Source organism: Streptococcus sp. LQJ-218 (genome assembly GCF_003428885.1).
Lineage (GTDB): Bacteria > Bacillota > Bacilli > Lactobacillales > Streptococcaceae > Streptococcus.
This window is the reverse complement of sequence record NZ_QQRU01000006.1, coordinates 1-57,671: the sequence shown is the minus strand read 5'-3', so window position 1 is coordinate 57,671 and position 57,671 is coordinate 1. Positions and strand designations below refer to the sequence as shown.

Here is a 57,671-nt window from a genome sequence, read left to right as displayed (position 1 = left end):
AATGAAAATCAAAGAGCAAACTAGGAAACTAGTCACAGGCTGCTCAAAGCACTGCTTTGAGGTTGTGGATAAGACTGACGAAGTCAGTTACCTATATCTACGGCAAGGCGACGTTGACGTGGTTTGAATTTGATTTTCGAAGAGTATTGGTTCTTAGATTTGTTCAGCGATGACCTTTTCAGCTAGATTCATAGCGTGATCAGACACACGAGTATAGTGGGAAATGATGTCGATAAAGTTGACCCCAGCTCGTGTTGAACATTCACCCTTGTTGAGGCGTTTGATGTGGGTCTTTCTGAGAACACGTTCCATATTGTTGATTTCTTTATGGCGTTCAATCAGACTTTGAGCTTTTTCAATATCATTGTTTTCTACACTATCAAGGGCATCCTTGATAAAGTCAGTGGTTTTTTGATAGATATCAGCCAATTCCTGCAAAGCGGCTTCAGAGAACTCAACATTTTTACGTTGAAGATAGTCAGTCAGGTTGATTAGCGCTTCTGCGTGGTCCCCAATCCGTTCCAAATCGCGGGATGAATCAAGGATGTTGGTCAACACTTCACTTTCTTTCTGACTAAGGGCTTCACTTGAAAGAGTAATGAGGTAACGAGTCAATTTTTCATCAATGGTGTTGATGGCTTCTTCCGTCTTGTGGCCTTTTTCAGCAACCTTTTCATTGAGGTCAATGATGTAATTGTATGAAAGGTCAAAGGCTTTAGAAGCATAATTTCCCAAGTGAAGGAGTTCTTTCTTGGCATTTCCGAGAGCGATTGATGGAGCTTGTTTAATCAAATGCTCATCAAGATAAAGTGGCTCGTACTTGACAACTTCGTCTTCACCAGGGATGAGCTTGGTTACAAAGTAGGCCAAGGCTCCGATGAAGGGAAATTGTACAATGGTGTTACTTACGTTAAAGGCACCGTGAGAGAAGGCGATGGTCATCTCAGGTGAGAGGTGAAGGAGCGCCTGGAAGTATTCAATCATTGACGTAAATGGGCCTAATAAGATTAAGCAAAGAATAGTCCCTAAAACGTTAAAGATGACGTGAGTTGCAGCAACTCGTTTCGCAGAGATATTGGCTCCAGCTGCCGCGAGGATAACTGTTAGGGTTGTCCCGATATTATCTCCGAAGAGAACTGGTAGAGAACCTTTAAGGTCAAGGAATCCACCTGCATAGAGACCTTGCAAAATCCCGATTGTCGCAGAGGAAGCTTGGATGAGAACGGTAATCACAGCACCGGCAAAAACTCCCAACACAGGATTTTGGCCCAAGGTTACCATGTATTCCTTGAATTGTGGTAAATCTTTAAGAGGGCTCATACCGGCACTGATGAGGTTAAGAGCATAGAAGATTCCTCCTACACCAAACAGGATGCGCCCGATATTGTTTGCTGTTCTATTTTTGGTAAAGAAGAGGAACATGGTTCCAAGGAAAATCAAAGGTAAAGCATACTCACCAAGTTTGAAACCGATGATAAAGGAAGTGACGGTGGTTCCGATGTTGGCTCCCATGATAATTCCGATAGCCTGCCTAAGAGTGAGAAGACTAGCGCTGACCAGTCCAACCGTGATCACTGTAACCCCTGTACTTGACTGAATCAGGGCAGTCACGATAATTCCAACTAGAACACCTAAAAAGGGATTGCTGGTGTACTTGTCAATGTAAAATCGAAGGCGATCTCCAGCAGCTTGTTGTAAACCGTCCCCCATGGTCTTGATACTATATAAAAATAGTCCCAGACCACCTAAAAAGTGAAATAAAATTTCCTGCCAATTAATGGACATTTCTTTTTCCTCCGGAAAATAATAACGGAATTTCTCCTATTCTATTTTAAAGTATAAAAGTAAATCTCACAAGTGTTAAGCTAAGATTTTAGAAAGAAAATTCGTGAGAATGGTCCTTAATTATATTAATTTTACCAATTTCTAACCTAGATATAGGTATTTCTTTTTATATATTGACATTTAAAAGAAATATTTTAAAATGAGGGAGGAATTATCTTGGTCCCTGTGATTGGGATAAAAAATTTTATAAAGAAAGTTAAGCGCTTTCCTTTGTGCAACAAAATCAATCTTTTAGGAGGAGAAAATGAAGAATCCATTTTTTGAAAGACGTTGTCGGTACAGTATTCGTAAGTTATCAGTAGGTGCCTGCTCACTGATGATTGGGGCTGTTTTATTTGCTGGTCCAGCCTTGGCAGAAGAAACTGCAGTTCCTGAAAATAACGGAGCCAATACAGCGCTTGTTTCAGGAGAGAGTGAGCATCCAACTAATGAAGCTGACAAGCAGCATGAAGGAGAACATGCTAGAGAAAATAAGCCAGAAAAGGCAGAAGGAGTAGCGACAGCATCTGAAACTGCTTCGCCAGCAAGCAATGAAGCTGCAACTACTGAAACCGCAGAAGCAGCTAGCGCAGCTAAACCAGAGGAAAAACCAAGTGAGGTGGCTACAGAAACACCATCTGCAGAAGCAAAACCTAAGTCTGACAAGGAAATAGAAGCAAAGCCTGAAGCAACTAGCCAAGGGGATGAGTCTAAGCCAGCAGTAGAAGCTAATAAGACTGAAAAAGAAGTCCAGCCAGATGTCCCTAAAAATACAGAAAAAACATTAAAACCAAAGGAAATCAAATTTAATTCTTGGGAAGATTTGTTGAAATGGGAACCCGGAGCTCGTGAAGATGATGCTATTAACCGAGGCTCTGTTGCCCTGGCTTCACGTCGGACAGGTCATTTGGTCAATGAAAAAGCTAGCAAGGAAGCAAAAGTTCAAGCTCTATCTAACACCAACTCTAAAGCAAAAGACCATGCTTCTGTTGGTGGAGAAGAGTTCAAGGCCTATGCTTTTGATTATTGGCAATATCTAGATTCAATGGTCTTCTGGGAAGGTCTCGTACCAACTCCTGACGTTATTGATGCAGGTCACCGTAACGGGGTGCCTGTATATGGTACACTCTTCTTCAACTGGTCTAATAGTATTGCAGATCAAGAAAAATTCGCTGAAGCTTTGAAGCAAGACGCAGATGGTAGCTTCCCAATTGCCCGTAAATTGGTAGATATGGCCAAGTATTATGGCTATGATGGCTATTTCATCAACCAAGAAACAACTGGGGATTTAGTTGAACCTCTTGGAGAAAAGATGCGCCAGTTTATGCTCTATACCAAGGAGTATGCTGCTAAGGTAAATCATCCAATCAAGTATTCTTGGTACGATGCCATGACTTATAACTATGGACGTTACCACCAAGATGGTTTGGGAGAATACAACTACCAATTCATGCAACCAGAAGGAGATAAGGTTCCAGCAGATAACTTCTTTGCTAACTTTAACTGGGATAAGGCTAAGAATGATTATACTATTGCAACTGCTAACTGGATTGGCCGTAATCCTTATGATGTATTTGCAGGTTTGGAATTGCAACAGGGTGGTTCCTACAAGACCAAGGTCAAATGGAATGACATTTTAGATGAAAATGGGAAATTGCGCCTTTCTCTTGGTTTGTTTGCGCCAGATACTATTACAAGTTTAGGAAAAACTGGTGAAGATTATCATAAAAATGAAGATATCTTCTTTACAGGTTACCAAGGTGATCCTACTGGCCAAAAACCAGGTGACAAAGATTGGTATGGGATTGCTAACCTAGTTGCAGACCGTACGCCAGCAGTAGGTCATACTTTTACTACTTCTTTTAATACAGGTCATGGTAGAAAATGGTTCGTAGATGGTAAGGTTTCTAAGGATTCTGAGTGGAATTACCGTTCAGTTTCAGGTGTTCTTCCGACATGGCGTTGGTGGCAAAAATCAACTGGCGATAAGTTGAAAGCAAGCTATGATTTTGAAGATGCCTATAATGGTGGAACTTCTCTTAAATTTGCAGGGGATCTTTCAGGTGCGACCAAGCAAGATGTGAATTTGTACTCTACTCGCTTGAAGGTGACAGATACCACCAAATTGCATGTTGCCCACAAAGGAGGCAAAGGGACCAAGGTTTATGTAGAATTTGCAACCAAGAAAGATTATACCTACGGTGATGAAGCTGCCCGTAAAGAATTGACAGTTTCAGATGACTGGACTACCAATGATTTTGATTTGAGTGCCTTGGCAGGTAAAACAATTTACGGTATTAAACTCTATTTTGAAAACGATAAAGACTTAAAAGGTTATCAATTCAACCTAGGTCAATTGACCATCAGCAATAATCAAGATGCTCCTCAGGCACCAACCACAGTAGCTGTAGCCAAACAAGTCCTTAAAAATGCCCAAGAAGCGGAAGCAGTTGTGCAATTTAAGGGCAACAAGGATGCAGATTTCTATGAAGTTTATGAAAAAGATGGAGATAGCTGGAAATTACTAACTGGTTCATCTTCTACAACGATTTATCTACCAAAAGTTAGCCGTTCAGCAAGTGCTCAAGGTACAACTCAAGAACTGAAGATTGTAGCAGTCGGTAAAAATGGAGTTCGTTCAGAAGCTGCAACCACAACCTTTGATTGGGGCATGACCGTAAAAGATACCAGCCTACCAAAACCACTAGCTGAAAATATCGTTCCAGGTGCAACAGTTATTGATAGTACTTTCCCTAAGACTGAAGGTGGAGAAGGTATTGAAGGTATGTTGAATGGTACCATTACCAGTCTGTCTGACAAGTGGTCTTCTGGACAGTTAAGTGGTAGTGTGGATATTCGTTTGACGCAGCCGCGTACAGTTGTTAGATGGGTGATGGACCATGCTGGAGCTGGTGGAGAATCTGTAAACGACGGTTTGATGAACACCAAAGACTTTGACCTCTATTATAAAGATGCAGATGGTCAATGGAAGTTGGCTAAGGAAGTCCGTGGCAATAAAGCCCATGTTACAGATATCACCCTTGATAAACCAATCACAGCTCAAGACTGGCGCTTAAATGTACTCACTTCTGATAATGGAACTCCATGGAAGGCTATTCGTATCTATAACTGGAGAATGTATGAAAAGCTTGATACTGAGAGTGTCAATATTCCGATGGCCAAGGCTGCAGCCCGTTCTCTAGGCAATAACAAGGTACAAGTTGGCTTTGCAGACGTGCCAGCTGGAGCAACCATTACCGTTTATGACAATCCAAATTCTCAAACTCCGCTTGCAACCTTGAAGAGCGAAGTTGGAGGAGACCTAGCAAGTGCACCATTAGATTTGACAAACCAATCTGGTCTTCTTTACTATCGTACCCAGTTGCCAGGCAAAGAAATTAGCAATGTCCTAGCAGTTTCCGTTCCAAAAGATGACAGAAGAATTAAGTCAGTCAGCCTAGAAACAGGACCTAAGAAAACAAGCTACGCCGAAGGGGAGGATTTGGACCTTAGAGGTGGTGTTCTTCGAGTTCAGTATGAAGGAGGAGCTGAGGACGAACTCATTCGCCTAACCCACGCAGGTGTATCAGTATTAGGCTTTGACACGCATCGCAAGGGAGAACAAAATCTTACTCTCCAATATTTGGGGCAACCTATACACGCGAATTTATCAGTGACTGTTACTAGTCAAGATGAAGCAAGTCCGAAAACTATTTTGGGAATTGAAGTAAGTCAGGAACCGAAAAAAGATTACCTAGTTGGTGATAGCTTAGACTTGTCTGAAGGACGCTTTGCAGTGGCTTACAGCAATGACACCATGGAAGAACATTCCTTTACTGATGAGGGAGTTGAAATTTCTGGTTACAATGCTCAAAAGACTGGTCGTCAAACCTTGACGCTCCGTTACCAAGGCCATGAAGTCAACTTTGATGTTTTGGTATCTCCAAAAGCAGCATTGAACGATGAGTACCTTAAACAAAAATTAGCAGAAGTTGAAGCGGCTAAGAACAAAGTGGCCTATAACTTTGCTTCACCAGAAGTAAAAGAAACTTTCTTGAAAGCAATTGAAGCAGCCGAACAAGTGTTGAAAGACCATGAAACGAGCACCCAAGATCAAGTCAATGACCGACTTAATAAATTGACAGAAGCTCATAAAGCTCTGAATGGTCAAGAGAAATTTACGGAAGAAAAGACAGAACTTGATCTCTTAACAGGTGAGGCTCAAGAACTCTTGGCTGCCAAACCAAACCATCCTTCAGGTTCTGCCCTAGCTCCGCTTCTGGAGAAAAACAAGGTCTTGGTTGAAAAAGTAGATTTGAGTCCAGAAGAGCTTGCAACAGCGAAACAGAGTCTAAAAGATCTGGTTACTTTATTGAAAGAAGACAAGCCAGCAGTCTTTTCTGATAGTAAAACAGGTGTTGAAGTATACTTCTCAAATAAAGAGAAGACTGTCATCAAGGGCTTGAAAGTAGAGCGTGTTCAAGCAAATGCTGAAGAGAAGAAATACTTTGCTGGAGAAGATGCTCATGTCTTTGAAATAGAAGGTCTAGATGAAAAAGGTCAAGACGTTGATCTCTCTTACGCTTCTATTGTGAAAATTCCAATTGAAAAAGATAAGAAAGTGAAGAAAGTCTTCTTCTTACCTGAAGGAAAAGAAGCAGTAGAATTGGCTTTTGAACAAACGGATAGTCATGTCATCTTTACAGCCCCACACTTTACTCATTATGTCTTGGTTTATGAATCTGCTGAAAAACCACAGCCTGCTCAACCAGTAGAAGAAGTTATTTCAAGCAAGGAACCTGCTGAAGGTGTCAAGAATTTGGTTGTGGATACTCCGAAATTAGAAGTCGAAGAAACAAGTATCGCCTTCGAACACCAAGAACGTCCAAATCAAAATCTCCCGGTTGGTCAACGTCAACTTGTCCAAGCGGGAGTTGAGGGACAAATTCGTCGCTTGATTGAAGTAGATAGTCAAGGTAATCGCACTCTTCGCGCTACAGAATTTTTGAAAGAAGCAAGTCCTGAAATCGTAGAAGTAGGTACTGGTCTTATTCCTGCCAATCCAGCACCACAAAACACAGACCTTCCAAAAGCTTCTAATCAACCAGCGTCTGATCAACAAAAGGCTCCTAAATTGGAAGTTCAAGAGGAAAAGGTTGCCTTTGATCGTCAAGAACATGAAAATGCTGAGATGCTAGTTGGGGAACAACGAGTCATCATACAGGGACGAGATGGTCTATTAAGACATGTCTTTGAAGTTGATGACAACGGTCAGCGTCGCCTTCGTTCAACAGAAGTCATCCAAGAAGCGATTCCAGAAATTGTTGAAATTGGAACAAAAGTAAAAACTGAACCAGCAGTAGCGCCTACACAAGAAAAACCAGCCCAAAATACAGCAGTTAAATCAGAAGAAGCAAGTAAACAATTGCCAAATACAGGAACTGCTGATGCCAATGAAGCCCTAATAGCAGGATTGGCAAGCCTTGGTCTTGCTAGTTTAACCTTGACATTGAAACAGAAAAAAGAAGATGAAGATTAAATATCGAAAAATCTTGTGAAATCTTTCCTTATATTTCCAAAGTGTGATATAATAGTTTCGAATAAAATAAATAAAGGGGTTTTTGTAACATGGCAAAACTTACTGTTAAAGACGTTGACTTGAAAGGTAAAAAAGTCCTCGTTCGTGTTGACTTCAACGTACCATTGAAAGATGGCGTAATCACTAACGACAACCGTATCACAGCAGCTCTTCCAACTATTAAGTACATCATCGAACAAGGTGGACGTGCAATTCTTTTCTCTCACCTTGGACGTGTGAAAGAAGAAGCTGATAAAGCTGGTAAATCACTTGCTCCTGTAGCAGCAGACTTGGCAGAAAAACTTGGTCAAGACGTTGTGTTCCCTGGTGTCACTCGTGGTGCTGAATTGGAAGCAGCTATCAACGCTCTTGAAGATGGACAAGTTCTCTTGGTTGAAAACACTCGTTTTGAAGATGTTGACGGCAAAAAAGAATCTAAAAACGATCCTGAACTTGGTAAATACTGGGCATCACTTGGAGATGGTATCTTTGTAAACGATGCATTCGGTACAGCTCACCGTGCACACGCATCTAACGTTGGTATCTCTGCAAACGTTGAAAAAGCAGTTGCTGGTTTCCTTCTTGAAAACGAAATTGCCTATATCCAAGAAGCAGTTGAAACTCCAGAACGTCCATTCGTGGCGATTCTTGGTGGTTCAAAAGTTTCAGACAAGATCGGTGTTATCGAAAACTTGCTAGAAAAAGCTGATAAAGTCCTTATCGGTGGTGGTATGACTTACACATTCTACAAAGCACAAGGTATCGAAATCGGTAACTCACTTGTAGAAGAAGACAAATTGGATGTTGCGAAAGCTCTTCTTGAAAAAGCAAACGGCAAATTGATCTTGCCAGTTGACTCAAAAGAAGCAAACGCATTTGCTGACTACACTGAAGTGAAAGATACTGAAGGTGAAGCAGTTGACCCAGGTTTCCTTGGTCTTGATATCGGTCCAAAATCTATCGCTAAATTTGACGAAGCTTTGACTGGTGCCAAAACAGTTGTATGGAACGGACCAATGGGTGTATTTGAAAACCCTGACTTCCAAGCTGGTACGATCGGTGTCATGGACGCTATCGTGAAACAACCAGGCGTTAAATCAATCATTGGTGGTGGTGACTCAGCTGCCGCAGCAATCAACCTTGGACGCGCAGACAAGTTTTCATGGATTAGTACGGGCGGTGGAGCATCAATGGAACTCCTTGAAGGTAAAGTTCTTCCAGGACTTGCAGCCTTGACAGAAAAATAAGATTTTATACATGAATCAAAGAAGAGAGGGATGAAGGTTCCTCTTTTCTTTTGCTTAAAATAAAAACGCTTCCTCTCAACTATTCCTCATAAAATCACCCAAATTGTGATAAAATGGAAATAGAAAGTTGAGATAATGAGTTATTTTAAAAAATATAAATTCGATAAATCCCAGTTCAAACTTGGTATGCGAACCTTTAAAACAGGTATTGCTGTTTTTCTAGTTCTCTTGATTTTTGGCTTTTTTGGCTGGAAAGGTCTTCAAATTGGTGCTTTGACAGCCGTTTTTAGCCTGAGGGAGAGTTTTGATAAGAGTGTCCATTTTGGGACTTCGCGTATCCTAGGAAATAGTATCGGTGGCCTTTATGCCCTGATCTTCTTCTTATTAAATACCTTTTTCCACGAAGCTTTTTGGGTGACCTTGGTAGTTGTCCCAATCTGTACCATGTTAACCATTATGACAAATGTAGCCATGAATAACAAAGCAGGAGTTATTGGTGGTGTAGCAGCTATGTTAATCATTACCCTATCGATTCCGAGTGGTGAAACGATTTTGTACGTGTTTGCTCGTGTATCAGAAACTTTCATGGGAGTTTTTGTCGCAATTCTCGTAAATTACGATATTGAGCGTATTCGGCTCTTTTTAGAGAAAAAAGAAAAATAATGTTACATTTTATAACATTATCAATTGACGTTTGTCTTTTTTTAGACTATAATAGACAGAAAGAAGGAAATTGTAAATGAAGGAAAAAGAATTTCGCCGAAATATGGCTGTTTTTCCTATCGGCAGTGTTATGAAGTTGACCGACCTATCGGCGCGTCAGATTCGTTATTATGAAGATCAAGAGTTGATCAAGCCTGATCGCAACGAAGGGAACCGTCGTATGTATTCCCTAAATGACATGGATCGTCTGCTTGAAATCAAAGATTATATCTCTGAAGGTTATAATATCGCTGCCATTAAGAAAAAATATGCTGAACGTGTAGCGAAATCGAAGAAAGCGGTGAGTCAGACTGAGGTGCGTCGTGCACTTCACAATGAACTCCTCCAACAGGGTCGCTTTGCTTCAGTACGGTCACCTTTTGGTCGCGGTTAGGCAACCGCAAGTAGTCATACATTAAGGAGAAAACTCATGCCAATCACAGCTGCAGATATTCGTCGTGAAGTCAAGGAAAAAAATGTTACCTTTATCCGTCTCATGTTCTCAGATATTTTGGGAACCATGAAAAACGTCGAAATTCCTGCCACAGATGAACAGTTAGATAAAGTCTTGTCAAACAAGGCTATGTTTGATGGATCTTCTATCGAAGGTTTTGTACGTATCAATGAGTCAGATATGTACTTGTACCCTGACTTGGATACATGGACAGTCTTCCCGTGGGGAGATGAAAATGGAAGTGTTGCAGGTTTGATCTGTGATGTCTATACAACAGAAGGTGAACCATTTGCAGGAGACCCTCGTGGCAATTTGAAACGTGCTCTTCGTCATATGGAAGAAGTAGGATTCAAATCCTTCAATCTTGGGCCAGAGCCAGAATTCTTCCTATTTAAGTTGGATGAAAATGGAGACCCAACACTTGAAGTGAATGACAAGGGTGGCTACTTTGATTTGGCGCCTACGGACCTTGCGGACAATACACGTCGTGAAATTGTCAATGTCTTGACCAAAATGGGATTTGAAGTAGAAGCGAGTCACCACGAAGTTGCGGTTGGACAGCATGAGATTGACTTCAAGTACGATGAAGTTCTCCGTGCTTGTGATAAGATTCAAATCTTTAAACTTGTTGTTAAGACCATTGCTCGCAAACACGGACTTTACGCAACCTTTATGGCCAAACCTAAATTTGGTATTGCTGGATCAGGTATGCACTGTAATATGTCCTTGTTTGATGCAGAAGGAAATAATGCCTTCTTTGATCCAAATGATCCAAAAGGAATGCAGTTGTCAGAAACGGCCTATCATTTCCTTGGCGGTTTGATCAAGCATGCCTACAACTATACTGCCATCATGAACCCAACGGTTAACTCATACAAACGTTTGGTTCCAGGTTATGAAGCGCCTGTTTACATTGCTTGGGCAGGTCGTAACCGTTCGCCACTTGTCCGCGTGCCTGCTTCACGTGGTATGGGAACTCGTCTTGAGTTGCGTTCAGTGGATCCAATGGCAAACCCATATATCGCGATGGCGGTTCTGTTGGAAGTTGGTTTGCATGGTATTGAAAATAAAATCGAAGCACCAGCTCCTATCGAAGAAAATATCTACATCATGACAGCAGAAGAGCGCAAGGAAGCTGGTATTACAGACCTTCCATCAACTCTTCACAATGCCTTGAAAGCTTTGACAGAAGATGAGGTTGTCAGAGCAGCTCTTGGAGAACATATCTATACTAGTTTCCTTGAAGCCAAACGAATCGAATGGGCAAGTTATGCAACCTTCGTTTCACAATGGGAAATTGATAACTATTTAGATCTTTACTAATATAGAAGAAAGATTGCCTGAGGGCGGTCTTTTTCTTGCTTTTTATATCGAGGTGTGATATATTTTATATAACGAAGTGCGATATATCGAACTGAATTGGAGGTGAATGCAAATGGAATTAACGGATAAAATTCGTCGAGTTTATCTTCCGATGACGGAAACGGGCTTTTATATCTTGTTCTGTTTGCAAAAGGAAAGTCATGGGTACAGTATTACGCAAAAGGTCAAGGAGATGACGGATTCGCAAGTTTCCATTAGTCCTGGAACTATGTATGGGACCTTGTCAAAGATGGAAAAGGATGGTTTGATTTCCTTTGTCCGTGAAGAGGAAAAACGGAAAATCTATCAGATTACAGACTTGGGACGCAAAGTCTTAGATATTGAATTGAAGCGTATTGAACGACTCTATAGAAACAGTCGGGAGGAAGTGTGATGGAAAAGAAAATTGTTTATCGAATTTTTACAATTGCGGATTATGAGAGGGAGGCTCTATACTTTAGAGAAATGCATGCTAAGGGCTGGAAACTTAGGAAAGTAAGCTATTCTATCTTATTGTTTGTAGTTAAGTATACCTTTGAAAAGTGTCAGCCTGAGCAAGTGTCTTATCAGTTGGATTTTTACCCGATGGAAAAATCAGAGAGAGCCTCCTATTTGCAATTATTTAAAGATTGTGGCTGGGAGCATATTACAGACTTTAATAGTTTTTCCTATTTTAGAAAAGCACATTCTGAAATTGAATCGGATGCAGAGTTTGAAATTTATAATGACGCTGCTGGGAAGTTAGCTATGGTGAACCGCATTTTAAGACTGCGATTAGTACCGAGTTTGCTTTTGCTAATCATACATATACCATTCCTATTTATATTGCTCGATAGAAGTAATACGTTTGATCTATGGAAATTTCTTGTGGTTGGGTTCGATATTTTCTTGTCTTTAATCCTTTTGTTAATAGTTGCCTATATTAGCTGGAAGTTATGGCATAAAAAGAAGGAATTATCAAATTTATGATAGGGTAGGTATGCTCAAAATTGGAGGCGAAGTCATGATAAATAAAAAGCAATTTCGGATTTTCACCATTGTTGATTTGGATAAGGAAGAAGAGTATTTACGTGAGATGCACTTGAAAGGTTGGAGGTATAGAATGAGTCGTTTTGGTTTGTTCTATTTTGACCAATGTCAACCAGACGATGTCATCTACTGTATCTATGATTCTAGATTTCTTAAAAAATATAAGTATGAACTGCAAGATTTTAGAGATAGAGGTTGGGAATTAGTAGGAGCAGGTTCTTGTTCGATTCTTCGTAAATCGTCTTCTGATTTACTTCCAGAGGATCAAGTCTATATGAGTAAGGGTCTCAGATGGGAAGTTATGCGATATCGACTTCGTTCATGTACAGCTGCTTTCTCAGGCGGTCTTGTTGTTTGTATGAGTTTGTTTCGAGAAGAACTGTCTCAATCTTTCTTTGTCATTTTTACTCTATATGCCTTTATGATTTCTTATCTAATTTATGGTTATTTCAGACTAAAAAGGAAATACCAAGTAGATGGAAGGTGAGGTTCTAGGTCTTCAGACTGATTTTTAGCACTCTTGATAAAAGAGTGCTAATTTTTTGAGTTTTTGTCTTGACATTCTCTTTTAAGGGTGTATAATAGAATCATGAGTTAGCACTTGAGTGTATCGAGTGCTAATCGATCAGACAGAGAGGAGTGATGAGATGGTTACAGAGCGTCAGCAGGATATTTTAAATCTGATCATTGACATCTTTACCAAAACGCACGAACCTGTCGGATCCAAAGCTTTGCAAGAGTCTATTAACTCTAGCAGTGCAACCATTCGTAATGATATGGCGGCTCTAGAAAAGCAAGGTTTGCTTGAAAAGGCCCATACTTCAAGTGGTCGGATGCCAAGTGTTGCTGGTTTTCAGTACTATGTGAAACACTCACTGGATTTTGACCGACTGGCTGAAAATGAGGTATATGAGATTGTCAAAGCCTTTGATCAGGAATTCTTCAAATTAGAGGATATTCTGCACAAAGCTGCTAATCTACTGACAGACTTGAGTGGCTGTACGGTAGTAGCACTGGATGTTGAGCCGAGCAGGCAACGGTTGACAGCCTTTGATATCGTTGTTTTGGGACAACATACAGCCTTGGCGGTATTCACCCTAGACGAGTCTCGAACGGTTACCAGTCAGTTTCTGATTCCAAGGAACTTCTTGCAGGAGGACTTGCTGAAGCTGAAGAGCATCATTCAGGAACGTTTCCTCGGCCACACCGTTCTAGATATTCACTACAAGATTCGGACGGAGATTCCGCAGATTATCCAGCGTTACTTTACAACAACGGACAATGTTATCGACCTCTTTGAACACATCTTTAAGGAAATGTTCAACGAAAACATTGTGCTAGCGGGCAAGGTTAATCTCTTGAATTTTGCCAATCTAGCAGCCTATCAGTTCTTTGACCAACCGCAAAAGGTGGCTCTGGAGATTCGTGAGGGATTGCGTGACGATCAGATGCAAAATGTCCGTGTTGCGGATAGTCAAGAATCCTGTCTAGCTGACCTAGCTGTGATTAGTAGCAAGTTCCTCATTCCTTATCGAGGTGTTGGAATTCTAGCCATTATCGGTCCGGTTAATCTGGATTACCAACAGTTAATCAACCAAGTCAATGTGGTCAATCGTGTTTTGACCATGAAGTTGACAGATTTTTACCGCTACCTCAGCAGTAATCATTACGAAGTACATTAATATTGAAATTATTAAAGGAGGCGAAAATGGCCCAAGATATAAAAAATGAAGAAGTAGAAGAAGTCCAAGAAGAGGAAGTTGTGGAAACAGTTGAAGAAACAACTCCTGAGAAGTCTGAGTTGGACTTGGCAAATGAACGTGCAGATGAGTTCGAAAATAAATACCTTCGCGCTCATGCAGAAATGCAAAACATTCAACGCCGTGCCAATGAAGAGCGTCAAAACTTGCAACGTTATCGTAGCCAGGACTTGGCAAAAGCGATTCTCCCTTCTTTGGATAACCTTGAGCGTGCACTCGCAGTTGAAGGTTTGACAGACGATGTCAAAAAAGGATTGGAGATGGTGCAAGAAAGCTTGGTTCACGCCTTGAAAGAAGAAGGAATCGAAGAAATCGCAGCTGACGGTGAATTTGACCATAACTACCATATGGCCATCCAAACTCTCCCAGCAGACGATGACCACCCAGCAGATACCATTGCTCAAGTCTTCCAAAAAGGCTACAAACTCCATGACCGCATCCTACGCCCAGCAATGGTAGTGGTGTATAACTAAGATACAAAGCCCGTAAAAAGCTTACAGTAAAAATAGGAGATTGACGAAGTGTTCGATTAGGCAATTCTGACGGTAGCTAAAGCAACTTGTCAGAAAACGGCAATCGCTATGGCGTTTGCCTAGCCTTCTTACTAACTCGTCGTTGAAATAAAATCAATTTCGACTCCTCGTGTCGCAATTTACATAATCGAAACCTTGTCCGAAACGACAATAAACTATGAAGAAAGATAAAAAAGTTGTTTAGCTTTGCAATAGTGAGCGAAGCGAACCAGAGACGATACTCTTCGCCGTTGCGCTATCTGCGTAAACTTTGAGACCTTAGACTCAAAGTTTAGTCAAAGAGATTGACGAAGTCAAGCTCTGACGGCGCCGCCACTTAAGAAGAGTATCAAAAAGAAAAAAGAAGATAAATTTAAGGAGAAAAACACATGTCTAAAATTATCGGTATTGACTTAGGTACAACAAACTCAGCAGTTGCAGTTCTTGAAGGAACTGAAAGCAAAATCATCGCAAACCCAGAAGGAAACCGTACAACTCCATCTGTAGTTTCATTCAAAAACGGTGAAATCATCGTTGGTGACGCTGCGAAACGTCAAGCAGTCACAAACCCAGATACAGTGATCTCTATCAAATCTAAGATGGGTACTTCTGAAAAAGTTTCTGCTAACGGCAAAGAATACACTCCACAAGAAATCTCAGCGATGATCCTTCAATACTTGAAAGGTTACGCTGAAGAATACCTTGGTGAAAAAGTAACTAAGGCTGTTATCACAGTTCCTGCTTACTTCAACGATGCTCAACGTCAAGCAACTAAAGACGCTGGTAAAATCGCTGGTCTTGAAGTAGAACGTATCGTCAACGAACCAACAGCAGCAGCTCTTGCTTACGGTTTGGACAAGACTGACAAAGAAGAAAAAATCTTGGTATTCGACCTTGGTGGTGGTACATTTGACGTCTCTATCCTTGAACTCGGTGACGGTGTCTTCGACGTATTGTCAACTGCAGGGGACAACAAACTTGGTGGTGATGACTTTGACCAAAAAATCATTGACCACTTGGTAGCAGAATTTAAGAAAGAAAACGGCATTGACTTGTCTACTGACAAGATGGCAATGCAACGTTTGAAAGATGCAGCTGAAAAAGCGAAGAAAGACCTTTCTGGTGTAACTTCAACACAAATCAGCTTGCCATTTATCACTGCTGGTGAGGCTGGACCTCTTCACTTGGAAATGACTTTGACTCGTGCGAAATTTGACGATTTGACTCGTGATCTTGTAGAACGTACAAAAGTTCCGGTTCGTCAAGCCCTTTCTGATGCAGGTTTGAGCTTGTCAGAAATCGACGAAGTGATCCTTGTCGGTGGTTCAACTCGTATCCCTGCCGTTGTAGAAGCTGTTAAAGCTGAAACTGGTAAAGAACCAAACAAATCAGTAAACCCTGATGAAGTTGTTGCCATGGGTGCTGCGATCCAAGGTGGTGTCATCACTGGTGATGTCAAAGACGTTGTCCTTCTTGACGTAACACCATTGTCACTTGGTATCGAAACAATGGGTGGTGTCTTCACAAAACTTATCGATCGTAACACAACAATTCCAACATCTAAATCACAAGTCTTCTCAACAGCAGCAGACAACCAACCAGCCGTTGATATCCATGTTCTTCAAGGTGAGCGCCCAATGGCAGCAGACAACAAGACTCTTGGACGTTTCCAATTGACAGATATCCCAGCTGCACCTCGTGGTATCCCACAAATCGAAGTAACATTTGACATCGATAAGAATGGTATCGTATCTGTTAAGGCTAAAGATCTTGGAACTCAAAAAGAACAAACAATTGTGATCCAATCTAACTCAGGTTTGACTGACGAAGAAATCGATCGCATGATGAAAGATGCAGAAGCTAACGCAGAAGCAGATAAGAAACGTAAAGAAGAAGTAGACCTTCGTAACGAAGTAGACCAAGCAATCTTTGCGACTGAAAAGACTATCAAGGAAACGGAAGGCAAAGGCTTCGACGCAGAACGTGACGCTGCCCAAACTGCCCTTGATGACCTTAAGAAAGCGCAAGAAGACAACAACTTGGACGACATGAAAGCAAAACTTGAAGCGTTGAACGAAAAAGCTCAGGGACTTGCTGTTAAACTCTACGAACAAGCCGCAGCAGCCCAACAAGCTCAAGCAGGAGCAGAAGGCGCACAAGCAACAGGAAACGCAGGCGATGACGTCGTAGACGGAGAGTTTACTGAAAAGTAAGATGCAAAGCCCGTTAAAACCTCACAGTGAAAATAGGAAATCTGACGCAGAAACTTTAGTTTCTAGAAAGATTTGTCTTTTTCACCAAGAGGTTAGGGCATGCTCGATTTAGCATTACTAGTTTGATTTTTAAAACTCGAACGTCGTAATGATAAGAAGAAAACCAGAGGTTGCAACCCAGCCTCTGTTTTTCGGTAAAAAGAGTCTAAACCTGATTTATTTGGGATTTGTCTCATCAATATGAAATACAGGAATTGAACCCGACCTAAATCGAGGTTTGATTCAAAATATCAATAGAAAGGAACAAAGGTGTTCAGGGAATTGAACACGGGCTACGGACTGTGCCAAAAAGATAGTTTTTTCTAGGACGCAAGCGTCCGTCGTCAAAACTCCTAGATGGCTGTGTCCGTTTGACGCCCTTTGTATCTTGAATTATGAACAATACTGAATTTTATGATCGTCTGGGGGTGTCAAAAAACGCTTCGGCAGACGAGATCAAAAAGGCTTATCGTAAGCTTTCCAAAAAATACCACCCAGATATCAACAAGGAGCCTGGTGCTGAGGAAAAGTACAAGGAAGTTCAGGAAGCCTATGAGACTTTGAGTGACGACCAAAAACGGGCTGCCTATGACCAATACGGTGCTGCTGGAGCCAACGGTGGCTTTGGTGGTGCTGGTGGTTTCGGCGGTTTCAATGGGGCAGGTGGCTTCGGTGGTTTTGAGGACATCTTCTCAAGTTTCTTCGGCGGAGGCGGTGCTTCACGCAATCCAAATGCTCCTCGTCAGGGGGATGACCTCCAGTATCGTGTGAATTTGACCTTTGAAGAAGCTATTTTTGGAGCTGAAAAAGAAGTTAAGTACAACCGTGAAGCTAGCTGTCGTACATGTAATGGTTCTGGTGCTAAGCCAGGAACAAGTCCAGTCACTTGTGGACGCTGTCATGGTGCTGGTGTCATTAACGTCGATACGCAGACTCCGCTTGGTATGATGCGTCGCCAAGTAACCTGTGATGTCTGTCACGGTCGCGGAAAAGAAATCAAAGATCCATGTACAACTTGTCACGGCACAGGGCATGAAAAACAAGCTCATAGCGTACATGTGAAAATCCCTGCTGGTGTGGAAACAGGTCAACAAATTCGCCTAGCTGGTCAAGGTGAGGCTGGCTTTAACGGTGGACCTTATGGTGACTTGTATGTAGTAGTTTCTGTGGAAGCTAGCGATAAGTTTGAACGTGAAGGAACCACTATCTTCTATAATCTGAACCTTAACTTTGTCCAAGCAGCTCTTGGTGATACAGTTGATATCCCAACGGTTCACGGTGATGTTGAATTGGTTATCCCAGAGGGAACTCAGACTGGTAAGAAATTCCGTCTACGCGGCAAAGGAGCTCCGAGCCTTCGTGGCGGTGCAGTTGGTGACCAATACGTTACTGTTAATGTCGTAACACCGACAGGCTTGAACGACCGCCAAAAAGCAGCCTTGAAAGAATTCGCAGCTGCAGGTGATTTAAAAGTCAATCCAAAGAAAAAGGGCTTCTTTGACCATATTAAAGATGCCTTTGAAGGAGAATAAAGCAAAAAGAGCCGTCGGGCTCTTTTTAAAGCGTAAACAAGCTATATCCCGTCAACTATACACCACAATTTAGACAACGCATTCACCATTTCATAGCTAATACTCTTCAAAAATCTCTCCAAACTACGTCAGCGTCGGCTTGTCGTAGATATATGTAACTGACTTCGTCAGTCTTATCTACAACCTCAAAACACTGTTTTGAGCAACCTGCGGCTAGTTTCTTAGTTTGCTCTTTGATTTTCATTGAGTATAAATCAAATACTTTCCCAGACTTTCCACCGTAATGAAAACACCTGAAAGCGTTTGATTTCAGGTGTTCGGAAACTTTGAGACCTAGGCTCAAAGTTTAGGTATGGAACTTCGAAGAAGGTCGCTACCGTCCGTCATTACTTAAGGAAAGTCTTAAAAAATCTATAAACTAAAAAGAGCCGAGTGGCTCTTTTTACTTATCTTCGATTTCCTGTGTTTCTTTGATCACAGCTAGATTAGTCTGGATATCTTTTTCCAAGACCTTAAACTTGTAAGTCAGGTCTTCTTGGTATTTCTTGATGAGTTCTTTTTGTTGGTCAATGATTTGCAGGCTGTTTTGGATAATATCCACATCATCCTTGATAGCTTGAACGCGGTCAGTGGTATTCAAGACTTCATCTGTGATGGTTTGGCGATTTTTTGTGACCAGATAACTTCCGGCTGCAGCTCCTGCAAATAGCAGTAGGTTGGATAATTTCATAGCAACTCCTTAGGCGTTTTTGATGGTTTCAGCGACTTGAGCAAGTTTGTCAAAGTCTGGTTCGTGGGCGATAAAATCAATCTTGAGGTCATCGTCCGCACTGTAGCGAGGCACGAGGTGAACGTGGGTATGAAAGACTGTTTGACCAGCGACTTCTTCACAGTTGGCCATGATATTCATACCAGCAGCCTGGGTAGCTTTCATGACTTTTTGAGCTACTTTTGGTACTTGGGCAAAGAGTTGGCTGGCGCTAGTAGCGTCCATTTCCAAAAGATTGCGATAGTGTTCTTTTGGCACGACCAAGGTGTGTCCTGGTGTTACTTGAGAGATATCAAGAAAGGCAAGAACCTGCTCATCTTCATATACTTTTGAAGCAGGAATTTCCCCTGCGATGATTTTACAAAAAATGCAATCTGACATAAAATCTACCTCTACTGTATTGAATTTTGATATAATATAGCTACATTATACCAGATTTGGAGAAAATATGTTAGAAATTAAAAACCTGACAGGTGGCTATGTTCATGTTCCTGTCTTGAAAGATGTGTCCTTTACTGTTGAAAGTGGGCAGTTGGTCGGTTTGATTGGTCTCAATGGTGCTGGAAAATCAACGACGATCAATGAGATTATCGGTCTGTTGACACCTTATAGTGGCTCCATTAATATCAATGGTCTGACCTTGCAAGCAGATGCGACTAACTATCGCAAGCAGATTGGCTATATTCCTGAGACACCTAGTTTGTATGAGGAATTGACCCTCAGAGAGCATATCGAAACGGTTGCCATGGCTTATGGTATTGAGCAGAAAGTGGCTTTTGAACGAGTGGAGCCCTTGTTAAAAATGTTCCGTCTGGATCAAAAATTGGATTGGTTTCCAGTTCATTTTTCTAAAGGGATGAAGCAGAAAGTCATGATTATCTGTGCTTTTGTGGTGGATCCGAGTCTCTTTATCGTGGATGAGCCTTTCCTTGGTCTTGATCCCTTGGCTATTGCAGACTTGATTCAGCTTTTGGAAGTGGAAAAGCAAAAGGGTAAGTCTATTCTCATGAGTACTCACGTGCTGGATTCGGCTGAGAAGATGTGCGATGCCTTTGTTATTCTTCACAAGGGTGAGGTGCGTGCCAAGGGAAATCTCCTGCAACTGCGCCAAGCCTTTGATATGCCTGAGGCTAGTTTGAATGATATTTACTTGGCTCTGACCAAAGAGGAGGAGCTATGAAAGACTTGTTTTTAAAGAGAAAGCAGGCTTTTCGTAAGGAGTGTCTTGGTTATCTGCGCTATGTTCTCAATGACCACTTTGTCTTGTTCCTGCTTGTTCTGCTGGGCTTTCTAGCCTACCAGTACAGTCAACTCTTGCAACATTTTCCCGAAAATCATTGGCCTATCCTTTTGTTTGTAGGAATTACCTCTGTTTTACTTTTGCTTTGGGGTGGAATTGCCACCTATATGGAGGCTCCAGACAAGCTCTTTCTCTTGGTCGGAGAGGAGGAAATCAAGCTTCATCTCAAGCGTCAAGCTAGCATTTCCCTAGCCTTTTGGCTCTTTGTCCAGACCCTTTTCTTGCTGTTATTTGCGCCCCTATTTTTGGCAATAGGTTATGGTTTGCCTGTTTTTCTGCTCTATGTGCTTTTATTTGGATTAGGAAAATATTTCCTCTTTCGTCAAAAGGCCAGCAAATTTTTTACGGAAACTGGACTGGACTGGGACTATGTTATTGCCCAAGAAAGCAAGCGTAAGCAAGTCTTGCTTCGTTTCTTTGCCCTCTTTACTCAGGTAAAGGGAATTTCAAACAGCGTCAAGCGACGAGCTTATCTGGACTTTATCCTAAAGGCTGTTCAGAAGGCGCCTGGAAAGATTTGGCAAAATCTTTATCTGCGTTCTTATCTGCGAAATGGAGACCTCTTTGCGCTTAGTCTGCGTCTGCTCTTGCTTTCCATACTGGCTCAGGTCTTTATCGAGCAAGCTTGGATTGCAACAGCAGTGGTGGTTCTCTTTAACTACCTTTTGCTCTTCCAGTTGCTGGCCCTCTATCATGCCTTTGACTACCAGTATTTGACCCAACTCTTTCCGCTGGACAAGGGGCAAAAGGAAAAAGGCTTGCAGGCGGTAGTTCGAGGATTGACCAGTTTTGTTTTACTTGTGGAATTAGTTGTTGGGGTGATTACCTTCAAAGAAAAACTAGCCCTTCTAGCCGTACTGGGAGCTGGTTTGGTTTTACTAGTCTTGTATTTGCCTTATCAGGTCAAACGTCAGATGCAGGACTAATCTTACCTATATGATACTAAAAAAGAAGTTGAGTTCAGTTTGTCTCAGCTTCTTTTTAGTTACTACAGGATAATGGTTGGTCCGTAGAGACACAACTTTGTCTTGACCTGGTCCAAGTGGAAGCGGTCATAGGTCCGCCAAGCAGCGCGAGTAGGAGCATCTGGATCAAGAGCGCTAAGTCCCATGAGAAGACTGGAAGTCTGGTAAAATTTTTCCAATTCAATCAAGACTCGATTATCCACTGTCTCAGCCTTGGCTAGAAAGCTAAGAATAGAGTTTAATTGCTCCTGAAAGCGGACGTCGTCAGCGCTTGCCTGTTTGCATGCTTGGTAGGCTTTGTTTAAGTCAGTTATCAAAGTCTGAGCTCTTTTGATAGGGTCTGTATCTGTCATGAGAATTCCTCCTTTAATCTGGGTGCCAGTCTTGATTCTAGTAACTGTGTTTTGATACTGTCAGTTTATCACTTTTATCTCCTTTTTCACCATCAAATCTTTAATTGTCATTGAAATTTCCTGAATGGTACTGTTAAGATTTTATGATAAAATAGTTGTAAGATTATCATGCTTATTTGAGGAGCAAACTACCCTTTAGGAGCGTTAAAGGCCTGTTTAGGATTTGGTGGGCTTGTATCAAAGTATTTTTGCTATTCTCTTTTTAGGAAGAAATCGAAACAAGGAGAGTAAAAAGATGAGAATATTTGTTTTGGAAGATGATTTTTCCCAACAGACTAGAATTGAAACGACGATTGAGAAGCTTTTGAAAGAACATCAGATCATTCCCAGCTCTTTTGAAGTTTTTGGCAAGCCAGACCAACTACTGGCAGAGGTGCATGAGAAGGGAGCTCATCAACTATTCTTTTTGGACATTGAGATTCGAAACGAAGAGATGAAGGGTCTAGAAGTGGCTAGAAAGATTCGGGATCGGGATCCTTATGCCCTCATCGTCTTTGTGACGACTCACTCAGAGTTTATGCCCCTGTCCTTTCGCTACCAAGCGTCTGCTCTGGACTATATTGATAAGGCCTTGTCAGCAGAGGAGTTTGAATCTCGTATCGAGACAGCCCTCCTTTATGCCAATGGTCAAGACACTAAGAGTCTAGCGGAAGATTGCTTTTACTTTAAATCAAAATTTGCTCAATTCCAGTATCCTTTTAAAGAGGTTTACTATCTCGAAACGTCCACAAGACCCCATCGTGTTATTCTCTATACCAAGACAGACAGGCTGGAATTTACAGCGAGTCTAGAGGAGGTTCTCAAACAGGAACCACGTCTCTTGCAGTGCCACCGCTCTTTTCTCATCAATCCTGCCAATGTGGTTCGTTTGGATAAGAAAGAAAAACTACTTTTCTTTCCCAATGGTGGGAGCTGTATGATCGCGCGTTATAAGGTCAGGGAAGTGTCTGAAGCTATCAATAACTTGCATTGAGCTAGGAGAGTTTATGAATATTGCTTGGATATTGTTGTATACACTTGTTACTCATGGACTAGAAATTGTCATTTTCTTTAAGGTGGATGGAATTGGTCTCACTTTTGAGAGGATTTTTAAGGCCTTTCTTTTTAAGATACTGTTGGCCTTTGTTTTTTTAATGATTGATTATATGGTAGGAGATAGTTACCTATTTTATTTTATGGAACCCTTGTACGGCATAGGCTTATCTTTCTTATTGTTAAGAGGACTTCCTAAAAAATTCCTTCTCTTTTATGGTCTCTTTCCAATGATGTTGGTGAATCTCTTTTATAGAGGGGTCTCCTATTTTGTGCTTCCATTTTTGGGGCAAGGAATTGTAGGTAAAGATAGCAATCCTATCTTTTTATTGATAACGATATTCGTTTGCTTCATAGTTTTAGTCTTTTTGAAATGGTTGGACTATGATTTCACTAACTTGAGAAAGGAAATTCTAGATAAAGCTTTTCAAAAGTCTCTGACTAAGATTAACTGGATAATGGGGGCTTACTATCTAGTGATGCAAAGTCTGTCTTACCTTGAATATGAACAAGGTATTCAATCAACGACTGTTCGCCATCTCATCCTAGTATTTTATCTACTCTTTTTTATGGGGGTTATTAAGAAATTAGATACTTATTTGAAGGAAAAACTTCAGGAAAAACTGTACCAAGAGCAGGCCTTGCGCTACAGAGATATGGAACGCTATAGTCAGCATACAGAAGAACTTTACAAGGAAGTCCGGAGCTTTCGTCATGACTACACCAATCTTTTGACCAGTTTACGTCTGGGCATTGAAGAGGAGGATATGGAGCAGATAAAAGAGGTCTACGACTCGGTCTTAAAGGATTCTAGTGAAAAATTGCAGGACAATAAATATGACCTTGGACGACTCGTGAATATTCGTGATAAAGCTCTCAAAAGTCTCCTAGCAGGAAAATTTCTAAAAGCCAGAGATGAGAACATAGTCTTTAATGTCGAAGTTCCTGAGGAGATTCAAGTCGAGGGGATGAGCCTGCTTGATTTTCTAACCATTGTGTCTATCCTTTGTGACAATGCTATTGAAGCTAGTGCAGAGGCCAGTCAACCTCATGTTTCAATTGCCTTTTTTAAAAATGGAGCACAGGAGACCTTTATCATCGAAAATTCTATCAAAGAAGAGGGGATCGATATTTCTGAAATCTTCTCCTTTGGAGCCAGTTCTAAAGGGGAGGAGAGAGGAGTTGGTCTCTATACCGTTATGAAGATTGTGGAAAGTCATCCCAATACTAGTCTAAATACCACTTGCCAAAATCAAGTCTTTCGTCAGGTTTTAACAGTTCACTCGATGTCGGTTGATGATTAGAAAATTTATTGAAAGAAGTACTGCCCAAAGTCATCAATTAAAATACTATAGTATGAGAGGTGTATTAAATGAATAAGAAATCCTTTTTTATCATCTGTTCTACGTTGATTATAGCATCGAATCTTCTCATGATTTCCGTGGTGAACAAGGGAGAAGAAACAGGGAGCAACCTGTTTGTGATTGCTATAGCTTGTGTTTTGCTACCAGCCTTTTTATATGCAGTTGAAAACAGACTTACTTCAATGGTAAGAGTAGAATCAATACTCCTGATTCAGTTGACAGTTATATCCCTACTCCGTCTTATCAACAGAATAGGGAGTACGTCTGAAATCCTCAACATTATCATTATCCTTCTATTTTTTGCAAGTGGGACAGCTGCTATCCTTGTTGCAATCATGAGAATATATGAGAACAGACGGAAGTAAGGGTGAATAGCTTTCTATTTTATATTTTCACATTGTTAAGTTTCCATAGGGCAAGTATGTTTTTCATGCTTGCTTTTTAAATTTTTTAACAATTCAAGATGTTTTGATGACCATTCGTGATTTGAGTGATCCAATGTCAAAATAAGTGCTATACTAGCAGTGTAAAGGTTCTTGCTCAACTAAGGTAAAGCACACATCTAGGAGGAAATCTTATGAAGAAAAAAATACTTGTCATTTTCGTTCTGTATCTAATCATGTCCATCTTTCTATATCCGCTCAGGGAGAGTGTTTGGTATCATCTATTTTATACAATAGCCTATCTGATTGCGGTTATGATCTATCTTGCTTTAACTAAAAAGAAAGGAGCAAAAAAATGAAAACTTTTCTTGCTAAAAAACGGAACATCTTTCTTACGAGATTGTTCCTAGGGCAGTTGCCCTTACTTGTTTTTACTTATCTATTTCTATCTCGTCAGTTTTTAAATTTTTCCTTAGTCCTCCAATTTCTTTTAGTGGTTATTAACTTGGCTTCTATTTTGGTTACTGTTTATCTCACTAGGGAAATGAGGATAAGAGAGTTTGAAGATGATGATTTGGTTAGTCCTAGAACCAATCAACTCATGTATATCGGCTTGACAGGTTTTATGTCTATTATTTGTTTGTATAGGGGTATCACAGCAGGAGAATTCTATCAACAATTAATTGCCTATATTGGTGCCATTCTCTGCTTGATTATCATGCTTCTACTCATTTGGGGCTTGAAGTATTATAAGAAGTAGCTTGCCTTCTCCTTCTGACAGAATCTTTGATTAGAAGGCTCTATTAAACTGTCCGTGAAATAAGTGAATGGAGGTATTTAAAATGAAATATAGATTATTTCTTGTTATTTTCTTGAGTAGTATTTTGAATATTCTTTTAGGGACATTTTTACAAATCTCTAATGTATCAATTGGGTGGCTTGTTCTCTACAGTGGATTATTTGAAGCAGGCGTTTTCCTTCTTGCTAATAAAGGTTTGGCGGTAAAAATCAAGGAAGTAGACATTCGAAACCGCTTTAAATTTATTTTTGAAAAAACCTTATGGTTTCAAATTCTTTTGCTCATCTTTTTGATGGTCAAACTTTATCTTGGTTTGGATGCGAGGTTAATTTTATTCTATGGACATATTTTCATTGTCTTTAATGCCTTAATGTATCTATTATCTAGTAGTCAGGTCAGCCTTAAAAAGAACAAACTGTCTTCATAATCTTGCAGTAGTAGAGCCTGACAAGGGGAGGTATTAGGCTAGCCTCTGTCTTGTAGATAGTGGGGAGGATTTATATGAAAAAATATCCTATTCTTTTCAAAACGAGTGCCATTCTTTCTTATTTATTTTTGTTTTTTGGATTGTTTTGGACAACCCGATTTTGGAGCAATTATTGGGAGTTCTCGTCTTGGGTAGGAAATCTTATTTGGATTCGAAACATCATCAGTCTTCTCTTTATCGGCTTGATGGTTTGGATTTTGGTCAGGTCGGGCCATGCTTATCTCTTTCGCATCCCTAGGAAAAAGTGGTTGAGCTATTCTGTCCTGACGGTGTTAGCCGCTGTTGTGCTGATATGCTTTAACTATCTGACAGCTAAACACGTTCAAGGAACCAATGAAGGGTGGAATTTGTTTATTGCCTATAGTGAGACAAATTTTGCGGAGTTTGGTGTTTACCTAACCTTAATCGTACTAGGACCTCTGATGGAAGAATTGGTATGTAGGGGATTGCTTCAACATGCCTTCTTTAAGAATTCGAGATGGGGGCTGGATCTTCTCTTTCCGTCATTCTTATTTGCCTTGCCCCACTTTTCTAGCTTGCCAAGTCTCGCAGATATTTTTGTCTATACGGCAGTGGGCTGTCTATTTGCCTGTCTAACACGTTATACGAAGAGTATCTATCCTTCTTATTCGATTCATATTGTTAATAATATCATTGCAAACTTACCATTTTTGCTGACTTTTCTACATAGGGTCTTGGGGTAAAAAAATAAAAGGCTTGCTTTTCAGCCATAGAGGAGGTCATCATGTATAAACACTTATTTTTCCTAGATTCCAAAACCTTAGACTGGTTGACACCTTATATTCTAGTCTTGGCTTCTGACACCATTGCCTTTAACGTTTTTGTGCTAACCTTTGTATCTGTTGTGGTCTTTTATTTTCTGAATCCCATGCTATCTTTAATGGCTATCGTCTTAGGGGCTGGCTATGTGGTCGGATTTTGGCTATTAATACTCAATGAAAATCAAAGAGCAAACTAGGAAACTAGCAGCAGGTTGCTCAAAACAGTGTTTTGAGGTTGTGGATAGAACTGACGAAGTCAGTAACCATACCTACGGCAAGGCGACGTTGACGTGGTTTGAAGAGATTTTCGAAGAGTATAAAATGGTTTGTTTTGGAAAGACTAAAGCTAAAGGATGACTTGTAGGAAAGTCTGTTGAGGAGGATAATTTTATGGAGTTTTTTGATAAATTTCATGCCTTTTGTTTTGGATTTTTAGTACTAATAATCGTCATTACAGTTCCTTATACGATTAACCATGGGGATTTTTTTCAAAATGAGCCTGCACTGATGATTGTAAGTCTTCTAGTAACCTCGCTGAGTGTTGCTTATGCTAGAAAGTTTGAAATGATTTCTTTTGGGATGTTAAGCAGGAAACAATTTTTACTTTTCATTGCTATCTTTCTTCTAAGTGTGCTTGAGACGTTGGTTTATATTCATTTCTTCGCTGTTTCTTCTGGCGCGGGAGTTCAACACTTGGCGGAAGTCAGCAGAGGAATTTCTCTGTCTTTGATTTTGACTTCCTCAGTTTTTGGACCCATCCAGGAGGAACTCATTTTCAGAGGACTTCTTCAAGGTGCAGTTTTTGACAATTCTTGGTTAGGGCTTGTGCTAACTTCCTCTCTCTTTTCTTTTATGCATGGACCTTCTAATGTCCCTTCGTTTATTTTTTATCTACTTGGGGGCTTGTTGCTGGGATTCGCTTATAAAAAGAGCCAAAACCTATGGGTTTCTACTCTAGTTCACATGTTTTACAATGCTTGGCCACTCTTAACTTATTTCTAAAAATCATGAAAAGGTAAGCAGAAGACGGTGCTTGCCTTTTTCTTTCTAGAATCCTAGCCCAAGCTAATCCAGATGCCTTTCTTTGAGAATCGGGTGTGGAGCGGTTGACGAATAGACCAAAAACTAGTAGAATAGTAAGGAAACTTTATACGGAGGAAAGAAATGGATTTGGGTGATAATGAGCTAATACTGACTCCCATACCTGGGAAAAGTGGCAAGGCTTATATGGGTAGCTATCCTGATGGGAAGCGCATCTTTGTAAAAATGAACACCTCTCCAATCCTACCTGGTCTAGCTAGAGAACAAATTGCTCCACAATTATTATGGAGTCGCCGTTTGGCAGATGGTCGTGATATGAGTGCTCAAGAATGGTTGACAGGCAAGATATTGACCCCCTATGATATGAATCGTAAACAAATCGTCAATATTTTAACCCGTCTTCATCGCTCACGTCCGTTGATGACACAGTTGAGTCGTTTGGGATATGTCATGGAAACACCTGTAGATTTACTACAGTCTTGGCAGGAAACGGCTCCAGATGCTTTGCGTAAAAATCATTTTATCAGTGAAGTGATGGCTGATTTACGTCAGACTATTCCAGGATTTAGAGAGGACTATGCGACCATTGTCCATGGAGATGTACGACATAGTAATTGGATTGAGACAGACAGTGGCTTGATTTATTTGGTAGATTGGGATTCGGTTCGCTTGACCGACCGCATGTTTGATGTGGCCCATATGCTCTGCCATTATATTCCAGAACATCAGTGGAAGGAATGGTTGACCTACTACGGTTACAAGTATAATCAAACGGTATTAAATAAATTGTACTGGTATGCTCAATTATCTTATTTGAGTCAGATTTCCAAGTATTATATGAACCAAGATTTAGAAAATGTCAATCGGGAGATCCATGGCTTGCGTCACTTCCGAGACAAGTATGGAAAGAGAAGATGAGAGTTAGAAATCGTAAAGGGGCAACAGCATTACTAGAGGCAAATCCCCAGTATGTGGTCCTCAATCCCTTGGAAGCCAAGGGGAAATGGCGGAGCTTGTTCGGAAACGACAATCCCATTCATGTGGAGGTTGGAAGTGGAAAGGGTGCCTTTGTTTCAGGTATGGCCAAGCAAAATCCTGACATCAACTATATCGGGATTGATATTCAAAAGTCTGTTTTGAGCTACGCTTTGGACAAGGTGCTTGAAGTTGGAGTGCCTAATATCAAGCTTCTGTGGGTGGATGGTTCTGATTTGACAGACTACTTTGAAGACGGTGAGATTGATCGCTTGTATCTGAATTTTTCAGATCCATGGCCGAAAAAACGCCATGAAAAGCGTCGTTTGACCTACAAGACTTTCTTGGATACCTTCAAGCGTATCTTGCCTGAAAATGGAGAAATTCATTTCAAGACAGATAACCGTGGCTTGTTTGAGTACAGCCTAGTGAGCTTTTCTCAGTATGGTATGAAGCTCAATGGTGTCTGGCTTGATTTACATGCCAGTGATTTTGAAGGCAATGTCATGACAGAATACGAGCAAAAATTCTCCAACAAGGGGCAAGTTATTTACCGAGTTGAGGCTCAGTTTTAATCTAAAGAGATGTCGAAAACTGTTTCGCACTCAAAAAGTAAAACAAATCATATATTTTAAGGATTTAGTTCTGTATTGCACAGGATTAGGTCCTTTTAGTTTGCTTTCAAAACAGGTGGTTTTTGCTAAGAGTGTATTTGCGGCCAGATAAGTGGTATAATGAAAAGGTTATGAGAAATAGTATAAATCCTCTTGTATTCTATCTTTTCTTTTTTCTTGTCATACTTGGTTTGATTTTTTCTGATTATCAACAACAGAGACAAGTAGAGGTGCAGGCAGAAAAAGAGGTTCAAGTAGAAAAAACTGAAACAACTATTGAAACCAGTGAAGGAGAGAAAAATAAGGTTATCGAAGACAGATTAGCCACGATGACCTTGGAAGAGAAAGTAGGACAATTATTTTGGGCTAGAGTTCCTTCTAATCATCAGATAGAAGATCTTCAATCTTATCATTTGTCTGGTTATATCTTATTTGGCAGAGATTTTGAGGGTCGAAGCATAGAGGATATAAAGGCTTTGACAAAGAGTTACCAAGCTGCTGCCAAGATTCCTTTATTGATTGGTTCAGATGAAGAAGGAGGGACAGTGACTCGTATCAGCTCGATTTTAGAAACTCCTTTTCAATCTCCTATGGCACTTTATCAGCAAGGGGGAATGGAGGCGGTGCTTTCTGATACCAAGCAAAAGGCAGAGCTGTTAAAATCTGTTGGGATCAATGCAGGACTTTTCCCAGTTGCGGATCTTGCAAGGAATCAATCAGCCTTCATTTATGATCGAACGATTGGACAAGATGCACCAACAACTGCAAGCTATGTTCAGCAGGTCGTAGAAGAACTTAAACAGAGTAAGGTTGGGTCAACCTTGAAACATTTTCCAGGATATGGCGATAATGGAGATAGTCATACCGCTGTTATCCAAGACAACCGTTCTCTGGATGAATTAAGACAAGCTGATTTTCTTCCCTTTCAAGCTGGGATAGATGCAGGGGCAGATAGCGTCTTAGTCTCTCACAATATCCTATCTAAAATTGACACAGTGCCATCATCTATCTCACCGAAAATCACGGACCTTCTTCGTAAGGAACTGCATTTCAAAGGTGTCATTCTGACAGATGATTTTGATATGGCGGGATTAGCCGATTTTGTCAGTCAGGAAGAAGCTGCTTTTCAAGTGATTGTAGCTGGAAATGATTTGATTCTAGGGTCTTCCTATCAAACCCAGATTCCTTATCTATTAAAGAAAATTTCCTCTGGAGAGTTGACAGAAGAGCGTATTGATGAGTCTGTCAGACGAATTTTAACTTGGAAATACGATTTGGGCTTATTAGGAGCGTCGCAGTAAGTCTTGTAAGCCCAGACAAAAAGCTTCAAGGTCAAATCCTTGCAGGTTGGCTTGATTTGTGTTATAATTATAACAAGAATATGAGAAAGTGAGGCGGGGAAATATCTTCGCCTCTTGCTTGTGAGGAGGTGGACGCAATCGCAACTATCGTAGAATTAGTCAGAGAAGTCGTAGAACCTGTCATTGAAGCTCCCTTTGAACTCGTTGATATCGAGTACGGAAAGATTGGCAGTGACATGATTCTTAGTATTTTTGTAGATAAACCAGAGGGAATTACCTTGAACGACACAGCGGACTTGACAGAGATCATCAGTCCTGTCCTAGATACTATCAAGCCAGATCCCTTCCCAGAACAATATTTTCTAGAAATCACCAGCCCAGGCTTGGAGCGTCCTTTGAAAACTAAGGAAGCAGTCGCTGGAGCAGTTGGGAAATACATCCATGTTGGACTTTACCAAGCCATCGATAAGCAAAAGGTCTTTGAAGGAACCTTGCTATCCTTTGAAGAGGATGAGTTGACTATGGAATATATGGACAAGACACGTAAGAAAACGGTCCAAATCCCATACAGTTTGGTATCAAAAGCACGTTTAGCAGTAAAATTATAGTAAAAGAAAGGAAGCTTTTGAAGATTCAAAAGTGAATAGAAGATGAGTAAAGAAATGCTAGAGGCCTTCCGCATTTTGGAAGAAGACAAGGGAATCAAAAAAGAAGACATCATTGATACAGTGGTGGAATCACTTCGTTCAGCCTATCGCAGACGCTATGGACAGTCTGACAGTGTAGCTATCGATTTCAACGAAAAGACAGGTGACTTTACTGTCTACACTGTCCGTGAAGTTGTTGATGAAGTATTTGATAGCCGTTTGGAAATCAGCTTGAAAGATGCTCTTGCCATTAACTCAGCTTACGAGCTTGGGGACAAGATTAAATTTGAAGAAGCACCAGGTGAGTTTGGTCGTGTAGCAGCTCAATCTGCCAAACAAACCATCATGGAAAAGATGCGCAAGCAAACACGTGCCATTACCTACAATACTTACAAAGAGCATGAACAAGAAATCATGTCAGGTACTGTAGAACGCTTTGACAACCGCTTTATCTATGTCAACCTCGGCAGTATCGAAGCCCAATTGTCAAAACAAGACCAAATTCCTGGAGAAGTTTTTGCTTCTCATGACCGTATCGAAGTGTATGTCTACAAGGTTGAAGATAATCCTCGTGGTGTCAACGTCTTTGTGAGCCGTAGCCATCCAGAAATGATCAAACGTTTGATGGAGCAAGAAATTCCAGAAGTTTATGATGGAACTGTTGAAATCATGAGCGTGGCCCGTGAAGCTGGTGACCGTACTAAGGTTGCTGTTCGTAGCCACAATCCAAACGTGGATGCGATCGGGACAATCGTTGGACGTGGTGGTGCTAACATCAAGAAGATTACTAGTAAATTCCATCCAGCTCGCTATGATGCTAAGAGCGACCGTATGGTGCCAATCGAAGAAAACATCGACGTTATCGAATGGGTAGCCGATCCAGCTGAATTTATCTATAACGCTATCGCTCCTGCTGAAGTTGACCAAGTTATCTTTGATGAAAACGACAGCAAACGTGCCTTGGTGGTTGTTCCTGATAACAAGCTTTCTCTTGCCATTGGTCGCCGTGGACAAAACGTTCGTTTGGCAGCTCATTTGACAGGCTATCGTATTGATATCAAGTCTGCAAGTGAGTTTGAAGCCATGGAAGAAGCTGATTTGGTAGACTTGGAAGCAGAAAACGATACTGTTGAAGAATAAAAACTGCTAGAGGAGGGAAAGATGAAAACGAGAAAAATCCCTTTGCGCAAGTCTGTTGTGTCTAACGAAGTGATTGATAAGCGTGATTTGCTCCGTATTGTCAAGAACAAGGAAGGACAAGTCTTTATCGACCCGACAGGCAAGGCCAATGGCCGTGGCGCTTATATCAAGCTAGACAATAAAGAAGCCTTAGAGGCGAAAAAGAAGAAGGTCTTTAACCGCAGCTTTAACATGGAAGTGGAAGAAAGCTTTTATGACGAGTTGATCGCTTACGTGGATCACAAAGTGAAAAGAAGAGAGTTAGGACTTGAATAAGCAAAAGATAAGTAATCTCTTGGGACTTGCTCAGAGAGCAGGGCGGATCATATCGGGTGAAGAATTGGTCGTTAAAGCGATTCAAGATGGCAAGGCCAAGTTGGTCTTTCTCGCCCATGATTCTGGACCCAACCTAACCAAGAAGATTCAAGATAAAAGCCATCATTATCAAGTAGAAATTGTAACCGTGTTTTCAACACTGGAATTAAGCATAGCAGTCGGGAAACCGAGAAAGGTTTTGGCTGTAACAGATGCTGGATTTACAAAGAAAATGAGGTCTCTTATGGAATAGAAGAGGAGGACATGATTTGTCTAAGAAAAGATTGTACGAAATCGCAAAAGAACTTGGAAAAGAAAGTAAAGAAGTTGTAGCGCGTGCAAAAGAGTTGGGCTTGGATGTGAAAAGCCACTCATCAAGTGTGGAAGAAGCTGCTGCTGCAAAAATTGCTGCCAGCTTTAAGTCCGCAGCTGCTCCGAAAGCAGAAGCAAAACCTGTAGCACCAAAAGCAAGTGCAGAAAAGAAAGCTGAAAAATCTGAGCCAGCAAAACCAGCTCTAGCCAAGGAAAGGGCAAAATCTGCAGAGCCAGTCGCTCCTAAAATAGAAAAAGTAGCAGCTAAACCGCAAAGTCGTAATTTCAAGGCTGAGCGCGAAGCACGTGCCAAAGAGCAGGCAGAACGACGCAAACAAAATAAGGGCAATAACCGTAACCAACAACAAAACGGAAACCGTCAGAAAAACGACGGCCGTAATGGTGGAAAACAAGGTCAAGGTAATCGTGACAATCGTCGCTTTAGTGACCAAGCTAAGAAACAGCAAGGTCAGCAAAATCGTGGAAACGCTCGCCGTCAACAAGAGGACAAGCGTCCAAATCAAGTGGCTCCACGTATTGACTTTAAAGCCCGTGCAGCAGCTCTAAAAGCAGAGCAAAATGCAGAATATGCACGTTCAAGTGAGGAACGCTTCAAGCAAACTCAAGCAGCTAAAGAAGCCTTGGCTCAAGCTAACAAACGCAAGGAGCCAGAGGAAATCTTTGAAGAAGCGGCTAAGTTAGCTTCACAAGCACAACAAGCAGAGCAAGTTCAAGCAGTGGTTGAAGTCGTCCCTGAGAAAAAAGCAGCTGTAGTGGATACACGTCGTAAAAAACAAGCTCGACCAGAAAAAAATCGTGGCGAATATGATCACGAAGAGGATGGTCCTAGAAAACAACAAAAGAATCGAAGTAGTCAAAATCAAGTGAGAAATCAAAGAAATAGTAACTGGAATAACAACAAGAAGAACAAAAAAGGCAATAACAAGAACAACCGTCATCAGACTTCAAAACCTGTTACAGAACGTAAATTCCATGAATTGCCAACAGAATTTGAATATACAGATGGTATGACCGTTGCGGAAATCGCAAAGCGTATCAAACGTGAACCAGCTGAAATCGTTAAGAAACTTTTCATGATGGGTGTCATGGCCACACAAAACCAATCCTTGGATGGAGAAACAATCGAACTCCTCATGGTGGATTACGGTATCGAAGCCAAGCAAAAGGTTGAAGTGGATAATGCCGACATTGAACGTTTCTTTGTCGAAGATGGTTATCTCAATGAAGATGAATTGGTTGAGCGTCCACCAGTTGTTACTATCATGGGACACGTTGACCACGGTAAAACAACCCTTCTAGATACCCTTCGTAATTCTCGTGTTGCGACAGGTGAAGCAGGTGGGATCACTCAGCATATCGGTGCCTACCAAATCATGGAAAAAGGCAAGAAGATTACCTTCCTTGATACACCAGGACACGCGGCCTTTACATCTATGCGTGCGCGTGGTGCTTCTGTTACCGATATTACTATTTTGGTCGTAGCGGCAGATGATGGGGTTATGCCTCAGACTATCGAAGCCATCAACCACTCAAAAGCGGCCAACGTTCCAATCATCGTTGCCATTAACAAGATTGATAAGCCAGGTGCCAACCCAGAACGTGTGATCGGTGAATTGGCTGAGCATGGTGTTATGTCAACAGCTTGGGGTGGAGATTCTGAGTTTGTAGAAATCTCAGCTAAGTTTAATCAAAATATCGATGAACTCTTGGAGACTGTCCTTCTTGTGGCTGAAATCCAAGAACTCAAAGCAGACCCAACAGTACGTGCTATCGGTACAGTTATCGAAGCTCGCTTGGACAAAGGTAAAGGTGCGGTTGCAACCCTCCTTGTCCAACAAGGTACTTTGAACGTTCAAGATCCAATCGTTGTCGGAAATACCTTCGGACGTGTCCGTGCCATGACCAACGACCTAGGTCGTCGTGTTAAGGTTGCAGGGCCATCAACACCAGTTTCAATCACAGGTTTGAACGAAGCACCGATGGCGGGTGACCACTTTGCTGTATACGAAGATGAAAAATCTGCGCGTGCAGCAGGTGAAGAGCGTGCCAAACGTGCTCTCATGAAACAACGTCAAGCTACCCAACGTGTCAGCCTTGAAAACCTCTTTGATACGCTTAAAGCTGGTGAACTCAAATCAGTTAACGTCATTATCAAGGCCGACGTACAAGGCTCTGTTGAAGCTCTTTCTGCCTCACTTCAAAAGATCGATGTAGAAGGTGTTAAAGTTACCATCGTCCACTCAGCAGTAGGTGCTATCAATGAATCTGACGTGACTCTTGCCGAGGCTTCAAATGCCTTTATCGTTGGTTTCAACGTACGTCCTACACCTCAAGCTCGTCAACAAGCAGAAGCTGACGATGTGGAAATCCGTCTCCACAGTATTATCTACAAGGTGATCGAAGAGATGGAAGAAGCCATGAAAGGGATGCTTGATCCAGAATTTGAAGAAAAAGTTATTGGTGAAGCAGTTATTCGTGAAACCTTCAAAGTTTCTAAAGTTGGAACAATCGGTGGATTTATGGTTACTAGCGGTAAAGTTACCCGCGACTCTAAAGTTCGTGTAATCCGTGATGGTGTCGTTATTTACGATGGTGCTCTAGCTAGCTTGAAACACTATAAAGATGACGTTAAAGAAGTTACAAATGGCCGTGAAGGTGGTCTCATGATTGATGGCTACAATGATCTTAAGATGGATGATGTGATTGAAGCCTATGTCATGGAAGAAATCAAACGATAATAGAGAAACGATAGCCGATTTGACTCGTCGTCAACAGCGCCTTGATGAACCTCAGTTCTATCTAAGGCTTGTTTCCTAGATTCAAATGGCTCTAGTTCCTCTATCTACTAGACAAAGCTGGGTCTGCTGGCCTAGCTTTTGGTTCAATTGAGAGAAAGGAAGAAGCATGGCAAATCATTTTCGTACAGACCGTGTGGGTATGGAGATCAAGCGCGAAGTCAATGAGATTTTGCAAAAGAAAGTCCGTGATCCACGTGTCCAAGGTGTGACCATCACTGATGTTCAGATGCTAGGTGACTTATCTATGGCTAAGGTTTACTACACTATTTTGAGTAATCTTGCCTCAGATCATCAGAAAGCTCAAGTCGGGCTTGAAAAAGCAACTGGTACTATCAAACGTGAACTTGGTCACAATTTGAAATTGTACAAAATTCCAGACTTAACTTTCGTCAAAGACGAATCCATCGAATATGGAAACAAGATTGACGAGATGCTACGCAATCTGGATAAAAACTAAGCAGAAAGAGGGGCAACCCTCTTTTTTAGTGGAGAAATGAAAGATAATATAGGATACGAAAACGCTCTATATGGTATGATATTATATAATAAAAAAATAACAGGGAGATAGAGATGGCTAAAGAAGATGTGGCGATGCAAGTGTTGCAACAGGTAATAAAACTTCCTGTCGTCAAAGTGAACCGGTCAAAATTTTTAATGGACAAATTCTCTAAGGAAGTGGTTTCAAAGGATATTCCTAGATTATTGGAAGAAGGGCCGACAGCTTTATTACCTCAGGAAACCTTAGATCGAGTGGCCAATGCCTGCATTAAAGATAATGTTTTGCTGGCAAGTGGGACATCAGTTTTGGCTGGATTACCTGGTGGTCTTGCCATGGCCGTTACCATTCCGACAGATGTAGCCCAGTTTTACGCATTTTCACTGAAACTAGCTCAGGAGCTAGGCTATATTTACGGCTATGATGATCTCTGGGCTTCGCGAAATGAGCTGAGCGGAGAAGCTAAAAATACCCTCTTACTCTATCTGGGAGTGATGTTGGGAGTAAATGGTGCGGGAGCTCTACTTCGTTCTGGTGGTGTTACAGTTGCTAAGCAAGTGATGAAGACTGTTCCCCAGAAAGCCTTGACAAAGACTCTTTGGTATCCTATTTTGGAAAAAGTGTTGAAAATCTTTGGAGTGAATCTGACAAAAGGTAGCTTAGCTAAAGGAATGGGAAAAGTTATTCCAATCTTAGGTGGAGTCCTATCAGGTGGTTTAACCTTTGCCACTATGAAACCCATGGGTGAGAGATTGCAGAAGGAATTATCTAAACTGGTTAATTATGATGAAAATCAATACCAAGAAGATATAGAAACTATCCGAAAAGAAGTGGAAATCATCGAAGGAGATTGACATGGGGATCATAACAGTACTGGCCAAAACCTACGGTAATTATCTTCTAACAAGGCAAGCTTTATAAGTTGCAGAAATCATAAAAAAAGATGAAAACACAGTCGTTAGTTTGGGAAAATTAGTTCTCGTAGATCAGCTTATGGATACAGCTACTTGGTTGATGAAGCCGGAGGATAAAGAATGAAATCTTTTTGGAGGTTCTTTACTCTTCTTTTTATAACACCAATTGTTGGTCTGATAAAAATACTCTGGTTCCTAATCTCTTTCGCCTTCCAATTACTCTTCTATAGAATTCTTTTCAAGATCATAGATTGTTTTTTCAAACTTCTCTGATGATCATGGTAAGGATAAGACTTTGAGGTTTTACTAGGAGAAGTCTATATAATTAGAAATAATGAAATAATGAAATGATACGAAATAAAACTAGCAAGTCTTCTACTGCTAGTTTTTTAATCTTTGCCCTTGTGGTATAATAAAAAGAACAAAACTGTTAGAGAATATGATGGAGGTTATGATGGACAATATCATTGATGTATCTATTCCTGTTGCGGAAGTTGTGGACAAGCATCCAGAAGTTTTAGATATCCTAGTAGAACTCGGTTTTAAACCTCTTGCAAATCCTTTGATGCGAAATACAGTCGGACGAAAAGTATCGCTCAAACAGGGGTCTAAACTGGAAGGAACTCCTATGGATAAGATTGTCCGCACGCTGGAAGCAAATGGCTACGAAGTGATTGGGTTAGACTAATGGCAGATGAACGGATTCATATCCTACGGGATATTTTGTTAGAATTGCACAATGGTGCCTCTCCTGAGTCGGTTCAGGAGCGCTTTGATGCGACTTTTACAGGTGTTTCAGCCATAGAGATTTCCCTCATGGAGCACGAGTTGATGAACTCTGACTCAGGTGTGACATTTGAAGACGTCATGGAGCTCTGTGATGTCCATGCCAATCTCTTTAAGAATGCTGTTAAGGGTGTCGAAGTTGAAGATACAGAGCATCCAGGTCATCCTGTGCGTGTTTTTAAGGATGAAAATCTAGCCCTCCGTGCTGCCTTGATTCGTGTTCGAAGATTGTTAGATACCTATGAGTCTATGGAAGACGAGGAAATGCTGGCAGAGATGCGTAAGGGATTGGTTCGTCAAATGGGACTTGTAGGTCAGTTCGACCGTCACTACCAGCGCAAGGAAGAACTCTTCTTTCCTATCATGGAGCGTTATGGACACGATTCACCTCCCAAAGTCATGTGGGGAGTCGATGATCAGATCAGGGAACTCTTTCAAACAGCTTTAGCGACAGCCAAGTCACTACCAGAAGTGTCGATTCGCAGTGTAAAAGAAGATTTTGAAGCCTTTGCGACAGAGTTTGAAAGTATGATTTTTAAGGAAGAATCTATCCTTCTCATGATTCTACTAGAATCCTTTACTCAGGATGACTGGCTTCAGATTGCCGAGGAGAGCGATGCCTATGGCTATGCTATCATCCGTCCGTCTGAGAAATGGGTGCCAGAGCGCCAGAGTTTCCTTGAGGAAAAGAGTGCAGAGGAGCCCGTGCAACTAGACACTGCTGAAGGTCAAGTTCAGCAAGTTATCGATACGCCAGAAGGGCAGTTTACCATTACTTTTACCCCTAAGGAAAAGGAAGCAGTGCTGGACCGTCATAGTCAGCAGGCTTTTGGCAATGGCTATCTTTCAGTCGAGCAGGTCAACCTCATCCTCAATCACCTCCCTATGGAGATTACCTTTGTCAATAAGGACGATATTTTCCAGTATTACAATGACAATACGCCGGCTGACGAGATGATTTTCAAACGGACGCCGTCACAAGTCGGGCGTAATGTAGAACTCTGCCATCCACCTAAGTACTTGGACAAGGTCAAAACTATCATGAAGGGCCTTCGTGAGGGAACCAAGGACAAGTATGAAATGTGGTTCAAGTCTGAGTCGCGAGGTAAATTTGTCCACATCACCTACGCAGCAGTGCACGATGAAGAGGGAGAATTCCAAGGTGTGCTGGAGTATGTTCAGGATATTCAACCCTACCGTGAGATTGATACGGACTATTTCCGTGGATTAGAATAAGGAGAAAAAATGAGTTACGAACAAGAATTTATGAAGGAATTTGAAGCCTGGGTCAATACCCAGATTATGATCAATGACATGGCGCACAAGGAAAGCCAAAAAGTCTACGAAGAAGACCAAGACGAGCGTGCCAAAGATGCCATGATTCGCTACGAAAGTCGCCTGGATGCTTATCAGTTCTTGCTTGGTAAGTTTGAAAACTTTAAAGCAGGCAAGGGATTCCATGATTTGCCAGATGGCTTGTTTGGTGAGCGAAATTATTAAATGAGATAGATTCTTGATTTTTTACTAAAATCTTGATAAAATACTCTTATTAAATCCTTGTTAGAGCAGGGATTTTTTATTGAAAGGATTTTATCATGTCAAAGAAACTCAATCGTAAAAAACAATTACGAAACAGCCTCCGTCGTGCAGGTGCTTTTTCAAGTACTATGACTAAGGTTGTAGAAGAGACAAAAAAAGTAGTGAAACGTGCAGAACAGTCAGCGAGTGAAGCTGGTAAGGCTGTTTCTAAAAAAGTTGAGCAAACAGTAGAAGCTACCAAAGAGCAAGCTCAAAAAGTATCCAATTCTGTAGAAGATTTTGCAGCTAACTTGGGTGGACTTCCACTTGACCGTGCCAAGACCTTCTATGATGAAGGAATCAAGTCTGCGTCAGATTTCAAAAACTGGACTGAAAAAGAACTCCTTGCCTTGAAAGGAATCGGTCCAGCTACCATCAAGAAATTAAAAGAAAACGGCGTCAAGTTCAAGTAATCTTTCTTGCCTCTTGCATTTCCGTCAAAAACTTGTTAAAATAAAGCCATTAGAGGTGTTTTGAATCCCACATTTTACAGAAAGTGGCGGCGCTGAGAAGTCCACAAATGTGTCAAAACTAGTTGCTAATGGATGAAAATGAAATAATATTGTCTTTTTGTTTTAAAGACGAGAGTTGCGGGCAACTGCCCGAAATTGGGTGGTACCGCGGATAAATACATTCGTCCCTGTCATGTAGATGGCAGGGCTTTTCTTTTGCGCCTTAGTAAAAGGAGGTTGTCATGAAACAATCTTTTAACACCAGCAAACTCTACTATGGTTTTCCTATCTTTATCTTGGGATATCAGGACAACAACTTTGGACACAATATCACGACCTGCAGTTCCTCTTATAGTCTGGGAGATTGGCTGGTCATCGGTGTTGGTGTTGAGGAAAATGTGGCTGACCAGATTAAGCATTATCAGAAGTTCACCGTAAACATCCCTGATGAAAACTTCATGCTAGAAATGGAGCAGGCTGGTTTTATAAGCCATCGGGAGAAACTGAAACACCTGGCACTAGACTATGAGATTTCTGAACAGACTCATGCTCCGATTTTGGAATCTTGTCCAGTCGTTTTGGATTGCCAAGTGGATCGGATTATCGAGGAAGATGGCATCTGCCATATCTTTGCCAAGATTCTCGAGCGACTGGCTGATCCAGAGCTCTTGGATGAGAAAGGGCATTTTAAAAACGACCGTTTTTCACCAACTTACTTTATGGGGGACGGCCATCAGCGCGTTTATCGTTATCTAGATGACCGAGTCGATCCTATGGGTAGCTTTATCAAGAAAGCGAGGAAGAAAGATGACAAGAGCAGAACTACCTGAACGAACCGAGACGGAGCGACTTGTCTTGCGAGGCTGTACTTTAGAGGATGCTGAGAATATCCATGCCTACGCTAGCCTCCCAGAAGTTTCTTACCCAGCGGGCTTTCCGCCCGTCAAGACCTTGGAAGATGAGATTGATTATCTGAAGCATATCCTTCCTGAGCGCAATCAAAAGGAAAATCTCTCAGTAGGCTATGGGATTGTCGTCAAAGGAACCGATAAAGCCATTGGTTCTATTGACTGCAATCACCGCCATGCGGACGATGTGCTAGAAATTGTCTATACCTTGCACCCAGACTACTGGGGCCAAGGTTACGTACCAGAAGCAGCGCGTGCTTTGCTTGATTTAGCCTTTAAAGATTTGGATCCTCACAAGATTGAATTGACTTGTCTTGGCTACAATACCCAAAGTCAACGAGTCGCAGAAAAACTTGGCTTTACCCTCGAAGCTCGCATAAGAGACCGTAAAGATGCCCAAGGAAATCGCTGTGACAGTCTGATATATGGCTTGCTGAAGAGTGAGTGGGAGGTATAGGAAAGTTTATCATGTCAAAAAAAAATAGTAATAAATCAAAAAAATCCTACCTGTGTAACCTTAGAAGGAAACATAGAGAATTTATTAATGGGATTGATTTAGAGGAATTCTCTTTTAAAAAAGATTTTTTGAATCAGGTTGTTAATCCCGAAGAACTATCTTTACTGATCTCTAGAAAAATTTTTGGTGGTGCTACACTATACAACAATTTACAATTTGATTCTGATACAAATAAGGTATGTTTCCCAAAATTTAAGTCAAATAATGAAATCGCTAGATATGTTCAGAGTTGTTTGTTTTTAAAAGATTCTAATAAAATGAAACAGTTACAAAGTGAATTGGAATATCTTCTAAAGAAAGAAACGGATGCTAAATTAGAACAATTAACAGAAATAGTAAAAGAAATAATATATTTAGATAAATACGGTTCTTTCTTAAGATCTAATCCAAGATTCATGGTAAAAAAAGACTCCTATGTATATCGAGCGATAAAGTTATATGATGGTGATAATCTTAAAGAAGATTTTGATCCAATTGAGTGGAGATTCATTAATAAACATCAAGCCTTAATGCGATTAAATAAAGGGGGAGGTGAACAACCTGTTCTTTATGTCTCTCCAGATTTTAATTCAGTTTTTTACGAAGTTGATGCGGAAGATACACATGAAAAAATGGCAGTTTTTGTATATAGAGTAAAGGAAGATATTCAACTTCTCCCTATAGATGGAAAAATGTTTGCCAATCCAGAGTACGATGATAGTTTTAAAAGATACGGTGAATATATTGGACAAATCCTTGAGCCCCTATTTTCAAAAAAAATTTCTCCCGAACTGAATGAAAGTCTAGTGTATGAGTTGTCTAATTTTATAAAAGATGAATTCTATAATATTCAGAATGAAAACAATAAAACTGATAACCAAGTAGTAGGATGGACTTATATTTCAACAAAGACAATGAAACCTATTAGCCAGATCATTAATTCAGATTCATTAAAGATAGAACATAGATGTTTTGCATTCCCAGAAAACTATTATGAAAAAGCTCTGGATTTAGATAATGTAAGTTGTTGTATGGTAAATTGTGGTGATTATGAAAAAGAACATCTTAAATTTTGTAACGATTCCTATGTTCAAAACAAAATTGAGTTGAGTTGGGATGGTGAGATAATTCGAAATAGTTATTGAATCTTATGAAACATAATATTTTAAAAATAAAAATACTTATCTTGAAAACAGTAAAGGAGCACACACATGTCTAAAGAACTTTCACCTAAATACAATCCAGCCGAGGTTGAGGCTGGTCGTTACCAAAAATGGCTTGACGAAGATGTTTTCAAGCCTTCAGGCAATCAAAAGGCCAAGCCTTATTCGATCGTGATTCCACCACCAAACGTAACTGGTAAACTTCACCTTGGTCACGCTTGGGATACAACTTTGCAAGATATCATCATCCGTCAAAAACGCATGCAAGGTTTCGATACCCTTTGGCTTCCAGGGATGGACCACGCGGGGATTGCCACTCAGGCTAAGGTTGAGGAGCGCTTGCGTAGTGAGGGCATTAGCCGTTATGACCTTGGTCGTGAGTCTTTCTTGACGAAAGTCTGGGAATGGAAAGACGAATATGCCACTACCATCAAGGAACAATGGGGCAAGATGGGGCTCTCTGTAGACTACTCTCGTGAGCGTTTCACTCTTGACGAAGGTTTGTCAAAAGCCGTTCGCAAGGTCTTTGTCGATCTTTACAAGAAAGGATGGATCTACCGTGGTGAGTTTATCATCAACTGGGATCCAGCAGCTCGCACAGCCCTTTCTGATATCGAAGTCATCCACAAGGATGTCGAAGGAGCCTTCTACCACATGAATTACATGCTGGAAGACGGCTCACGCGCCCTTGAAGTTGCGACAACTCGTCCTGAGACTATGTTTGGAGACGTTGCCGTTGCAGTCAATCCAGAAGACCCACGCTACAAGGACTTAATCGGTAAAAACGTCATCCTTCCAATCGCTAAAAAATTGATCCCAATAGTCGCGGATGAACACGCAGACCCTGAGTTTGGTACAGGTGTCGTGAAAATCACTCCTGCTCATGATCCAAACGACTTCTTGGTGGGTCAACGTCACAACTTGCCACAAGTCAACGTCATGAACGACGACGGAACTATGAATGAGCTTGCCTTTGAATTTGCAGGCATGGACCGTTTCGAAGCTCGTAAGGCAGTCGTGGCTAAGTTGGAAGAAATCGGTGCCCTCGTTAAAATCGAAAAGCGTGTCCACAGTGTTGGTCACTCAGAGCGTACAGGTGTTGTAGTTGAACCACGCTTGTCAACGCAATGGTTCGTCAAGATGGACCAATTGGCCAAAAATGCTATTGCTAACCAAGACACAGAGGATAAGGTCGAATTCTACCCACCTCGTTTCAACGATACCTTCCTTCAATGGATGGAAAATGTTCACGACTGGGTTATCTCTCGTCAGCTCTGGTGGGGTCACCAAATCCCTGCATGGTACAATGCTGAGGGTGAAATGTATGTCGGCGAAGAAGCTCCAGAAGGTGACGGATGGACTCAGGACGAAGACGTCTTGGATACTTGGTTCAGTTCTGCTCTCTGGCCATTCTCAACCATGGGCTGGCCTGATGTCGATTCAGAAGACTTCAAACGTTACTTCCCAACTTCAACCTTGGTAACAGGTTACGACATCATCTTCTTCTGGGTGTCTCGTATGATCTTCCAATCCTTGGAATTCACTGGACGTCAGCCATTCCAAAACGTGCTTATCCACGGTCTCATTCGTGACGAGCAAGGACGCAAGATGTCTAAGTCACTCGGTAACGGGATTGATCCGATGGATGTTATTGAGAAATACGGTGCCGATGCCCTTCGTTGGTTCCTTTCAAACGGTTCTGCACCAGGACAAGACGTGCGCTTCTCTTACGAGAAAATGGATGCATCTTGGAACTTCATTAACAAGATCTGGAACATCTCTCGCTACATCCTCATGAACAATGAAGGTTTGACTCTTGAGCAAGCAACGGCTAATGTCGAAAAAGTTGTTAACAAGGAAGCTGGAAATGTCACAGACCGCTGGATTCTCCACAACCTCAATGAAACCATCGGAAAAGCTACTTCTAACTTTGACAAGTTTGAGTTTGGTGTGGCTGGACATATTCTCTACAACTTCATCTGGGACGAGTTTGCGGACTGGTACGTTGAGTTGACCAAGGAAGTCCTTTATAGCGACAACGAAGAAGAGAAAGTCATCACACGTTCTGTTCTCCTTTACACTTTGGACAAGATCCTTCGTCTCCTTCACCCTATCATGCCGTTCGTGACAGAGGAAATCTTTGGCCAAATCTCAGAAGGCTCTATCGTCACAGCAGAATACCCAACTGTCAATCCAGCCTTTGAAGACCTTGTTGCCCACACTGGTGTGGAAAGCCTCAAAGACTTGATCCGTGCTGTTCGTAATGCACGTGCGGAAGTAAACGTAGCACCAAGCAAGCCAATCACAATCCTTGTTAAGACTAGCGATAGCGACTTGGAAGCCTTCTTTAACAGCAATGTCAACTACATCAAACGCTTCACAAATCCAGAACACTTGGAAATCGCATCAACCATTCCTGCACCTGAACTCGCTATGTCAAGCGTCATCACAGGAGCAGAAATCTACCTGCCACTGGCAGACCTCCTCAATGTCGAAGAAGAACTGGCTCGACTCGACAAGGAACTGGCTAAATGGCAAAAAGAACTGGACATGGTCGGCAAGAAACTCTCTAACGAACGCTTCGTAGCCAACGCCAAACCAGAAGTCGTCCAAAAAGAACGCGACAAACAAGCCGACTACCAAGCCAAATACGACGCGACCGTCGCACGTATTGATGAGATGAAGAAACTCGTTAAATAAACACAGAAACACGGTGGTAAACCGTGTTTTTTTGGTATAATAAAATCAATATCTATTGATGGAGAAAGTGATGTCTAATACTCGTCGAAAATCAAATTCAAACCACGTCAGCGTCGCCTTACCGTACTCAAGTACAGCTTGCGGCTAGCTTCCTAGTTTGCTTTTTGATTTTCATTGAGTATAAACACCCTCATTATGAATTGTTAAATTTAATTGGTTACGGTCTTGCCAAGTTTGATAAGCTTTTTATAAAAGAATTTCAATGCTCTAGCAAGTCGGAGTTTTATCGCCATGTGGTGTCTCTTGGAATTGCTGAAACAACAGGAGTTGTAAAAAATAGAATGGATTTATTTGATCCCTATTTTGACAATAATCGAAAAGGTTGGTGGCAGAAAGCTGAAGTTTATCGTTTTCGTAAAGATTTAATTGATATGATGTTTGGGAATGAAGATGTTCACAGTTATGCAGAAATCGTTAAAATGTTGCTTGCAAGTGAAGGGAAGAAAACAGGTATAACCATCGTTGAAAAACCAATAGTTCGAACTAAGTTCAAACGTCTACAAGAAACTGGAATGGAGGCAGAGAATTATTTTATCCTTCATTTTGATAAAGAAGAAAAATTCCAAGGTGGACTATTGACCGATGCCCGTATTTATGGTCATGGATATGATTTCCAAGTAGATGTGCAAGATCATTCCTACCTTGCCGAAGTAAAAGGAATTCGAAAACCTAAGGGTCGCATTCGTTTGACTGCCAAAGAATTTGAAAAAGCCAAAGAGTTTCAATCAGATTTTATTTTATCTCTAGTCACCAACCTAGATGATATTCCAAAGATAGTGTTAATTGATAATCCTTTAAAACATTTTGAGTTTAAAAAAATATTATCAAAAATGAAATTATTGAATATAGAAGCTTAGAAGATTTCTATTAGTTCTCCCTTAACCTTTGACTATTCCGCAAAATTATCGTAAAATAAAGAGTAAATGATAAAATGAGGTCAGAGTCTGTTCGCTCTGGCAATAGCAGTATAAATGAGGAGAAACGCTTTGGAATTAGAAGTATTTGCTGGGCAAGAAAAAAGTGAACTATCTATGATTGAGGTAGCGCGTGCTATCTTGGAACTTCGTGGTCGCGATCATGAGATGCATTTTAGCGATCTTGTAAACGAAATTCAAAACTACCTTGGAACATCAAACAGCGATATCCGCGAAGCTTTGCCTTTGTTCTATACAGAGTTGAACTTTGACGGTAGCTTCATCTCTCTTGGAGACAACAAATGGGGTCTTCGTTCATGGTATGGTGTGGACGAAATTGACGAAGAAATCATCGCTCTTGAAGAAAGTGACGATGATGAAGTAGCACCAAAAGCTAAGAAAAAACGTGTCAATGCCTTCATGGACGGGGATTCAGATGCTATTGATTACAATGCTGATGATCCGGAAGACGAAGATGCATATGAAGCAGATCCAGCTCTTTCATATGATGATGAAAATCCAGATGATGAGAAAAACGAAGTGGAAGCTTATGATGCAGAAATCAACGAAATCGCTCCTGATGACTTGGATGAAGACGTCGATCTCAACGAAGAAGATGATGAGTTTTCAGATGACGACGCTGAAACGAGTGAAGAATAAAAGACCTCACAGAGGAGATCGCCTGATCTCCTTTTTGTTCCTTGAGCAGGTCATCCGTTTGGATGTGGATCTTTAGTTGGTCTTCTGAAAACAATCCCCTTTTTTCACATTCTACCAATTCGGGTTGACAAATAATCTGCTTTAAGGTATCATATTGTTCGGGCACCTCTTTTAGAGGTCGGGGCTCCCTAGTTCTTAGGGAGCTATTTTTGTTTTTTCAAGAAGTTATCTTCTTGTATGTTATACTCAATGAAAATCAAAAAGTAAACTAGGAAACTAGCCGCAGGCTGCTCAAAACACTGTTTTGAGGTTGTAGATAAGACTGACAAAGTCAGGAACACATATCTACGGAAAGGCGACGTTGACGCGGTTTGAAGAGATTTTCGAAGAGTATTAGTTGTGAATCTGGTGCAGTAGTTCCAGATTATTCTTATTAGTAGGGTCTTGTTTTCTATGTTCCCACGTAGTTAACAGGGCCTTGAGCATTTTAGAAAGAGGAATCTATGTCAACGAAATATATTTTTGTAACTGGTGGTGTGGTATCGTCTATTGGGAAAGGGATTGTAGCAGCAAGTCTGGGCCGTCTCTTGAAAAATCGTGGTCTCAAAGTAACCATTCAAAAATTTGACCCTTATATCAATATCGATCCAGGAACCATGAGTCCTTATCAGCACGGGGAAGTTTTTGTGACAGATGATGGAGCTGAGACAGATTTGGACTTGGGTCACTATGAACGTTTCATCGATATCAATCTTAACAAATATTCCAACGTGACAACTGGTAAAATTTACAGTGAAGTTCTCCGTAAGGAACGTCGTGGCGAATACCTTGGGGCAACTGTCCAAGTCATTCCTCATATCACAGATGCTTTGAAAGAGAAAATCAAGCGTGCTGCTCTAACGACTGACTCTGATGTTATTATCACAGAGGTCGGTGGAACTGTTGGGGATATTGAGTCCTTGCCATTCCTAGAGGCACTTCGTCAGATGAAGGCAGATGTGGGTGCAGATAATGTCATGTATATCCATACGACCTTGCTTCCCTACCTCAAGGCCGCTGGTGAAATGAAGACCAAGCCAACTCAGCATTCTGTCAAAGAATTGCGTGGTCTGGGAATCCAACCAAATATGTTGGTTATTCGTACAGAAGAGCCAGCTGGTCAAGGAATAAAAAACAAACTAGCCCAGTTCTGTGATGTGGCACCAGAAGCTGTTATCGAGTCTTTGGATGTCGAACACCTTTATCAAATTCCATTAAACTTGCAGGCACAAGGTATGGACCAAATTGTCTGTGATCATTTGAAAATAGATGCACCGGTAGCAGATATGACAGAGTGGTCAGCCATGGTGGACAAGGTCATGAATCTCAAAAAACAAGTTAAAATTTCCCTTGTCGGTAAGTATGTGGAGTTGCAAGATGCCTACATTTCTGTGGTCGAAGCCTTAAAACACTCTGGCTATGCCAACGACGCAGAAGTGAAAATCAATTGGATCAATGCCAATGATGTGACAGCAGAGAATGTAGCAGAGCTTCTATCTGACGCTGACGGAATCATCGTACCGGGTGGTTTTGGTCAACGTGGTACGGAAGGAAAAATTCAAGCCATCCGCTTTGCGCGTGAAAATGATGTTCCAATGTTGGGAGTCTGCTTGGGAATGCAGTTGACTTGTATCGAGTTTGCTCGTCACGTTTTGGGTCTTGAAGGAGCCAATTCTGCAGAGCTTGCACCAGAAACAAAATACCCTATCATTGATATCATGCGTGATCAGATTGACGTTGAGGATATGGGGGGAACCCTTCGTTTGGGACTTTATCCATCTAAGTTGAAACGTGGTTCTAAGGCAGCGGCTGCTTATCACAATCAAGAAGTGGTGCAACGCCGTCACCGTCACCGCTACGAATTTAACAATGCCTTCCGTGAGCAGTTTGAAGCAGCAGGCTTTGTCTTTTCAGGCGTTTCACCAGACAATCGCCTGGTCGAAATTGTTGAGATCCCAGAAAATAAATTCTTTGTAGCGTGTCAGTACCACCCTGAACTGTCAAGTCGTCCAAACCGCCCAGAAGAACTCTACACTGCCTTTGTGACTGCAGCAGTTGAGAATAGTAATTAAGAAAATAGGAACCTTTGAGAAGAATCTCAGAGGTTTTTTGATTCCTTCAAAAAATTCTTGGCAACTCAGGTGATTGGCAATAAGGGTAAGCGGTCCTCTCTTCTCATTGAGGGAAAGGGATTTTCCCTGCCTAGATACTGCTTCCCTATTTGTCCTAAAGCCTTTTTTGTGTTAAAATGAATGGTATGAAAGCTAAAAAAATGTGGATGACAGGTCTGGCTCTGCTTGGAATTGGGAGCCTTGCCCTTGCTACGAAAAAAGTTGCAGATGACCGTAAGCTTAGGAAGACTCAGGAAGAGTTGACAGCGATTGTGCGAGACCATTTTTCAGACATGGGGGAAATTGCGACTCTCTATGTTCAAGTTTATGAAAGCAGTCTAGAGAGCTTGGTTGGTGGCGTCATTTTTGAGGATGGCCGTCATTATACCTTTGTCTATGAAAATGAAGACCTGGTCTATGAGGAGGAAGTCTTATGATACAACCAGCAAATTTAGAAGAATTAGCATCTTTAGTGGAAAAAGAGGGCAAGAAGGTTTTCCTTTTTGTGGCGGACTGGTGTGGCGATTGTCGCTATATCTATCCTGCCTTGCCAGAGATTGAGGAGACCAATCCAGAGTTCACCTTTATTCGAGTGGACCGAGACCAGTATATGGATTTGGCTAAACTCTGGGATGTTTACGGAATTCCTAGCCTTGTTGTTCTAGAAAAGGACAAGGAAATCGGCCGTTTTGTCAATCGTGACCGTAAAAGCAAACAACAAATTAATGACTTTTTAGCAGGACTGAAATAGGAGAAAAGGAAACAATGATTTTTACATATAACAAAGAACATGTCGGTGATGTCCTTATGGTCATCGTGAAAAACAGCGGAGATGCTAAGTTGGATGTGGAGCGCAAAGGCAAGGTAGCCCGTGTTTTTCTAAAAGATAATGGAGAAACAGTGGCTTGGAATATTTTTGAAGTTTCAAGTTTGTTTGAAATTGCAGAGCGCGGTCAAGTCTTTTTATCAGATGAGCAAGTCGCTCGTTTGAACCAAGAATTGCAGGCGGAAGGTTTTACAGAAGAAATTATCAATGACAAAGAGCCTAAGTTTGTTGTTGGTGAAATTGTCGAGATGGTAGCTCATCCAGATAGTGACCACCTCAACATCTGCCAAGTTGCAGTCGCAAGTGACAAGACAGTGCAAATTGTTGCAGGAGCACCTAATGCACGTGTTGGGTTGAAAACCATTGTCGCTTTACCTGGTGCCATGATGCCCAAAGGCAATCTTATTTTCCCAGGTGAGCTTCGTGGTGAAAAGAGTTTTGGCATGATGTGTAGCCCTCGTGAATTGCATCTGCCAAATGCTCCGCAAAAACGTGGAGTGCTTGAATTATCAGAAGACCAAATTGTTGGAACTCCATTTGATCCAGCTAAACACTGGACTGCCTAGGAAGTTGTTAATATCTGATAAACCAGCTAGAAGGAAATAAGATGGCAAAAAATGTATTGATTACTGGGGCTACCTCAGGAATTGGTGAAGCGATTGCGCGTGCTTATCTGGAGCAGGGTGAGAATGTCGTTCTAACTGGACGACGGACAGACAGATTAGAGACTCTCAAGTCAGAGTTTGCAGCAACCTATCCAAATCAAACAGTTTGGACCTTTCCACTAGATGTCACGGATATGACCATTGTAAAGACTGTCTGCTCCAATATTCTAGAAACGATAGGTCAGATTGATATCCTGGTCAACAACGCTGGACTGGCTCTAGGTTTAGCACCCTATCAGGATTATGAAGAGTTGGATATGTTGACCATGCTGGATACCAATGTTAAAGGTTTGATGGCAGTCACTCGCTGTTTCCTGCCAGCAATGGTAAAAGCCAATCAAGGACATATCATCAACATGGGGTCAACCGCAGGAATTTATGCCTATGCAGGTGCAGCAGTTTATTCAGCTACCAAGGCGGCAGTTAAGACCTTTTCAGATGGTCTGCGAATTGATACCATCGCAACGGATCTCAAGGTGACAACCATTCAGCCTGGAATTGTCGAAACAGATTTTTCGATGGTACGTTTTCACGGCGATAAAGAGCGGGCTGCGTCCGTTTACCAAGGAATCGAAGCCTTGCAAGCTCAGGATATTGCAGATACAGTAGTCTATGTGACCAGTCAACCTCATCGTGTTCAGATTACAGATATGACTATTATGGCCAATCAACAGGCGACAGGTTTTATGGTTCATAAAAAATAAAAAATTTCCTCGAAAAGTTACAAATTTCTGTAACTTTTTTTGATTTCCTACGAATAGATAAGTAGGAGGAAAAAATATGTATAATAAAGTTATCATGATTGGGCGTTTAACGTCTACACCAGAATTGCACAAAACCAACAATGACAAGTCAGTAGCGCGAGCAACTATCGCTGTGAATCGTCGTTACAAAGACCAAAATGGGGAACGAGAAGCTGACTTTGTCAATATGGTTCTATGGGGCAGACTAGCAGAAACTTTGGCCAGCTACGCAACTAAAGGTAGTCTCATTTCAGTGGATGGAGAACTTCGTACCCGTCGTTTCGAGAAAAATGGTCAAATGAATTATGTGACTGAAGTCCTTGTGACAGGGTTCCAACTCTTGGAAAGTCGTGCCCAACGCGCTATGCGTGAAAATAATGCAGGACAGGATTTAGCAGATTTGGTTTTGGAAGAGGAGGAATTGCCATTTTAAACATTAAAAAGTCTGAGTTGGTCTCAGGCTTTTTATCTTGAGAAAGTCAGACTTTTTTCTTGACTATTTCTGACCAAGTGATACAATAGAACTATGATTTAGCACTCAGGTATAAAGAGTGCTAATGCTATCTATCTCATCATGGAGGAAATCAGATGTTGAAACCATTAGGGGACCGTGTGGTCTTAAAAATCGAAGAAAAAGAACAAACTGTTGGAGGCTTTGTCCTTGCAGGCTCAGCCCAAGAAAAAACAAAAACAGCCAAAGTTGTAGCTACTGGGCAAGGTGTTCGTACCTTGAACGGTGACTTGGTTGCTCCAAGTGTGAAGGCTGGAGACCGTGTATTAGTTGAAGCTCACGCAGGTCTTGATGTCAAAGATGGCGATGAAAAGTACATCATCGTAGGCGAAGCTAACATCTTGGCTATCATTGAAGAATAGAAGGAGAAAGTAAGTATGTCAAAAGAAATTAAATTTTCATCAGATGCCCGTTCAGCTATGGTTCGTGGTGTCGATATCCTTGCAGATACTGTTAAAGTAACCTTGGGACCAAAAGGTCGTAACGTTGTGTTGGAAAAATCATTTGGCTCACCCTTGATTACCAATGATGGTGTGACTATTGCCAAAGAAATTGAATTGGAAGACCATTTTGAAAATATGGGTGCTAAATTGGTATCAGAAGTAGCTTCAAAAACCAATGATATCGCAGGTGATGGGACTACAACTGCAACTGTTTTGACCCAAGCTATCGTCCGTGAAGGTATCAAAAACGTCACAGCAGGTGCCAATCCAATTGGCATTCGTCGTGGGATTGAAACAGCAGTTGCCACAGCTGTAGAAGCATTGAAAAACAACGCCATCCCTGTTGCCAACAAAGAAGCTATCGCTCAAGTTGCTGCCGTATCTTCTCGTTCCGAAAAAGTGGGCGAATACATCTCTGAAGCCATGGAAAAAGTAGGCAAAGACGGAGTCATCACTATCGAAGAGTCACGTGGTATGGAAACAGAGCTTGAAGTTGTAGAAGGAATGCAGTTCGACCGTGGCTACCTTTCACAGTACATGGTGACAGATAGCGAAAAAATGGTGGCTGACCTTGAAAATCCGTACATTTTAATCACTGACAAGAAAATTTCCAATATCCAAGAAATCTTGCCACTTCTAGAAAGCATTCTCCAAAGCAATCGTCCACTCTTGATTATTGCAGATGATGTGGATGGCGAAGCTCTTCCAACCCTTGTCTTGAACAAGATTCGTGGAACCTTCAACGTGGTAGCTGTTAAGGCACCTGGTTTTGGTGACCGTCGCAAAGCCATGCTTGAAGACATTGCCATCTTAACAGGCGGAACAGTTATCACTGAAGATCTTGGTCTTGAGTTGAAAGACGCTACAATTGAAGCTCTTGGTCAAGCAGCTAGAGTAACAGTGGACAAAGATAGCACTGTTATCGTAGAAGGTGCTGGAAATCCTGAAGCGATTTCTCACCGTGTTGCAGTTATCAAGTCTCAAATCGAAACCACAACTTCTGAATTTGACCGTGAAAAATTGCAAGAACGCTTGGCAAAATTGTCAGGTGGTGTTGCAGTCATCAAGGTCGGAGCTGCAACTGAAACTGAGTTGAAAGAAATGAAACTCCGCATCGAAGATGCTCTTAATGCTACTCGTGCAGCCGTGGAAGAAGGAATCGTTGCAGGTGGTGGTACTGCCCTTGTTAATGTTATCTCTACTGTTGCTGCCTTAGAGTTAGAAGGTGATGAAGCAACAGGACGTAATATTGTTCTTCGTGCCTTGGAAGAACCTGTTCGTCAAATCGCCCACAATGCAGGATTTGAAGGCTCTATCGTCATCGATCGTTTGAAAAATGCCGAGCTTGGTACAGGTTTCAACGCAGCAACTGGTGAGTGGGTCAACATGATTGAAGCAGGAATTATCGATCCTGTTAAGGTTAGCCGTTCAGCCCTACAAAATGCAGCGTCTGTAGCCAGCTTGATTTTGACAACAGAAGCAGTTGTAGCCAATAAACCAGAACCAGCAGCTCCGGCTCCAGCAATGGATCCAAGCATGATGGGTGGCATGATGTAAGCTTTCTATAGAAAACAACTTATAAAAAACACAAAAGGAGGGAATGACTACCCCTCCTTTTTATGATATTCACTTCTAAATTGATTTGAGCTCTCCTAACTTATATGATAAAATAAGACTAGAAAAAGGAGAAGAACATGATCGATGTAGAAGAAATTCTGAGCAAGATGAACCCTAATCAGAAGATTAATTATGACCGTGTCATGCAGAAGATGGTACAAGTATGGGAGAAAAATGAGCAGCGCCCAACCATTCTCATGCATGTTTGCTGTGCTCCTTGTAGTACCTACACCCTAGAGTATCTGACCAAGTACGCTGATGTGACCATCTATTTTGCCAACTCCAATATCCATCCCAAGGCAGAATACCACAAGCGGGCTTACGTTACCAAGAAATTTGTCAGTGACTTCAATGAGCGAACAGGAAATACGGTTCAGTACCTAGAAGCCCCCTATGAACCAAATGAATATCGGAAGTTAGTTAGAGGACTAGAGGAAGAGCCAGAAGGTGGGGATCGTTGCAAGGTTTGCTTTGACTACCGTTTGGACAAAACAGCGCAAGTGGCTATGGACTTGAGTTTTGACTACTTTGGCTCAGCCTTGACCATCAGCCCTCATAAGAATTCTCAAACCATTAACAGCATCGGAATCGATGTGCAAAAAATTTACACAACCCACTATCTTCCAAGTGATTTCAAGAAAAATCAAGGGTACAAACGTTCAGTGGAGATGTGTGAAGAGTATGATATCTATCGTCAATGTTATTGTGGATGCGTCTATGCAGCCCAAGCCCAGAATATTGATCTGGTTCAAGTTAAGAAGGACGCTACTGCGTTCATGCTTGATAAGGATGTTGAAAAAGACTATTCCCACATCAAATTTACAGTGACTAAATTAGATATATAAGAATAAGCCCAGCTGCAAAGCTGGGTTTTTAAAATAAAAAACCAGGGCCTTAACCCCAGTTTGACAACTTTACCGATTCTTTAGTTCTACATAGCGCTTGTACCAAATGTTGACATAGGCTTCTGAGAAAGGACCTCGCTCATTGTTAATCCAATCAACAAGAATCTTAACATGCTCTTTCAGAATATAGTCTAGATCAGAAGAATACTTCATTTTGCGTTTGTGACGCTCGTACTCTTCAACGTCCAAGAGACGTTTTTCCCCATCTGTAAAAATTTTAACATCCAAATCGTAATCAATATACTTTAGTGCTTCTTCATCCAGATAGTAGGGGCTAGCCATATTACAATAGTAGGAAATTCCATTATCACGAATCATAGCGATAATATTAAACCAATATTTCTTGTGAAAGTAAACAATAGCCGGTTCTCGAGTGACCCAACGACGACCGTCACTTTCGGTAACAAGTGTGTGGTCGTTGACGCCGATAATAGCGTTCTCTGTTGTTTTTAGTACCATGGTGTCCCGCCAAGTTCGGTGGAGACTCCCATCATGCTTATAACTTTGAATTGTAATAAAGTCGCCTTCTTTTGGAAGCTTCATAACTAACCAACTTTCTACAATTTATAAGTTTATCGTTTACTATTGTACCATAAAATTGCCTAAAATCTGTGAATTTTACATGAAAATATTAAAGATATTCTCTGAGAGCGCTTGCTATATCCGAAAAATCGTAGCCCTTTCGTGCTAAAACTTGAGTTAAACGCTGTTTAAGTTCGTATCCTTCATACTTTCGAGCATACTTAGTATATTGCTTATCAAGCTCTTTGAAGATGAGTTCCTGAGTCGTTTCTTGGTCAACTTGACTATCCAACTGATCAAAGGCACTTTTAGCATCAGAATAGGAAAATCCCTTGTTGGTCAGATTTTGGATTATCTTATCTTGCAAGGCACGAGCTGGAAGTTTTCCTTCATATTTTTTCAATAGTTTATTGGCTACACGTTGAGCAACTTCCGAAAAATCAAACTCTTTCAAGATCTCTTCTATAATTGATTTTGAAATCCCTTTTTGTGTTAGTTTCTGAGTCAGTACATATGGACCCTTGTCTCCTGAAAGTTGATTGGCATTGATGATAGCATAAGCGTACTGGCCATCATTAATCCAATTATCCTCTTTGAGGTTAGCAATGACTTGTGAAATTATGTTTCCATCAATATCGTATTTTTTTAAATATTCTCTGACTTCTTTTTCAGTGCGAGCTTTAAAGGATAAGTGGTAGAGGGCTAGATTCTTCCCATAAGAAAATTGGGCAAAGTCCTGAATCTCTTTTAATTCTTCTTCGCCTATCACCTTATCTCTCGATAACATAAAACGAACAATAGTATCTTCAGTAATATAGCATTTGTCGTCATTATCAAGCTCCATCAGATAGAGTCTTTTTTTCTTTTCAAGTTTTGTGATTTTCATAGTTCTATTATACCTCAAAATGTGATAAGATAGGGGTATGAATCTGAAAGTGAAACAAAAAATACCATTAAAAATCAAGCGCATGGGAATTAATGGTGAAGGAATCGGCTTTTATCAAAAAACATTAGTCTTTGTGCCTGGAGCTCTAAAAGGAGAAGATATCTATTGTCAGATTACTTCCATTAAACGTAACTTTGTAGAGGCAAAATTACTGAAGGTCAACAAGAAGTCTAAATTCCGTGTTGTGCCAGCATGTACTATTTACAATGAGTGCGGAGGCTGCCAAATCATGCACCTGCATTATGATAAGCAGCTCGAGTTCAAGACGGACTTACTTCATCAAGCGCTGAAAAAATTTGCTCCTGCAGGATATGAAAACTATGAAATCCGTCCAACTATTGGAATGCAGGAACCAAAGTACTACCGTGCTAAGTTACAATTTCAGACTCGAAAATTTAAAAATCAGGTCAAGGCAGGTCTGTATGCACAAAACTCTCATTATTTGGTAGAGTTGAAAGACTGCCTCGTACAAGATAAGGAAACCCAAGTGATTGCTAATCGCCTAGCAGAATTGCTTACTTATCATCAGATTCCAATCACGGATGAGAGAAAAGTTCTAGGTGTTAGGACTATTATGGTCCGACGAGCAAGAAAGACTGGACAAGTTCAGATTATTATTGTTACAAATCGCCAGCTTAATTTAACCCAACTAGTAAAAGACTTGGTTAAAAATTTTCCAGAGGTTGTGACAGTAGCTGTGAATACAAATACAGCTAAAACCAGTGAGATTTATGGTGAAAAGACAGAGATTATCTGGGGAAAAGAGAGTATTCAAGAAGGTGTACTCGATTATGAATTTTCACTATCTCCTCGAGCTTTCTATCAACTAAATCCTGAACAAACAGAAGTCCTCTATAGCGAGGCGGTAAAAGCGCTGGATGTTGATAAAGAAGACCATTTGATTGACGCTTATTGTGGAGTTGGAACGATTGGATTTGCCTTCGCAAAGAAAGTTAAAACACTCAGAGGTATGGATATTATTCCAGAAGCCATTGAAGATGCCAAGCAAAATGCTAAAAAAATGGGATTTGACAATACTCATTATGAAGCTGGAACAGCAGAGGACATTATTCCTCGATGGTATCAGGAAGGCTACCGAGCAGATGCTCTGATCGTGGATCCACCACGTACAGGTCTGGACGATAAGTTATTAGATACTATTCTTACCTATGTACCAGAAAAAATGGTCTATATTTCTTGCAATGTTTCGACCTTGGCTCGTGATTTAGTACGCTTAGTAGAAGTCTATGATCTCCATTATATCCAGTCGGTCGATATGTTCCCACATACAGCTCGAACTGAAGCTGTTGTAAAATTAATTAAAAAAGTTTAAAAAAGGTGTTGACAAAGAAAAAAAAGTCGGTATAATAGTAAGAGTTGAAAAAACCAACTCAGGTCCGTTGGTCAAGGGGTTAAGACACCGCCTTTTCACGGCGGTAACACGGGTTCGAATCCCGTACGGACTAT

Annotated in this window: 57 protein-coding genes, 1 tRNA gene and 2 pseudogenes; 54 read left to right on the top strand and 6 right to left on the bottom strand. The window is 41.2% G+C overall.

What is annotated here, in order from left to right:
- Positions 1 to 153: 153 nt before the first annotated feature.
- A complete protein-coding gene (locus tag D2908_RS06345) occupies positions 154 to 1,785 on the bottom strand; it encodes a Na/Pi cotransporter family protein (RefSeq protein WP_117305723.1) in 1,632 nt (543 codons plus the stop codon).
- Positions 1,786 to 2,089: 304 nt separating this feature from the next.
- On the opposite strand from D2908_RS06345, the gene D2908_RS06340 reads away from it, so the two are divergent.
- The 12 genes from D2908_RS06340 to dnaJ all read left to right on the top strand — a co-directional run bounded on the left by D2908_RS06340 (position 2,090) and on the right by dnaJ (position 18,252).
- Entirely contained in the window at positions 2,090 to 7,363 is a 5,274-nt protein-coding gene (locus D2908_RS06340; protein WP_117305721.1) for a bacterial Ig-like domain-containing protein, read from the top strand.
- Positions 7,364 to 7,452: 89 nt separating this feature from the next.
- Positions 7,453 to 8,649 (top strand): phosphoglycerate kinase, encoded by a 1,197-nt coding sequence (locus tag D2908_RS06335; protein ID WP_117305720.1) that lies wholly within the window; start codon positions 7,453 to 7,455, stop codon positions 8,647 to 8,649.
- Between the two features lie 135 nt (positions 8,650 to 8,784).
- Positions 8,785 to 9,312: an aromatic acid exporter family protein gene (locus D2908_RS06330; protein WP_117305718.1), complete on the top strand. Its 528-nt coding sequence runs from the start codon at positions 8,785 to 8,787 to the stop codon at positions 9,310 to 9,312.
- 76 nt (positions 9,313 to 9,388) lie between these two features.
- Positions 9,389 to 9,745: a transcriptional repressor GlnR gene (gene glnR / locus D2908_RS06325; RefSeq protein WP_117305716.1), complete on the top strand. Its 357-nt coding sequence runs from the start codon at positions 9,389 to 9,391 to the stop codon at positions 9,743 to 9,745.
- A 36-nt stretch (positions 9,746 to 9,781) separates the two neighbouring features.
- Positions 9,782 to 11,128: a type I glutamate--ammonia ligase gene (gene glnA, locus D2908_RS06320; protein ID WP_001122886.1), complete on the top strand. Its 1,347-nt coding sequence runs from the start codon at positions 9,782 to 9,784 to the stop codon at positions 11,126 to 11,128.
- Positions 11,129 to 11,240: 112 nt separating this feature from the next.
- Positions 11,241 to 11,561: a PadR family transcriptional regulator gene (locus tag D2908_RS06315; RefSeq protein ID WP_165847454.1), complete on the top strand. Its 321-nt coding sequence runs from the start codon at positions 11,241 to 11,243 to the stop codon at positions 11,559 to 11,561.
- Positions 11,561 to 12,136 carry a DUF2812 domain-containing protein gene (locus D2908_RS06310; protein WP_117305713.1) on the top strand — a complete coding sequence of 192 codons (576 nt, stop codon included), beginning with the start codon at positions 11,561 to 11,563 and terminating at the stop codon, positions 12,134 to 12,136. The genes D2908_RS06315 and D2908_RS06310 overlap by 1 nt, the downstream gene beginning before the upstream one ends.
- 34 nt (positions 12,137 to 12,170) lie before the next feature.
- Complete coding sequence (locus D2908_RS06305; protein WP_117305711.1) at positions 12,171 to 12,683, top strand: DUF2812 domain-containing protein; 513 nt, start codon at positions 12,171 to 12,173, stop codon at positions 12,681 to 12,683.
- A 160-nt stretch (positions 12,684 to 12,843) separates the two neighbouring features.
- On the top strand, positions 12,844 to 13,878 hold the full coding sequence (gene hrcA / locus D2908_RS06300; protein ID WP_117305710.1) for a heat-inducible transcriptional repressor HrcA: 1,035 nt from the start codon (positions 12,844 to 12,846) through the stop codon (positions 13,876 to 13,878).
- 26 nt (positions 13,879 to 13,904) lie between these two features.
- The gene (grpE, locus tag D2908_RS06295) at positions 13,905 to 14,429 is read left to right on the top strand and encodes a nucleotide exchange factor GrpE (RefSeq protein ID WP_117305708.1); all 525 of its coding nucleotides are present in this window, start codon (positions 13,905 to 13,907) and stop codon (positions 14,427 to 14,429) included.
- Between the two features lie 428 nt (positions 14,430 to 14,857).
- A complete protein-coding gene (gene dnaK / locus D2908_RS06290; RefSeq protein WP_117305706.1) occupies positions 14,858 to 16,681 on the top strand; it encodes a molecular chaperone DnaK in 1,824 nt (607 codons plus the stop codon).
- A 434-nt stretch (positions 16,682 to 17,115) separates the two neighbouring features.
- Complete coding sequence (gene dnaJ / locus D2908_RS06285) at positions 17,116 to 18,252, top strand: molecular chaperone DnaJ (RefSeq protein WP_001066319.1); 1,137 nt, start codon at positions 17,116 to 17,118, stop codon at positions 18,250 to 18,252.
- 442 nt (positions 18,253 to 18,694) lie between these two features.
- Here dnaJ and D2908_RS06280 read toward each other — a convergent pair whose 3' ends face one another.
- Positions 18,695 to 18,982, bottom strand: coding sequence for a hypothetical protein (locus D2908_RS06280; protein ID WP_117305705.1), 288 nt, complete (start codon positions 18,980 to 18,982; stop codon positions 18,695 to 18,697).
- 9 nt (positions 18,983 to 18,991) lie between these two features.
- Positions 18,992 to 19,402 (bottom strand): HIT family protein, encoded by a 411-nt coding sequence (locus D2908_RS06275; protein ID WP_117305703.1) that lies wholly within the window; start codon positions 19,400 to 19,402, stop codon positions 18,992 to 18,994.
- A 67-nt stretch (positions 19,403 to 19,469) separates the two neighbouring features.
- On the opposite strand from D2908_RS06275, the gene D2908_RS06270 reads away from it, so the two are divergent.
- Together D2908_RS06270 and D2908_RS06265 are read left to right on the top strand one after the other, a co-directional pair.
- A complete protein-coding gene (locus D2908_RS06270; RefSeq protein WP_117305701.1) occupies positions 19,470 to 20,201 on the top strand; it encodes an ABC transporter ATP-binding protein in 732 nt (243 codons plus the stop codon).
- On the top strand, positions 20,198 to 21,247 hold the full coding sequence (locus D2908_RS06265) for an ABC transporter permease (RefSeq protein ID WP_117305700.1): 1,050 nt from the start codon (positions 20,198 to 20,200) through the stop codon (positions 21,245 to 21,247). The genes D2908_RS06270 and D2908_RS06265 overlap by 4 nt, the downstream gene beginning before the upstream one ends.
- Positions 21,248 to 21,309: 62 nt before the next feature.
- Here the strand turns inward: D2908_RS06265 and D2908_RS06260 are convergent, their stop codons facing one another.
- Positions 21,310 to 21,639 carry a helicase BlpT gene (locus tag D2908_RS06260; RefSeq protein WP_117305698.1) on the bottom strand — a complete coding sequence of 110 codons (330 nt, stop codon included), beginning with the start codon at positions 21,637 to 21,639 and terminating at the stop codon, positions 21,310 to 21,312.
- Positions 21,640 to 21,934: 295 nt separating this feature from the next.
- Here D2908_RS06260 and D2908_RS06255 point away from each other — a divergent pair, with 295 nt between their 5' ends.
- The 38 genes and pseudogenes from D2908_RS06255 (at position 21,935) to D2908_RS06060 (ending at position 54,676) form a co-directional block, all read left to right on the top strand.
- The gene (locus D2908_RS06255) at positions 21,935 to 22,672 is read left to right on the top strand and encodes a LytTR family DNA-binding domain-containing protein (RefSeq protein ID WP_117305696.1); all 738 of its coding nucleotides are present in this window, start codon (positions 21,935 to 21,937) and stop codon (positions 22,670 to 22,672) included.
- A 13-nt stretch (positions 22,673 to 22,685) separates the two neighbouring features.
- Positions 22,686 to 24,035 (top strand): sensor histidine kinase, encoded by a 1,350-nt coding sequence (locus D2908_RS06250; protein WP_117305694.1) that lies wholly within the window; start codon positions 22,686 to 22,688, stop codon positions 24,033 to 24,035.
- Positions 24,036 to 24,833: 798 nt separating this feature from the next.
- Positions 24,834 to 25,238 (top strand): immunity protein, encoded by a 405-nt coding sequence (locus D2908_RS06235; protein WP_117305688.1) that lies wholly within the window; start codon positions 24,834 to 24,836, stop codon positions 25,236 to 25,238.
- An 82-nt stretch (positions 25,239 to 25,320) separates the two neighbouring features.
- Positions 25,321 to 25,704, top strand: coding sequence for an immunity protein (locus D2908_RS06230; protein ID WP_165847453.1), 384 nt, complete (start codon positions 25,321 to 25,323; stop codon positions 25,702 to 25,704).
- Between the two features lie 74 nt (positions 25,705 to 25,778).
- Positions 25,779 to 26,468: a CPBP family intramembrane glutamic endopeptidase gene (locus tag D2908_RS06225; protein ID WP_117305685.1), complete on the top strand. Its 690-nt coding sequence runs from the start codon at positions 25,779 to 25,781 to the stop codon at positions 26,466 to 26,468.
- A 41-nt stretch (positions 26,469 to 26,509) separates the two neighbouring features.
- Positions 26,510 to 26,743: an immunity protein BlpZ gene (gene blpZ, locus D2908_RS06220; RefSeq protein WP_117305683.1), complete on the top strand. Its 234-nt coding sequence runs from the start codon at positions 26,510 to 26,512 to the stop codon at positions 26,741 to 26,743.
- A complete protein-coding gene (locus D2908_RS10145; RefSeq protein WP_240628276.1) occupies positions 26,721 to 26,903 on the top strand; it encodes a hypothetical protein in 183 nt (60 codons plus the stop codon). The genes blpZ and D2908_RS10145 overlap by 23 nt, the downstream gene beginning before the upstream one ends.
- A gap of 33 nt (positions 26,904 to 26,936) precedes the next feature.
- Positions 26,937 to 27,548, top strand: a complete 612-nt coding sequence (locus D2908_RS06210; RefSeq protein ID WP_117305681.1) for a type II CAAX endopeptidase family protein — start codon at positions 26,937 to 26,939, stop codon at positions 27,546 to 27,548.
- Between the two features lie 162 nt (positions 27,549 to 27,710).
- The gene (locus tag D2908_RS06205) at positions 27,711 to 28,505 is read left to right on the top strand and encodes a phosphotransferase family protein (RefSeq protein WP_049494967.1); all 795 of its coding nucleotides are present in this window, start codon (positions 27,711 to 27,713) and stop codon (positions 28,503 to 28,505) included.
- On the top strand, positions 28,502 to 29,137 hold the full coding sequence (gene trmB, locus D2908_RS06200; protein ID WP_117305680.1) for a tRNA (guanosine(46)-N7)-methyltransferase TrmB: 636 nt from the start codon (positions 28,502 to 28,504) through the stop codon (positions 29,135 to 29,137). The genes D2908_RS06205 and trmB overlap by 4 nt, the downstream gene beginning before the upstream one ends.
- Positions 29,138 to 29,307: 170 nt before the next feature.
- Positions 29,308 to 30,477, top strand: coding sequence for a glycoside hydrolase family 3 N-terminal domain-containing protein (locus D2908_RS06195; RefSeq protein WP_117305678.1), 1,170 nt, complete (start codon positions 29,308 to 29,310; stop codon positions 30,475 to 30,477).
- A 128-nt stretch (positions 30,478 to 30,605) separates the two neighbouring features.
- Positions 30,606 to 31,085: a ribosome maturation factor RimP gene (gene rimP, locus D2908_RS06190; RefSeq protein WP_117305676.1), complete on the top strand. Its 480-nt coding sequence runs from the start codon at positions 30,606 to 30,608 to the stop codon at positions 31,083 to 31,085.
- 42 nt (positions 31,086 to 31,127) lie between these two features.
- Positions 31,128 to 32,264 (top strand): transcription termination factor NusA, encoded by a 1,137-nt coding sequence (nusA, locus tag D2908_RS06185; protein ID WP_049494960.1) that lies wholly within the window; start codon positions 31,128 to 31,130, stop codon positions 32,262 to 32,264.
- Positions 32,265 to 32,285: 21 nt separating this feature from the next.
- A complete protein-coding gene (locus tag D2908_RS06180; RefSeq protein WP_117305675.1) occupies positions 32,286 to 32,579 on the top strand; it encodes a YlxR family protein in 294 nt (97 codons plus the stop codon).
- Entirely contained in the window at positions 32,572 to 32,871 is a 300-nt protein-coding gene (locus D2908_RS06175; RefSeq protein WP_117305673.1) for a YlxQ-related RNA-binding protein, read from the top strand. The genes D2908_RS06180 and D2908_RS06175 overlap by 8 nt, the downstream gene beginning before the upstream one ends.
- A 16-nt stretch (positions 32,872 to 32,887) precedes the next feature.
- On the top strand, positions 32,888 to 35,689 hold the full coding sequence (gene infB / locus D2908_RS06170; RefSeq protein ID WP_117305671.1) for a translation initiation factor IF-2: 2,802 nt from the start codon (positions 32,888 to 32,890) through the stop codon (positions 35,687 to 35,689).
- A 166-nt stretch (positions 35,690 to 35,855) separates the two neighbouring features.
- On the top strand, positions 35,856 to 36,206 hold the full coding sequence (gene rbfA / locus D2908_RS06165; RefSeq protein ID WP_117305670.1) for a 30S ribosome-binding factor RbfA: 351 nt from the start codon (positions 35,856 to 35,858) through the stop codon (positions 36,204 to 36,206).
- Positions 36,207 to 36,319: 113 nt separating this feature from the next.
- Complete coding sequence (locus D2908_RS06160; RefSeq protein ID WP_117305668.1) at positions 36,320 to 37,099, top strand: hypothetical protein; 780 nt, start codon at positions 36,320 to 36,322, stop codon at positions 37,097 to 37,099.
- A 1-nt stretch (position 37,100) separates the two neighbouring features.
- Positions 37,101 to 37,283: pseudogene (locus D2908_RS10140) on the top strand (hypothetical protein).
- Positions 37,284 to 37,613: 330 nt separating this feature from the next.
- Positions 37,614 to 37,847, top strand: a complete 234-nt coding sequence (locus D2908_RS06150; protein WP_000368732.1) for a DUF1858 domain-containing protein — start codon at positions 37,614 to 37,616, stop codon at positions 37,845 to 37,847.
- Positions 37,847 to 39,181 carry a DUF438 domain-containing protein gene (locus tag D2908_RS06145; protein ID WP_117305666.1) on the top strand — a complete coding sequence of 445 codons (1,335 nt, stop codon included), beginning with the start codon at positions 37,847 to 37,849 and terminating at the stop codon, positions 39,179 to 39,181. The genes D2908_RS06150 and D2908_RS06145 overlap by 1 nt, the downstream gene beginning before the upstream one ends.
- Positions 39,182 to 39,190: 9 nt before the next feature.
- Positions 39,191 to 39,445 (top strand): DUF1912 family protein, encoded by a 255-nt coding sequence (locus D2908_RS06140; RefSeq protein WP_000119706.1) that lies wholly within the window; start codon positions 39,191 to 39,193, stop codon positions 39,443 to 39,445.
- Between the two features lie 95 nt (positions 39,446 to 39,540).
- Positions 39,541 to 39,936 carry a helix-hairpin-helix domain-containing protein gene (locus D2908_RS06135; protein WP_117305665.1) on the top strand — a complete coding sequence of 132 codons (396 nt, stop codon included), beginning with the start codon at positions 39,541 to 39,543 and terminating at the stop codon, positions 39,934 to 39,936.
- Between the two features lie 281 nt (positions 39,937 to 40,217).
- Entirely contained in the window at positions 40,218 to 40,805 is a 588-nt protein-coding gene (locus D2908_RS06130) for a flavin reductase family protein (RefSeq protein WP_117305663.1), read from the top strand.
- Positions 40,783 to 41,340 (top strand): GNAT family protein, encoded by a 558-nt coding sequence (locus tag D2908_RS06125; protein ID WP_117305661.1) that lies wholly within the window; start codon positions 40,783 to 40,785, stop codon positions 41,338 to 41,340. The genes D2908_RS06130 and D2908_RS06125 overlap by 23 nt, the downstream gene beginning before the upstream one ends.
- Before the next feature lie 11 nt (positions 41,341 to 41,351).
- A complete protein-coding gene (locus D2908_RS06120; protein ID WP_117305660.1) occupies positions 41,352 to 42,524 on the top strand; it encodes a hypothetical protein in 1,173 nt (390 codons plus the stop codon).
- A 66-nt stretch (positions 42,525 to 42,590) separates the two neighbouring features.
- Positions 42,591 to 45,242: a valine--tRNA ligase gene (locus D2908_RS06115; RefSeq protein WP_117305658.1), complete on the top strand. Its 2,652-nt coding sequence runs from the start codon at positions 42,591 to 42,593 to the stop codon at positions 45,240 to 45,242.
- A gap of 173 nt (positions 45,243 to 45,415) precedes the next feature.
- Positions 45,416 to 46,173, top strand: a pseudogene (locus D2908_RS06110) (DUF3883 domain-containing protein).
- 115 nt (positions 46,174 to 46,288) lie between these two features.
- Positions 46,289 to 46,876, top strand: a complete 588-nt coding sequence (gene rpoE, locus D2908_RS06105) for a DNA-directed RNA polymerase subunit delta (RefSeq protein WP_165847451.1) — start codon at positions 46,289 to 46,291, stop codon at positions 46,874 to 46,876.
- A gap of 503 nt (positions 46,877 to 47,379) precedes the next feature.
- A complete protein-coding gene (locus D2908_RS06100) occupies positions 47,380 to 48,987 on the top strand; it encodes a CTP synthase (protein WP_117305655.1) in 1,608 nt (535 codons plus the stop codon).
- A 185-nt stretch (positions 48,988 to 49,172) separates the two neighbouring features.
- The gene (locus tag D2908_RS06095) at positions 49,173 to 49,463 is read left to right on the top strand and encodes a DUF4651 domain-containing protein (RefSeq protein ID WP_346426295.1); all 291 of its coding nucleotides are present in this window, start codon (positions 49,173 to 49,175) and stop codon (positions 49,461 to 49,463) included.
- Complete coding sequence (locus tag D2908_RS06090; protein ID WP_117305651.1) at positions 49,460 to 49,777, top strand: thioredoxin family protein; 318 nt, start codon at positions 49,460 to 49,462, stop codon at positions 49,775 to 49,777. The genes D2908_RS06095 and D2908_RS06090 overlap by 4 nt, the downstream gene beginning before the upstream one ends.
- 14 nt (positions 49,778 to 49,791) lie before the next feature.
- Positions 49,792 to 50,418, top strand: a complete 627-nt coding sequence (gene ytpR / locus D2908_RS06085; protein WP_117305650.1) for a YtpR family tRNA-binding protein — start codon at positions 49,792 to 49,794, stop codon at positions 50,416 to 50,418.
- Positions 50,419 to 50,459: 41 nt separating this feature from the next.
- On the top strand, positions 50,460 to 51,221 hold the full coding sequence (locus D2908_RS06080; RefSeq protein ID WP_117305648.1) for an SDR family NAD(P)-dependent oxidoreductase: 762 nt from the start codon (positions 50,460 to 50,462) through the stop codon (positions 51,219 to 51,221).
- A 76-nt stretch (positions 51,222 to 51,297) separates the two neighbouring features.
- Entirely contained in the window at positions 51,298 to 51,693 is a 396-nt protein-coding gene (locus tag D2908_RS06075; protein ID WP_000282467.1) for a single-stranded DNA-binding protein, read from the top strand.
- Positions 51,694 to 51,848: 155 nt separating this feature from the next.
- A complete protein-coding gene (groES, locus tag D2908_RS06070; RefSeq protein ID WP_000917315.1) occupies positions 51,849 to 52,133 on the top strand; it encodes a co-chaperone GroES in 285 nt (94 codons plus the stop codon).
- Between the two features lie 15 nt (positions 52,134 to 52,148).
- Positions 52,149 to 53,771: a chaperonin GroEL gene (gene groL / locus D2908_RS06065; protein ID WP_117305646.1), complete on the top strand. Its 1,623-nt coding sequence runs from the start codon at positions 52,149 to 52,151 to the stop codon at positions 53,769 to 53,771.
- Between the two features lie 137 nt (positions 53,772 to 53,908).
- Positions 53,909 to 54,676, top strand: a complete 768-nt coding sequence (locus D2908_RS06060) for an epoxyqueuosine reductase QueH (RefSeq protein ID WP_117305644.1) — start codon at positions 53,909 to 53,911, stop codon at positions 54,674 to 54,676.
- Between the two features lie 69 nt (positions 54,677 to 54,745).
- Here the strand turns inward: D2908_RS06060 and D2908_RS06055 are convergent, their stop codons facing one another.
- Positions 54,746 to 55,279 carry a DUF402 domain-containing protein gene (locus tag D2908_RS06055; protein ID WP_049494921.1) on the bottom strand — a complete coding sequence of 178 codons (534 nt, stop codon included), beginning with the start codon at positions 55,277 to 55,279 and terminating at the stop codon, positions 54,746 to 54,748.
- 88 nt (positions 55,280 to 55,367) lie between these two features.
- Positions 55,368 to 56,144: a recombination regulator RecX gene (gene recX / locus D2908_RS06050; RefSeq protein WP_117305642.1), complete on the bottom strand. Its 777-nt coding sequence runs from the start codon at positions 56,142 to 56,144 to the stop codon at positions 55,368 to 55,370.
- A gap of 37 nt (positions 56,145 to 56,181) precedes the next feature.
- Here recX and rlmD point away from each other — a divergent pair, with 37 nt between their 5' ends.
- Positions 56,182 to 57,537, top strand: coding sequence for a 23S rRNA (uracil(1939)-C(5))-methyltransferase RlmD (gene rlmD, locus D2908_RS06045; protein ID WP_117305640.1), 1,356 nt, complete (start codon positions 56,182 to 56,184; stop codon positions 57,535 to 57,537).
- Positions 57,538 to 57,598: 61 nt separating this feature from the next.
- Positions 57,599 to 57,670 (top strand) — tRNA-Glu (locus D2908_RS06040).
- Position 57,671: the final 1 nt, after the last annotated feature.

Coding starts and splice junctions, on each gene's coding strand:
- D2908_RS06135 (WP_117305665.1), top strand. CDS start 39,541: ATGTCAAAGAAACTCAATCGTAAAAAACAATTACGAAACAGCCTCCGT.
- D2908_RS06195 (WP_117305678.1), top strand. CDS start 29,308: ATGAGAAATAGTATAAATCCTCTTGTATTCTATCTTTTCTTTTTTCTT.
- D2908_RS06125 (WP_117305661.1), top strand. CDS start 40,783: ATGACAAGAGCAGAACTACCTGAACGAACCGAGACGGAGCGACTTGTC.
- D2908_RS06100 (WP_117305655.1), top strand. CDS start 47,380: ATGTCAACGAAATATATTTTTGTAACTGGTGGTGTGGTATCGTCTATT.
- D2908_RS06345 (WP_117305723.1), bottom strand. CDS start 1,785: ATGTCCATTAATTGGCAGGAAATTTTATTTCACTTTTTAGGTGGTCTG.
- D2908_RS06310 (WP_117305713.1), top strand. CDS start 11,561: ATGGAAAAGAAAATTGTTTATCGAATTTTTACAATTGCGGATTATGAG.
- D2908_RS06255 (WP_117305696.1), top strand. CDS start 21,935: ATGAGAATATTTGTTTTGGAAGATGATTTTTCCCAACAGACTAGAATT.
- D2908_RS06060 (WP_117305644.1), top strand. CDS start 53,909: ATGATCGATGTAGAAGAAATTCTGAGCAAGATGAACCCTAATCAGAAG.
- D2908_RS06075 (WP_000282467.1), top strand. CDS start 51,298: ATGTATAATAAAGTTATCATGATTGGGCGTTTAACGTCTACACCAGAA.
- dnaJ (WP_001066319.1), top strand. CDS start 17,116: ATGAACAATACTGAATTTTATGATCGTCTGGGGGTGTCAAAAAACGCT.
- nusA (WP_049494960.1), top strand. CDS start 31,128: ATGAGTAAAGAAATGCTAGAGGCCTTCCGCATTTTGGAAGAAGACAAG.
- D2908_RS06315 (WP_165847454.1), top strand. CDS start 11,241: ATGGAATTAACGGATAAAATTCGTCGAGTTTATCTTCCGATGACGGAA.
- D2908_RS06265 (WP_117305700.1), top strand. CDS start 20,198: ATGAAAGACTTGTTTTTAAAGAGAAAGCAGGCTTTTCGTAAGGAGTGT.
- D2908_RS06280 (WP_117305705.1), bottom strand. CDS start 18,982: ATGAAATTATCCAACCTACTGCTATTTGCAGGAGCTGCAGCCGGAAGT.
- D2908_RS06180 (WP_117305675.1), top strand. CDS start 32,286: ATGAAAACGAGAAAAATCCCTTTGCGCAAGTCTGTTGTGTCTAACGAA.
- D2908_RS06120 (WP_117305660.1), top strand. CDS start 41,352: ATGTCAAAAAAAAATAGTAATAAATCAAAAAAATCCTACCTGTGTAAC.
- glnA (WP_001122886.1), top strand. CDS start 9,782: ATGCCAATCACAGCTGCAGATATTCGTCGTGAAGTCAAGGAAAAAAAT.
- D2908_RS06210 (WP_117305681.1), top strand. CDS start 26,937: ATGGAGTTTTTTGATAAATTTCATGCCTTTTGTTTTGGATTTTTAGTA.
- ytpR (WP_117305650.1), top strand. CDS start 49,792: ATGATTTTTACATATAACAAAGAACATGTCGGTGATGTCCTTATGGTC.
- D2908_RS06055 (WP_049494921.1), bottom strand. CDS start 55,279: ATGAAGCTTCCAAAAGAAGGCGACTTTATTACAATTCAAAGTTATAAG.
- rlmD (WP_117305640.1), top strand. CDS start 56,182: ATGAATCTGAAAGTGAAACAAAAAATACCATTAAAAATCAAGCGCATG.
- D2908_RS06225 (WP_117305685.1), top strand. CDS start 25,779: ATGAAAAAATATCCTATTCTTTTCAAAACGAGTGCCATTCTTTCTTAT.
- D2908_RS06160 (WP_117305668.1), top strand. CDS start 36,320: ATGGCTAAAGAAGATGTGGCGATGCAAGTGTTGCAACAGGTAATAAAA.
- D2908_RS06080 (WP_117305648.1), top strand. CDS start 50,460: ATGGCAAAAAATGTATTGATTACTGGGGCTACCTCAGGAATTGGTGAA.
- groES (WP_000917315.1), top strand. CDS start 51,849: ATGTTGAAACCATTAGGGGACCGTGTGGTCTTAAAAATCGAAGAAAAA.
- D2908_RS06250 (WP_117305694.1), top strand. CDS start 22,686: ATGAATATTGCTTGGATATTGTTGTATACACTTGTTACTCATGGACTA.
- D2908_RS06140 (WP_000119706.1), top strand. CDS start 39,191: ATGAGTTACGAACAAGAATTTATGAAGGAATTTGAAGCCTGGGTCAAT.
- grpE (WP_117305708.1), top strand. CDS start 13,905: ATGGCCCAAGATATAAAAAATGAAGAAGTAGAAGAAGTCCAAGAAGAG.
- glnR (WP_117305716.1), top strand. CDS start 9,389: ATGAAGGAAAAAGAATTTCGCCGAAATATGGCTGTTTTTCCTATCGGC.
- D2908_RS10145 (WP_240628276.1), top strand. CDS start 26,721: ATGAAAATCAAAGAGCAAACTAGGAAACTAGCAGCAGGTTGCTCAAAA.
- D2908_RS06205 (WP_049494967.1), top strand. CDS start 27,711: ATGGATTTGGGTGATAATGAGCTAATACTGACTCCCATACCTGGGAAA.
- recX (WP_117305642.1), bottom strand. CDS start 56,144: ATGAAAATCACAAAACTTGAAAAGAAAAAAAGACTCTATCTGATGGAG.
- D2908_RS06235 (WP_117305688.1), top strand. CDS start 24,834: ATGAAAACTTTTCTTGCTAAAAAACGGAACATCTTTCTTACGAGATTG.
- D2908_RS06260 (WP_117305698.1), bottom strand. CDS start 21,639: ATGACAGATACAGACCCTATCAAAAGAGCTCAGACTTTGATAACTGAC.
- hrcA (WP_117305710.1), top strand. CDS start 12,844: ATGGTTACAGAGCGTCAGCAGGATATTTTAAATCTGATCATTGACATC.
- D2908_RS06145 (WP_117305666.1), top strand. CDS start 37,847: ATGGCAGATGAACGGATTCATATCCTACGGGATATTTTGTTAGAATTG.
- D2908_RS06090 (WP_117305651.1), top strand. CDS start 49,460: ATGATACAACCAGCAAATTTAGAAGAATTAGCATCTTTAGTGGAAAAA.
- rbfA (WP_117305670.1), top strand. CDS start 35,856: ATGGCAAATCATTTTCGTACAGACCGTGTGGGTATGGAGATCAAGCGC.
- D2908_RS06115 (WP_117305658.1), top strand. CDS start 42,591: ATGTCTAAAGAACTTTCACCTAAATACAATCCAGCCGAGGTTGAGGCT.
- D2908_RS06340 (WP_117305721.1), top strand. CDS start 2,090: ATGAAGAATCCATTTTTTGAAAGACGTTGTCGGTACAGTATTCGTAAG.
- D2908_RS06230 (WP_165847453.1), top strand. CDS start 25,321: ATGAAATATAGATTATTTCTTGTTATTTTCTTGAGTAGTATTTTGAAT.
- dnaK (WP_117305706.1), top strand. CDS start 14,858: ATGTCTAAAATTATCGGTATTGACTTAGGTACAACAAACTCAGCAGTT.
- groL (WP_117305646.1), top strand. CDS start 52,149: ATGTCAAAAGAAATTAAATTTTCATCAGATGCCCGTTCAGCTATGGTT.
- D2908_RS06130 (WP_117305663.1), top strand. CDS start 40,218: ATGAAACAATCTTTTAACACCAGCAAACTCTACTATGGTTTTCCTATC.
- blpZ (WP_117305683.1), top strand. CDS start 26,510: ATGTATAAACACTTATTTTTCCTAGATTCCAAAACCTTAGACTGGTTG.
- D2908_RS06330 (WP_117305718.1), top strand. CDS start 8,785: ATGAGTTATTTTAAAAAATATAAATTCGATAAATCCCAGTTCAAACTT.
- D2908_RS06150 (WP_000368732.1), top strand. CDS start 37,614: ATGGACAATATCATTGATGTATCTATTCCTGTTGCGGAAGTTGTGGAC.
- D2908_RS06270 (WP_117305701.1), top strand. CDS start 19,470: ATGTTAGAAATTAAAAACCTGACAGGTGGCTATGTTCATGTTCCTGTC.
- D2908_RS06095 (WP_346426295.1), top strand. CDS start 49,173: ATGAAAGCTAAAAAAATGTGGATGACAGGTCTGGCTCTGCTTGGAATT.
- D2908_RS06275 (WP_117305703.1), bottom strand. CDS start 19,402: ATGTCAGATTGCATTTTTTGTAAAATCATCGCAGGGGAAATTCCTGCT.
- trmB (WP_117305680.1), top strand. CDS start 28,502: ATGAGAGTTAGAAATCGTAAAGGGGCAACAGCATTACTAGAGGCAAAT.
- D2908_RS06335 (WP_117305720.1), top strand. CDS start 7,453: ATGGCAAAACTTACTGTTAAAGACGTTGACTTGAAAGGTAAAAAAGTC.
- D2908_RS06305 (WP_117305711.1), top strand. CDS start 12,171: ATGATAAATAAAAAGCAATTTCGGATTTTCACCATTGTTGATTTGGAT.